We start from the raw sequence: 57,671 nt of genomic DNA, 5'->3' as shown, positions 1-57,671 counted from the left end.
AATTCGCTGCCCTTGGCAACAATTTTATCATATACTTTTTCATAAAGTCGTGGCACTGCCGTCATGACGTTTGGTTTGACTTCCAGCAGATTTGCGCTCATCTTTTCAATGGATTCTGCAAAATAAATTTCCACGCCACAATATTGATACAGATATAAGATCATGCGTTCAAAAACATGGCAAACTGGAAGGAAGCTTAAAGCTTTGGACTTTCCGTTTTCAAAAGGTACACGCTTTTGACTATCGAGCACGTTGGAGACTAGGTTTTTGTGCGACAGCATCACGCCTTTAGGTTGCCCTGTAGTACCGGAAGTATAAATTAAAGTTGCTAAGTCATCTGGTTTTACAGCCGCCATTCGCGCTTCTACCTCATGTTGATTGCTCTCATCTTTTCCTAATTCGAGAACTTCTTTCCAGCTTTTGGCACCTGCAATAGCGTCAAAAGTGTACACTTCTTTAAGTTTGGTGTTGGCTTTTATAGCGTTTACTTTAGCTAAAACTTCTTCGTCCGAAACAAAACATAATATAGATTCTGAGTGGTTAAGGATATATTCATAATCGTCCTCAGAAATGGTTGGATAGATGGGTGTGTTTTGAGCACCAATTTGTAAAATGCCGATATCCATAACGTTCCATTCGGTTCTGTTATTGGTGGAAATTACCGCTATTTTGTCGTTTGGTTGGATGCCTAAACGCAACAAACCACGGCTAATAGTATTGGCTTGATTGATATATTCTTGAGTTGAAATAGGTTGCCACTTACCTTCATATTTTGTAACGAACGCTTTATCAAGATTATAATGTTTCAATTGATATCTTGGGATATCAAAAAGTTTGGTGATTTCTGTCATCGGATATATGAAGTTTAGTCTGTGCAAAGTATGAAATTAAATAGGATTTTCAAATACGGACCAAAAAAAAGGGGTTTTTAGTAATAAAAACCCCTTTTCGATATTAATTTCAATAATTGTTTTATTGTTTTTCAATCCATTTTCGAGCATTAACAAAAGCTTCCAACCACGGCGAAACTTCGTCTTTTCTGCCTTCTGGATAGTGTGCCCAGTTCCATTGGAACGTAGAACGCTCAATATGTGGCATGGTCACTAAATGTCTTCCGGTTTTATCAGACATCATCGCGGTGTTGAAATCGGAGCCATTTGGATTTGCTGGATACGCATCATAGGCATATTTGGCAACAATGTTATACTGGTCTTCTGAAAGCGGTAAATTGAATTTCCCTTCACCATGTGAAATCCAAACCCCTAAAGTGCTTCCTGCTAAGCTGGATAACATGACGGAGTTATTTTCTTGAATCGTTACCGTAGTAAAGCCACTTTCGTGTTTTTTAGAATTGTTATGGAGCAACTTTCCATGGCTTTCATGATCTGGATTAACCAACTCCAATTCCATCCAGAGTTGTGCGCCATTACATATTCCTACGGACAGGGTATCTTCTCTTTTAAAGAAATTCTTTAATGCCGTATTAGCTTTTTCATTATACAAAAATGCACCCGCCCATCCTTTTGCAGAGCCTAAAACATCAGAGTTAGAGAAACCGCCGACGGCTCCGATAAACTGAATATCCTCTAAAGTTTCACGTCCAGAAATCAAGTCGGTCATATGAACGTCTTTGACCTCAAATCCTGCGAGATGCATGGCATTTGCCATTTCGCGTTCAGAGTTGGAGCCTTTTTCTCTTAAAATGGCTGCCTTTGGTCGCGTAGGGTCAAGTCGTGTAGGGTCAAGTTGCGACTTGACCGTACCTAGTAAATCATCTAGTTTTCCTGTGAAATGTTCTGGGAATTTAAAATGTAACGGTTGGATTTTATAATTGTCAAAACGATGTTTCGCCAGGCCGTTTGCTGTTTGTTTTTGATCAAGTAGATATGAGGTTTTATACCACATATCTCTCAATTTTGAAACCGTCATCGTAAACACGTCGCTTCCATTAATGATACTTAGGAAATCGCCTTCAACAACATGTCCGATCTTGAAAAACTCTACATTGGCCTCAGTAAGAACTTTTTCTGCGGAAGCGTCAGTCGTTTGAAAAACAATCCCTGCGTTTTCGGCAAATAGAATTTTAAACGAATCTTTTTCACCTAAATCACTAAGATCCAATTCAGCGCCCAGATTGTTATCGGCAAAACACATTTCTAATAAGGTCGTGATCAATCCGCCAGAAGCCACATCATGTCCTGCAACAATTTTGCTGTCCTTGATGAGTTTTTGAATGGTATTGAAAACGGTTTTAACGTAAGCAGCTTCTTTTACATTCGGTGCTTCATTTCCGATTTTATTAACAATTTGCGCGAACGAGCTGCCTCCTAATTTAAAATCGTCTTGCGAAATATTAATATAGTAGATATTTCCTGAATTTCTTTTCAAAACAGGCTCAACCACCTTGGTAATGTCGCTACAGTTTGCTGCTGCAGAAATGATCACCGTTCCTGGAGAAATAACGTCTCCGTTTGGATATTTTTGCTTCATTGAAAGCGAATCTTTTCCTGTTGGAACGTTGATTCCTAAATCAATTGTAAAATCAGAAACTGCTTTAACAGCGGCATAAAGTCGGGCATCTTCTCCCTCGTTTTTACAAGGCCACATCCAGTTTGCTGAAAGTGAAACACTTTTAAGATCGTCTTTCAATGGTGCCCACATAATGTTGGTCAAGGCTTCGGTAATGCCGTTTCTACTGCCTGCAACAGGATCGATTAAGCCAGCAATAGGCGAGTGGCCAATGGAGGTGGCGACGCCTTCTTTTCCTCTATAATCCAAGGCCATTACAGCTACGTTATTGAGCGGTAATTGTAAGGGGCCGGCACATTGTTGTTTGGCTACTTTACCTCCCACACAACGGTCTACTTTATTGGTTAACCAATCTTTAGAAGCCACCGCTTCCAATTGTAATAATTGGTCTAAATAATCGTAGAAGGCTTCTTTTTTATAAGTAACAGGATCATAGTTTCTGATGACGGTGTTATCCGTCATGATTGTTTTTGGAGAGCTTCCAAACATGTCATCCATTCCCAAGTCCATTGGTTTATGTCCTGTGGTTTGAGATTCAAAAGTAAACCGATTGTTTCCGGTAACATCACCCACAGTGTACATTGGCGCACGCTCGCGGTCGGCTATTTTTTGAAGTATTTCCAAATGTTTTTCAGCAATGACCAAGCCCATACGTTCTTGAGATTCATTGCCAATAATTTCTTTTGCCGATAATGTAGGGTCGCCAACCGGTAATTTATCTAAATCGATTAGTCCGCCAGTGTCTTCCACCAATTCACTTAAACAATTTAAATGACCTCCAGCACCATGATCATGAATGGAAACGATAAAATTCTCTTCGCTTTCGACCATTCCACGAACTGCGTTGGCGGCACGTTTTTGCATTTCTGGATTGGAACGTTGTACGGCATTTAATTCGATACCTGTAGAAAATTCGCCGGTATCTGCCGATGAAACTGCAGCACCACCCATTCCAATACGGTAGTTCTCGCCACCAAGGATGACGACTTTATCGCCAATTTTAGGAATGTCTTTTAGCGCTTGATCTGCTTTCGCATAACCAATACCACCAGCTTGCATGATCACTTTATCATAGCCTAGCTTCCGAGCGTGTGCTGAGCTTGCTTGCCCTGAGTCTTGTCGAAGGGTCGAAGCATCTTGATGTTCGTCATGTTCAAAAGTCAATACAGACCCGCAAATTAGAGGTTGGCCAAATTTGTTACCAAAGTCTGAGGCGCCATTCGATGCTTTTATAAGAATGTCCATTGGGGTTTGGTATAACCAAGGGCGTGCTTCCATTTTTTGTTCCCAAGGACGGTCTTTTTCCAATCGGGAATACGACGTCATATAAACTGCGGTTCCTGCTAATGGCAAAGATCCTTTTCCACCAGCAAGTCGGTCTCTGATTTCTCCACCAGCACCTGTAGCAGCACCGTTAAAAGGCTCAACCGTGGTTGGGAAATTATGAGTTTCTGCTTTTAACGAAATGACCGATTCATAATCCGTAGTTTGATAAAAATCAGGCTTATCGGCGGTTTTTGGGGCAAATTGTTCAACGATTGGACCTTTTATAAAGGCAACGTTGTCCTTGTATGCAGAAACAATAGTGTTAGGGTTTTCACTGGAAGTGTCACGAATCATCTTGAAAAGTGACTTTTCCTTTTCTTCGCCATCAATAACAAAAGTGCCATTAAAAATTTTATGACGACAGTGTTCACTATTGACCTGTGAAAATCCGAAAACTTCAGAATCGGTTAGTTTTCTGCCTATATTTTTTGAGATACCTTCTAAATATTCGATTTCTTCGTCATTTAAGGACAATCCTTCTTGTTGATTATAGGCAGAAATATCCTCGATATGTTGAATCGCTTCCGGTTGAATATGAATCGTAAACGCCTCTTGATCGATACCATGATACTTTTCAGAAATCATCGGGTCAAAGTCCTTAAAGTCTTCAGAAACGGCTTGAAATTCTTCAATACGGATTATCCCCGTAATTCCCATATTCTGCGTAATTTCAACAGCATTCGTACTCCAAGGCGTAATCATGGCGGCCCGCGGACCTACAAAAAAAGCATCGAGAGATGCTTGTTCTATTTTAGGTTGATTGCCAAATAACCACACCAATTTATCGATGGTTTCTGTGGATAATTCTTTTGTTGCTTGAACAGCAAATACTTCACTGTTTTGGTTTCCGAAGAAATGAATCATTATGTCTTAGTTTATGCCCGAACCTTCGCTCAGACAGTTTGTGTTTTGAAAATGCAAAATTAGTCTTTTTAAAGGATAATTTTTCATAATAAATCATAAAAAAAAGCGACTTGTATAAGCCGCTTTCTTGTGAAATTATGAGTGTTTTGTTTGATCAATCTTTTTGTGAGCAAACTATTTATTGATTTTAAGCTTACCAAAATACCTTAGAATTAACTTGGAAATTTTAGTTTGTTATAGCTTTATTTTTTCTGTAAACGGGCCATATAAAAACCATCAAAACCAGATTTAGAAGACAACACCTTTTCGTCTTTTACCAACGTAAAATCTTTGCCGTTTTCTGAAGCTAAAAACGTTTTCACTTGATCTTGGTTTTCAGAAGGTAAAATAGAACAGGTGGCATAGACCAATTGTCCGCCAGATTTGACCATTCTTGAATATTGTTGCAAGATTTCCTGTTGGGTTATCTTGATTTTATCAATAAATTCGGGTTGTAGTTTCCATTTCGCATCCGGATTTCTGCGAAGAACGCCTAATCCAGAACAAGGCGCATCAATCAAAACGCGATCGGCTTTGTCATACAGTTTTTTGATGACTTTAGTCGAATCGATTGTTCTTGTTTCTACATTAAAAACACCGTTACGTTTCGCTCTTCGTTTAAGTTCGTTGAGCTTGTTTTCATAAATATCCATGGCAATCACTTGCCCTTTATTTTCCATTAAAGTAGCAATATGTAATGCTTTTCCGCCAGCACCAGCACAGGCATCTACCACGCGCATTCCTGGTTCAACATTTAAAAACCTTGCGACCAATTGTGAAGACGCATCCTGAACTTCAAAATGGCCATCTTTAAAAGCGTCGGTTTGAAATACGTTGGCGCGCTCTTTTAATTTTAAGGCGTCGGGATAGTTGGCTATAAATTCAGTTTCAATGTCCAAGTCAAACAACACCGCCTGTAAAGCTTCTTTGGTTGTTTTTAAGGTGTTGACTCTTAAGATGACATCGGCTTGTTCATTGAGAGCCGTTATTTCTTTGCTCCAAACGTCTTTGCCTAATTCTTTCTCGCCCAACTCATCCATCCAATCTGGAATAGATTCCTTAAACTTCCTGATTTTGGAAAGTTCATCAAATCTTCCTTTGATTTTTCGGGTCGGCGTGCTTTCAAAATAGGACCAATCTGGGAGTTTGATGCCTTTTAAGGTGGCCCAAACCGCAAACATTCTCCAAATATTATCTCTATCAAAAGGTTCTTTCACTTCAGCGATTTCAGCATAAAGGCGCTTCCATCTTACAATATCGTATGTGGTTTCTGCAACAAAGGCACGATCTCGCGCGCCCCAACGTTTGTCGCGTTTTAATAATTGTTGAATGACTTTGTCAGCATATTGATCTTCATTAAAAATGAGCATTAATCCATCAATAACTGCAAAACATAGATTTCTGTGTAATCTCATTTTTTAAGTTTTTTTGTTGTTTGTCGTTAAGTTGTGCGACTGCAAGTTTTATTATAAAAATTGCGACTGCAAAGCTACGTTAAAATGCCACGAATGCGAGACAATTTTGTTTTTTTTAAAGGTAAATCAAGTATCTTTCCCCAAAAAATATATGAAGATGAGAATTTTGATCCCTCTATTTTTGTTTGCAGCGATTGTGTCCTGTAAACATAAAGAAGAAAATGCTAAAAATAAAATCGCCTCCGTTGCGATTGAAGAGATTTACACCGATAGCGTGTTAAGCATCAGGGCGATTGATGTGGCCTCCGATAAAAGTATTGCATTTGCAGCCAATGACGGCGTCTTCGGATTATACAATCCACAAACGGAGCAGTGGATCACAGCGCAGCAAGATTACGACACTTTGAATTTGCAGTTTAGAGCAGTAGCACGAACTATCAATGACTTTTTTATGATAAGTGTTGAGAACCCTGCCTTATTATTTAAGACAGGAGAAAACGGCGCCATGGAAGTGGTTTATAAAGAAGAAAGCGATAAAGTGTTTTATGATGCCATGCGTTTTTGGAATTCCCAAGAAGGTATTGCTATTGGCGATCCAACAGAAGATTGTTTGAGTATCATTATTACACGGGATGGTGGGCACACATGGCATAAGTTGCCTTGCAGTCTCCTACCAAAAATTAAGGAAGGTGAAGCTGCTTTTGCCGCGAGTAATTCCAATATTGCCATTGTTGGAAATAAGGCTTGGGTAGCGACTGGAGGTATGACAAGTCGGATTTTATTTTCTGATGATAAAGGCAAAACATGGCAAATTTTTGACACGCCAATGATTCATGGTAAAGCCACTACAGGCATTTATTCCATTGATTTTTATGATGAAAACAACGGATTTGCAATCGGTGGCGATTACACGAAACCTGACGAAACGAAGGCAAATAAGATGAGAACTTCAGATGGCGGAAAGACTTGGCAATTGGTAGCAGATGGCGTAGAGCCAGGATATAGAAGTTGTGTGCAGTATGTTCCAAATAGCAACGGAAAGGAATTGGTGGCTGTTGGGGAAAAAGGAATTGACTATTCTTCTGATTCGGGCAACACCTGGAAGCATTTAAGCGATGAGGGTTTTCATACCATTCGGTTTTTGAATGATAGTGTGGCTTATGCAGCAGGGCAGGGCAGGATAGCGAAATTGGAATTCCAATAATTCATCAAAAATCCAATAAAAAAAATCCCAAATTCCAATGTCGTATTGGAATTTGGGATTTTTTAATTTAAGGAATTGTCCTTAAGGTTTCTTCTTAACGTCGTTATGACGTTTTTTGTATTCTTCAAGCATTTTTACATTAAACTCATCTTCAGCGATTCTCAACTTAATGATTTTCTGTGCAGGCATCACTTTTAATAGACTTTCTATATATTCGATTCGCGTGTTTTGGCGCTCTTTTTCTAAAGTGATCAGGTCATTTAATATGGCCTTAGCACTGGCTTCGCTCATATCTTCTGAAATTTGTTGCTGCTTTGTATAGCCCGTTCTTCGTTGCGCATCTTTTTTGCTTTCATAAGCATTATAGATCGGCCAGAATTTTTGAGCTTCCGCTTCAGTCAAGGCCAAACGTTCTGAGATAAAGGCTACTTTGAGTGCTTTAATTTTTTCTCGTTTATCAGAGTTTTGTGAAAATGACGACCAAGACATTAAGCTCACAAATAAAATAAGTGCTATTTTTTTCATTTTCTAATTATTAAATCTTCAATAGAAGCATTATCAAGCAGATAATTTTCCAAGGATTCATCTGTAAACGTGTTCGTAACGAAATTATCCAGTACTAAATCCTCGTCATTTAAAAAAGAGGCGATATCATAAATGTTCAAGTTTTGGCCATTCAGATACTCTTCAATGGAAGCTGTCTCAATTTTGTTTATTGAGACATCATTCTGAGATTTTGTAAAAACCGTCAATAACAATATTAATGAGGCGGCAATGCCTGAAATATAAGCAGCATTTCGCCAAGATCCCATTTTTATGACTTTTGGAGAGGCATCATCTTTAAGACGCTTTTGTAGTTTGTCATCAAAGTTCTCAAAATAGTTGTCAGGAACTTTGTAGCCGGAATTTGAAATGGGCGCCAACTCCTTTTGAACTTCTATTTTCTTAAACAAGCGTTGGTCAAAGGCAGCAAAATATTCATCAGGAGTTTTGAACCCTGATTCCTTAATATTATGTAAGTGACTTTTTTTCATGTGCTTATTTCTAGTGTTTTTTAACGGACACATGCCGTTCGCCTTTAATCTTTTCCTAAGGTTTCAAAATCTTTAACATGCTCGTTTCATGCTATTACTAGGACTTAATATTTCTCAAAAGGTTTAATGAGAGGTCAGAAACTCCTCAATTTTTTTTACTGCAATATGATAGGAAGCTTTTAATGCTCCTTCACTAGTTTCCAAAATCTCCGACATTTCTGAATATTTGATGTCGTCAAAATACCGCATATTGAAAACCAACTTCTGTTTTTCGGGTAAAGTGGCTATGGCCTTTTGTAATTTTAACTGAATCTCGTCGCCTTCAAAATAAACATCGGCTTGAAGATTGTCTATGGTTTGTTGCTGTAATTCTTCGCTCGTGATACTTTGTAGTTGGGCATTTCTTTTAAGGTGCGTGAGGGCTTCATTGGTTGCAATACGATACATCCATGAATACAGTTTGCTTTCACCTTTAAACTTATGAATATTATTATAGATTTTGATGAAGGTGTTTTGCAATACATCATCAGTGTCGTCATGCGAGGTCACAATTTTTCGAATATGCCAATACAGCCGTTCTTTGTAGAGCTTAAGCAATTCCTTAAAAGCGGATTCTTTTGTTTTCTCGGAGGTTAATCTTAAAATGAGTTCGTCGTCGTGATGCACAAAAGTTTTTTTTAATAAGACTGCTGAAGATATAAAAAGTTTAATGCAATAATTATGAAAATCAAGTTTTAATTAATAGACTGGTAATTAATAACTTGCGCAACAAATAATCGTTTAAGCGCATTTATTATCGATGAATAACATTTTTTTCTTGTTTGGTATTATAAAATGTAATATGTTTGCATCAACCTAACCTACTATGATAGTCAATGTGCCCTAAGCATTGGCGGTAAAAAGAAAAGGATGCGCATTGGTAGTGGCATCCTTTTTTTTATTAGTGAAACTCTGGTTTTAAAATGAGCGAAGCAACATTTAAAAACAGATAGTTGAACTAATCCCGCTTTTTAGCGGAATCGCAATTCCAGTATTTCCTAAGCCTACTCGAAACTCTGCATATCCACCAGCATTTTATATACTCCATTTTTTTCGATGAGTTCATTGTGTTTGCCTTGTTCAACAATTTCTCCTTTTTGCATGACCACAATTTCATCCGCATTTTGAATGGTTGATAATCGATGCGCAATGACAATAGAGGTTCTGTTGCGCATCATATTTTCGAGAGCAGATTGTACCAAACGCTCACTTTCTGTATCTAAAGCCGAAGTGGCTTCATCCAGAATCATGATCGGAGGGTTTTTTAGAACGGCTCTGGCAATGCTCAAACGTTGCTTTTGACCACCGGACAATTTATTTCCAGAGTCGCCAATGTTTGAGTTTATCCCATTTGGAAGGTCTTTCACAAATTCCCAAGCGTTGGCAATTTTTAAGGCTTCAATCACTTCTTCATCGGTGGCATTTTGCTTCCCAATTTTAAGATTATTGCTAATCGTGTCGTTAAACAGAATGGAATCTTGGGATACGACACCCAGCATCCCTCTTAAGGATGATTTTGATAAATTTTTGATATCTACCCCATCAATTGTAATGATACCTTCGTTAACATCATAAAATCGGGTAATGAGATTGGCGATGGTACTTTTTCCACTTCCTGATTGTCCAACCAATGCAACCGTTTTGCCTTTAGGAACATTCAGATTGAAATTTTTGAGCACCAAGTCATTCTCATATTTAAAGGAGATGTTGTTTACGGAAATATTCGATTCAAAAGTGTCTTTTAGTACTGGGTTTTCGATTTCTTTAATTGTGTTTTCAGAGTCCAAGAACTCCAAAATACGTTCGGCAGCACCATTTCCTTTTTTAACACCATAACTTGCTTTGGCGATAGCCTTGGCAGGTGTGAGAATATTATAGGCCAATGAAATATAGCCTATAAAGAAACTCGGATCCATGGAATTATCGATAAATACCAAATAACCACCATAAACCAACAGAATTCCAATCACGACAATTCCTAAAACTTCGCTCATAGGAGACGCCAGATTCTGACGATTCAAGAGGGTATTGGAATATTTGTAATAGCGCTCGTTGGAATCTTCAAATTTCTTGGCAAATACTTTCTCAACATCAAAAGCTTTGATGATTCGCAGGCCTGACATCGTTTCTTCAAGGATGGATAAAAAGACACCTTGTTCCTGTTGGACTTTTAAAGATCCTTTTTTGAGTGATTTTCCAATTTTTGAAATGATAAAGCCTGAAATCGGAATGAAAATAAAAACAAACAAGGTCAATTTGACACTTAGGATGAGCATCGCAATCAATGAAAACAAAATCGTCAAAGGTTCTCTGACAATCATTTCCAAGACGGCCAAGAACGAGTTTTTTACTTCATCCACGTCACTGCTCACACGAGAGATGGTGTCGCCCTTTGTTTTTTCAGAATAAAAGGCGAGTGGTAAAGTAACTATTTTATCGAACATAACATTTCTGATGTCTTTTAGAACACCGTTTCTTAAAAATGTGATGTAATACATTCCCAGATAATTAAAGAGATTTTTAAGTAAAAAGATACTAATGATCACTGAAACCATTAGCATGAGGACTTTAAAATCGCCATAAATCTCAATCCTATCGACTACAAAAAAGTTAAGGGAATCTTCCACAAAACTTTTAATACTTCCTAGGCCTTCAAATTTAGGTTTAGCAACAACTACGCGTTGATCACTGAAAATAACCTTGAAAATGGGAATTAGAGCAAGAAAAGAAAGCGTGCTAAAAAGCGCGTAAAGGATGTTGAAAAAAATGTTGAGATAAGCATATTTTTTATACGGAATAATAAACCGATAGAACTTTTTTAAATACTCCATTTAACTCAATTTCATGTCTTTTAAGATGGCGGCAATTTTTTGCTGCAGTTGGGCATCCACTGTTGGATAGTCTTTTGTTGATGACAAAGGCGCATTAACGCTCATGTAAAATTTTATTTTAGGTTCGGTTCCGCTTGGTCTCAACGCTATTTTACTGCCATCTGCAGTATAATAAATAAGCACATTCGATTTTGGAATATTAATGGCTTCATCTTTATTAGTGATAAAGTTTCTTGCTATTGAAAGTTCGTAATCCTCAATTCGTGTTACTTTAGAACCGTTAATTTCTTTAAGCGGATTTTCTCTGGCGTCGATCATCATTTGATTGATTTCTTGAGCTCCTTCCATGCCTTTTTTGGTTATGGCGACTAAGTGTTCTTTGTAAAGACCGTGGGATACGTATAATTCCAAAAGTGTTTCATAAAACGAACTGCCATCGGCTTTAGCCTGTGCTGCAATTTCGCAAGCTAGAAGGGTAGAGGTAACCGCATCTTTATCACGAACAAAATCACCGACCATAAAACCAAAGCTTTCTTCGCCACCACCAATAAAGTCGAGTTCAGGAAAATCCTTGATCATTTTGGCAATCCATTTAAATCCGGTCAAGCCTTCTTTATATTCTACATCATATGATTTTACCAATACTTCCACCATAGGTGTTGAAACGATAGTAGAACCCACAAATTCGTTACCATCAAGTTTGCCTTGCTTTTTCCATTGCTTTAAGAGGAAATCGGTCATGACTAGCATGGTTTGGTTACCATTGAGCAGAATTAATTTACCGTCTAAATCTCTAACGGCAACACCTAAACGGTCGCAGTCAGGATCTGTTCCAATCACAATATCGGCATTCACTTTATCGGCTAATTCCAAAGCCATTTTTAAAGCTTCTGGCTCTTCTGGATTAGGCGACTTTACGGTTGGGAAATCGCCATCTGGTGCTTCTTGTTCTTTTACAAGATGGACATTGTTATAACCTGCACGTTTCAGCGTTTCAGGAACAGTTGTAATCGACGTACCATGAAGTGAGGTAAACACCACATTTAAACCGTCTTTTGCTTGCTGACTTGTGAAATTTCCATTTTTTACTGAAGCGTTAATAAACGCATCATCCACTTCTTTGCCTATAATCTTGATAAATTTGTCTTTAGCTTCAAATTTAATTTCAGAATAATCCAGACTGTTAATTTCGTCAACAATAGCGGCATCTTGAGGTGGTACCAATTGTCCGCCGTCTTGCCAATACACTTTATAGCCATTGTATTCTGGAGGATTATGTGATGCAGTCAAAACAATTCCGCAGTGGCAATTTAAATGTCTGACGGAAAAGGAAAGTTCAGGAGTGGTGCGTAAATCTTCAAATAAATAAACTTGAATGTCATTTGCTGAAAACACATCGGCCACAACCTTTGCCAAAGTTTTGCTGTTATGACGACAATCATAAGCAATTACTACTTTAGGGGTTTCATTTGGGAATTGCTCGTGCAAATAATTGCTCAGGCCTTGCGTGTTTCTTCCGAGCGTATATTTGTTGATACGGTTGGTGCCAACGCCCATAACACCGCGCATGCCACCAGTTCCAAACTCTAAATCCTTATAAAATCCTTCTTGGATTTCTTTAGGATGAAAGGCGATACCATCCTTAATTTCATCTTGTGTTTCTTTATCAAAAGTTGGCGTTAACCAAGTGTTTATACGTTCTAAAATTTTTGGATCAATGTAGATCATAGCGATGCGATTATGATTAATATTACAAAAATAGGCAATTAAGCAAATGTTAATTGATTAACGGCTATTAATTTGATGGATTAGAAGTTCAATTCCTCATTAATGAGATATCGTTTTTTGTCATCTTTGGTGCGTAAAATAATTTCGCCCAAAAAGCCAGCAATAAAGAACTGGGTCCCAATAATCATTGTGGATAAAGCCATATAAAATTGCGGACGTTCTGTGATGAGTCGTCCACTGGTATTAAAAAAGAGTTTGTCGAGGCCCAAATAGAGTGTGAAACCAAAGCCAATCATGAACATGATCACACCTAAGGCGCCAAAAAGATGCATTGGTCGTCGGCCAAAACGCGAAATAAACCAAATGGTCAATAAATCGAGAAATCCATGGACAAAGCGGTCCATACCGAATTTGGTGCTGCCATATTTTCGAGCTTGATGAAGTACTATTTTTTCGCCAATATTAGAAAAACCTGCATTTTTGGCCAACACCGGAATATAGCGGTGCATTTCGCCATGGACATCAATGTTTTTGACCACATTGCGGTTGTAGGCTTTAAGGCCGCAGTTAAAATCATTCAAGGTTACGCCCGAGGTTTTTCGAGCAGCCCAATTGAATAGTTTGGAAGGCAAGTTTTTGGAAATCACGGAGTCATAGCGTTTTTTCTTCCAACCTGAAACCAAATCATAGTGATCTTTGACAATCATATTATAAAGCTCAGGGATTTCTTCAGGATTGTCTTGCAAATCGGCGTCCATAGTAATGACCACATCGCCTTGTGATTTTTCAAATCCGGCGTGAAGTGCTTGTGATTTGCCGAAATTCCTGAAAAAACGGATGCCTTTTACGTTACTGTCCTTTTGAGACAATTGCTCTATCACGTTCCAGGAATCATCGGTACTGCCATCATCAATAAAAATGATTTCATATGAAAAATGATTGGATCGCATAACTTTTGCAATCCAATCATATAGTTCAGGTAACGATTCTTTTTCGTTGAGTAGCGGTATGACTACTGATATGTTCATTGATTTGTTTTCAAAATGTAATGTTTCAAAAGTAATACAATTACTTCAAAGCAGTTTTATTCTTTTTTCATGATCAATCCACCGATAAGTGAATAAATAAGACCAAAAAGAGAACTCATAGCAATCCAGAAAGCACTTGCAATGGCAGGATTCATAAACATTTCTACAAATTTCATACCAGATGCTACCATTTCTTCGGTCATATCAGGGTTTTGTTCAAGCATGTTATCTCTGGCAACGTCCATCATTTGATTCATAAAGTCAGGATCAATGATATAATTAAATAGTAAAGAATAAATTACATAAACAATGGCACTAATGACGCCAATCAAAACGCCAACTTTTAGAGCCTCACTTAAACTTAGGAGATTGGCATTTCTTTTCTTATATTGCGAAATAGCATAAAAGATGACAATTGCGAAAATGAGGTAAAAAATTGCCATTGGCCACTGGGCGCCCTCTAAGGCTAAACCCGTAACATAAGTGATTACGTTAATAATTACTACAACGAGACCTAAGATCACGCCGTAATTGATTGCAAATTTACCTGGAGTAAGTTTTTCTGTTTCCATTTTATTTGGTTTAATTTAGTTGATATATGAGGTTAGTAAGCAAATATAGAAAAACGTTACAAATAATTTCTGCGAAGCCAGGAATCTTGTCTTTATATCCTGTGATTTATACCTTCTCAACTGACGTATGAAATCATTCTGTTGAAGAAATCAAAAAATTAAACCAAATGTATTGCACAATAGGAAAAATTACTTAAATTTGCACTTCCAAAAATTGAACGATATTAAAGTATTTAGAGATGAAAAAAGGTATACATCCAGAGAATTATAGACTAGTAGCATTTAAAGACATGTCAAACGAAGACGTGTTTTTAACTAAATCTACAGCTAATACAAACGAAACAATCGACGTTGATGGTGTTGAGTATCCACTTATTAAGATGGAGATTTCAAGATCGTCACACCCGTTTTACACTGGTAAATCTAAATTGATAGATACTGCTGGTCGTATTGATAAATTCAAGAGCAAATACGCTAAATTCCAAAAGTAATTTAGTAATCATTATAACAAAAGCCTGTAGAAATTTTCTGCAGGCTTTTTTGTTTTGTATAAATAACTTATTTTTGAGCCTTGAGATTTTATGCAATCGAAATAGTTGTTATTAAAGCGCTAATTTTTATAGGTTTATATGTTGAAGTTTATTCTCTTAAATCTGAAATTTAGCGGTTGTAATATTTATTCCTGAGCACTCATCCAACTTATAATATATGAACTACATTCTTTTTGATGGTCCTTTTAGGGATAATCTATTGCCATTTACCTACACGCGACCAGTTGCTGATATTAGAATAGGCATATTGACCATTCGCGAAAAATGGGAAATGCATTTGGGTTCAACTACTACAACAGTTACTGAAGACTATTTGTCAGATAAGTATCCTATGGTGGAAATGGACGAAAATGTAATGATCAATGCTTCTTATCTCCCGAATGATGAGTTGGTGGCGTTGGTTAGTGATTTAAAGGAAAATCAAGCTATTTTCAAAGATGAAGATGTTATTGCATTTTTTACCAAAGACGCTCAGGAAGATATCGATTTTAATGCTTTTGATGCTATTGAATATGATGGTCAAGTCATCAAAGTCGAACATACTTGGGATATATTTTCTAAAAACGGAGAAGCCATACAAGAGGATTTTGATTTGGTTACAAGAGGAAGGATTTCACAACCTATTTCGTCAACCAACAATGTATTGGGCGCGCATAACGTGTTTTTGGAGGAAGGTGCTTCAATGGAATTTGCAACCCTTAATGCCGATTTAGGTCCGATTTATATTGGTAAGGATTCTGTAATCATGGAAGGCGCCTTGATAAGAGGACCGTTTGCCATTTGTGAGCATTCGGCGGTTAAAATGGGTGCTAAAGTTTATGGTCCTACAACGGTTGGGCCTTATTGTACGATTGGAGGCGAAGTTAAAAACGCCGTGCTTTTTGCCCATAGTAATAAAGGTCATGAAGGTTACTTGGGGAATGCCGTGATAGGCGAATGGTGTAATATGGGCGCAGATACCAATTGCTCAAATTTAAAGAACAATTATGCTGAAGTACGCATTTGGGATTATACTACCGAAAGTTTTGCAAGAACTGGCTTGCAATTTTGCGGCATCATGATGGGCGATCATAGCAAATGCGGAATCAATACGATGTTTAATACCGCAACTGTGGTTGGTGTAAGTGCCAATATTTTTGGAAGTGGTTTTCCGCGGACTTTTATACCAAGTTTTAGTTGGGGAGGCGCAGCGGGTTTGACGACTTACTTAACTAAAAAAGCATTTGAAGTTGCTGAAGTGGTTATGGCCAGACGTCAATTGGAGTTAACCGATGTAGACAAAGCGATATTGGAGCACGTGTTTGAACTTTCTAAAAAATTCAGAAGGGATTAAATCGATCCCTTTTGAGGTGAGGTATTATGAGAGGTCATCCAAGAGATCGGGAAGTCTTTTTATTGCGTTTGATAAAAATGCTATACAGGTTGACTGAAGTTGATTATGTTTTCAATATTTCTCTTAAACCACATTCATCCGCCCGTAGCTTTAGAGAATACGGAAACCACGTCGTAAGATTTGTATTATTTTCAAACTAATTCGTAACTTTGCGCTTCCAAATTCAATAATAAAGTAAATTAAAATTTTACTTATAAAGATAGACGCTGATTCTTCAATAACGAGCTTCTGTTTTTAGGAAATGAAGACTGTATTATGAAAAAGAAAGTGGCGTTTTATACTTTAGGGTGCAAACTGAATTTTTCGGAAACCTCTACCATTGCCAGATCCTTTGAAAATGAAGGATTTGATCGTGTAGGGTTTGAGGAAAACGCAGATATTTATGTGATCAATACATGTTCTGTTACTGAAAATGCCGATAAGCGTTTTAAATCCATCGTCAAGCAAGCACAAAAAATCAATCCTAATGCCTTTGTAGCGGCTGTTGGGTGTTATGCTCAATTGAAACCTCAGGAGTTGGCAGATGTCAATGGAGTGGATTTGGTACTTGGAGCGACTGAAAAATTCAAGATTACCGATTATCTCAATGATCTTTCTAAAAACGATATGGGAGAAGTCCATTCCTGTGAGATTGAAGAAGCCGATTTTTATGTAGGAAGTTATTCTATCGGAGACAGGACGCGTGCTTTTTTGAAAGTTCAGGACGGTTGTGACTACAAATGTACGTATTGCACCATTCCGCTGGCTCGTGGTATTTCAAGAAGTGATACTATGGAAAGTGTCGTTAAAAACGCCAAAGAAATTGCCGCTCAAAATATCAAAGAAATCGTGTTAACTGGGGTAAATATTGGCGATTATGGCAAAGGTGAATTCGGCAATAAAAAACACGAGCACACCTTTTTAGATTTGGTTAAAGAATTGGATCAGGTAGAAGGTATTGAGCGTTTGCGAATTTCATCCATCGAGCCCAATTTGTTGAAAAATGAAACGATTGATTTGGTTTCAAAATCAAGAGCTTTTGTTCCGCATTTTCATATTCCATTACAAAGTGGAAGTAATGACATTCTTAAAAAAATGAAACGTCGTTACATGAGGGAACTTTATGTGGATCGCGTTTCAAAAATAAAAGAAGTCATGCCACAGGCTTGTATTGGTGTGGATGTCATTGTGGGTTTTCCCGGAGAAACTGACGCACATTTCTTAGAGACCTATAACTTTTTGAATGCACTTGATATATCCTATTTACATGTGTTTACCTATTCTGAACGTGATAATACCGAAGCTGTAGAGATGGACGGCGTGGTTTCAAAAAACGTAAGAGCTAAACGCAGTAAAATGCTACGAGGCTTATCCGTTAAAAAACGTCGTGCGTTTTACGAAAGCCAATTAGGAAGCACACACACCGTTTTGTTTGAAAACGAAAATAAAGAAGGTTATATACATGGTTTTACAGAAAACTATGTTAAAGTAAAAACGCCATGGAATCCTGCACTTGTAAATACTTTGCATGAAATAGAGCTGACTAAAATTGATGACGATGGCATTGTAAGGTTTGAATTTGTTGCCGTTTTGTCTGAATAAACCTGTTTTTTTAAATCTGCTGAGTGTTTTTTAACCGTCTTTTCAGCTATTGGCCGTGTTTTTTTTAGAAGACCATCCCTAATTTATAATTTTGATGTTGGCTCCTTATCTAACAACAATTATAAATGAATATTACCTTTCGTCTGCTTTTTCTCTCTGTTTGTTTTTTTATATGCGCAAGCTGTTCTAAAGAGGATGATAAGTACCCTGTCGTTGGTGATTGGGAATTGATTATGTGGACGGTAGGCATTCCATTTGATTTAGGCAATAACCAAGTCCATAGCTTAAATTTTTTAGATAAGACAGCGTGTAACGTCAACGAAACTTTGAATTTTAATCATAAAGGTATTGTTACTTCTAGTAACACATTCAATCCCGAAATAACGATTCGTTTAAAAGAGGATACTTCTGATGTTTACTTTGTTGAAGAAATTTGCGATGAGGGAACCATTGGTTTTTCTACATCGTATCTTCAAGTTGATAAGCTAAATATAGAATTAAACAATGCAGTTGGTATGGTGGAAAGAAACAAGTTGACGCTTGTTTATGCCAATGCCATTAAAATATACAACGAAGTCTTTACAGAAGTGATTGAAAGCAAGGATCTCACATTGGTTTATAGGAAGAAATAATAAAAAAATCCGAAACTAAGTTTCGGATTTTTATTTTAAATTATATTCTAATACCTACTGGAAGCATTTTCTGATACTTCCTGTTTTTCCTTATAAACTTAGCTATTTCCGGACTTGTAGGAACAACACTAATATTGCGTTCGGAGATATTCTCAAAAACCAAGGTTAAAAAATTGGCTTCAAATTCTTCAGAGGTAATGCTCTCAGGAATACATAATTTGGTTAGAAAAATTTTACGGTCTTGAAGAGAGTACTCAATTTTTGCTAAATCGTCTTCAACTTTAAGTTCAAATTGACGTAAGAAATCATTGTCAACTAAATCTGCTGCATCATTCATAATAATATCTTTAATTTTATTTAATGGTTGGAAGGAGGTAATCGCTAATTTTATATAGCTTTGCTTGACAAATTTACGAAAAATTACGTTAGTATCGGCCGCCTAAGATGTTAAATCCTTATAAAGTAAACGTTTACGGGGCTTTAAAGAATTTAATGTCTTATCTTACTTTGATCACTAAGTTTGGGTTACGCTTAAAATCAGCACATGGAGAAAGAAATTATTCCTGTTTATCTTATGCCAGGAATGGCTGCAAAACCAACCATCTTTGAGCGCATTAAATTACCTGAAGATCAATTTAAAATTTATTGGTTGGAATGGATGATTCCAGAAGTGAATGAAAGTTTGGAACACTATGCCAAACGCATGATTGAAAAAATAGAGCATAAAAACCCGGTGCTTTTGGGCGTATCTTTTGGAGGTGTTTTGGTTCAGGAAATGAGTAAGTTTATGGAGGTGAGTAAATTGATTGTGGTAAGCAGTGTAAAGTCACGTCATGAACTTCCGAAGCGTATGAAAATCGCTAAATTTATAAGAGCATATAAGTTCGCGCCCACACAATTGCTTTCCAATTTGGACGTTCTTAAAAAGTATGCCTTTAATGACACCATTTCCAAACGAATTGATTTGTACAAAACCTATCTCGCCGTAAATGACAAGCGTTATTTGGATTGGGCTATAAAGGAAATGTTGCTTTGGGATCAGGAAGAGCCTATTAAAGATGCCGTTTATATACACGGCGATAAGGATGCCGTTTTTACACATTCTTGCGAAGGAAACTGTATTGTGGTAAAAGGAGGGACCCATATTATGGTCGTTACAAAATATAGATGGTTCAATAAAAATCTTCCAAAACTAATAACAGGATCAAATTGATTACTGTTGAATTATTTTTTTACATTTATAAAAAAAAATCAGAAAATGAAAATGATTAAGAATTTACTAGCAGTCATAGGCCTTGTATGCATTTCAGGGCTGTTTATATTTGCTGTACAAAAGCCTGCTGACAGTGATTTACTGCCCGAGCAAAAGATGGTCAATGGTTATAATATATACGCTGTAAAAATACCGGATGATCTGAACTTTGCCGATGAGCCAATGCCGTTATCAGATCCTGATGTTTATGAGCGGATGGATAGAGAGCTTTTGGTCAACACCTATTGGCAATCCAACGGACTTTTGATGTTTAAACGTGCTCAAAAGTATTTTCCTGTGATAGAGCCGATCTTAAAAAAGCACGGTATTCCAGATGATTTTAAGTATTTAGCAGTCATAGAAAGTGGTTTAACCAATGCCGTTTCTCCAGCAGGAGCAAGAGGTGTTTGGCAGATTATGCCCGCCACAGCAAAAGAAAATGGACTAGAAGTGAATGAAAACGTCGATGAACGTTACAATTTGGAAAAATCTACCGAAGTGGCCTGTAAGTATTTGTTGCAATCAAAAAGAAGTTTAGGTTCATGGACGTTGGCTGCTGCGGCTTATAACGCAGGAAATGCGGGGATATCACGCCGATTAAAAGAACAGAATGTCAATGGTTATTATGATTTGTTATTAGGAGAAGAAACAGGTCGTTATATGTTCAGGATTGTGGCTTTGAAAGAAATAATGAACAATCCAAAAACCTATGGATTCAATTTTGAGGAACCAGATCTCTATTCCAATATCCCCACATTTAATGTTGTCGTAGATAAGGAAATCCCTAATTTTACTGCATTTGCAGAAGAGTACGGTATTAATTATAAAATCCTTAAAATCCATAATCCATGGTTAAGGGAAACTCGTTTGACCAATAAAACAGGTAAAAAATACGTCATTGAAATTCCTAAGGCAGGACATTATCCTAAATCCTAATGCTCAGCTTTCTCTCAAATAATATTTGGGGTATACTTATAGTCATCAATTATCTTTTGGTGATTTTAACCGCATTTACGGTATTAACTAAAAATATTAATCCAACCAAAACGATATCTTATATTATCGTTTTGGTTTTTTTTCCTTTTTTCGGACTTGTCGTCTATTATCTTTTCGGACAGGAATACCGGAAAAATAAAATCTTCAACAGAAAACACCTTCTCAATCAAAAAATGATTGCAGAGGTTAGCACACGTCTTACGCCAGACAAGAGGGAGATTAAAGAATTAAAAGATGATCTTTTAGATGAAAAAATAAAACTTGTCAAGTTGCTGCACAGTAGCGCCAATTCACCTCTAACGATTAATAATGATGTTCAGATTATTAAGAATGGCGAAAATAAGTTTAAGGTGCTTTTGGTCGATTTGAAAAAGGCGAAAACACACATTCATATGGAGTATTATATCTTGCGTGATGACAAGATAGGAACACAGGTTATCGATATTCTTTGTGATAAGGCTAAAGAAGGAGTCCAAGTACGTCTGAGTATCGATGACGTTGGAAGCAGCATTTCTAGAAAGAATAAAAATAGAATGACCGAAAGTGGGGTGGAATGGTATTCATTTATGCCCGTCCTTTTCCCCGGATTTACGGGCAAGATGAATTACAGGAACCATCGTAAAATAGTAATCATTGACGGTAAAATTGGTTACATCGGCGGCATCAATGTTTCCGATACTTATATCAATTATGAAGGGTCTGATTCGTATTGGAGAGATACGCATCTGAGGATTACCGGAGATGCTGTAAAATCCCTGCAAATACATTTTTTGATGACTTGGGAGTTTGTTTCTGGCAAGAAGGTTGAATTGGAAGAAAGTTTCTTTCCAAAGGATGCATGCGAGGAGAGTGTTGCGCTACAAATTGCTGCCAGTGGACCAGATTCAGACTGGGCAAATATTATGGAGGTCATTTTTACAGCTATTGTTACAGCAGAAAAATATGTGTATTTGACAACACCTTACTTCATTCCAAACGAACAGATTATTACGGCGCTACAAGTGGCTTCCAAAAGTGGTGTGGATGTGAGATTGCTTATTCCAAAGGAATCTGATTCTTGGACCACAAAACACGCTACCAATTCCTATATTGAATGTTTATTAGATGCCAACATAAAAATTTATAGGTATTACAAAGGTTTTATCCATGCTAAAACGATTGTGGTTGATGATGTATTCTGTACAGTTGGGACGACAAATATGGATTATAGAAGTTTCAATATCAATTTTGAAATCAATGCGATTATCTATAATAAAGAGAAAAGTTTGGAGTTGAAATCCCACTTCTTTGAGGATTTAAACGATAGTGAAGCCATCGATAAAGAAAGATGGTTGAACAGATCGAAGATAGAAAAGTTTAAGGAGTCCTACTGCCGACTTTGGGCACCATTGCTTTAGTGTAAAAATAGGTTTTAACGATCCTCTTTTGGGATGGGATGCTCAGCGATATCGGTGTGACTGGCCAGCAACTCGGAAATTCCTTTAGTAGTCTTTTCGGCAAACTGTTCTTTCGTTTCAGGCTTTAAGTTTCTCAGAAAGAATTTTCGATCGATATCAAAAATCTGTTTGTCTTTATTGATATAAAAACAAGTGGGGACGCCAAAAGAATGTTTATAAACCGAAAGCGCTCTGTTGGAGTTATTATAGCGTTCATCCGCATAGACCACGGTCACATTTTTGTTGTAATCCTTGGTATTCTTTTTGGCAATATTTAGCTTATCCCAATAAATCACAATGATTTCCACCACACCCTGGTAATTGTTGGCTATGGTGTTGATGGTTTGGATTTCCTCTTTTGTTTGAATGATAGCTGAGTTTTTGGTAATCAACAAAAAAGGTTTGTCAATTTTATCTGTTTGGAGATAGCCTCCTGATACTTTCTTAAGTTTCAGGTCAGAAACATAAGTGTTTTTTAAATGATTATTTACAAGTGAATTAAAAATCGTATCCACTTCATTGGGCATGCTATTTCTGATGGCCAAATCAGATTTGTTATTGAATTTTCTTAAATGTAAAGCTAGTGCATCATCAAAATACACTTTTTCTTCTTGAGCATAGAGCAATGGGAGGTAAGCAAAAAGTAAAATTACAAGTAATTTTTTCATGACCATAGGCAGGTTTTTTTATTAAGGATGAGCAAGTTATGTTTTATTGGGGATAAAATCAAAACTTCTCGATGAGGGCTTGAAAATACTGTTAATCTCCAAAAGAAAAACTGTTTTGTATAAAATTTCTGTTTAATCGATTTTTTTGAAGTTTTTATACGTCTTATGTGTTTCATGTTTAATCCATAAAATACACAGGCACTTAACCACATCAGGGTTTTTATCCATCATCCATCAAAACTAAAGTGATCAGTAATTACTTCTAGAACCCTGCCAATTATAAGCGCGATATTTCAGAATAAGAGTCCTCGAATTATCCAATTGATCTTTTGGATCATGAATAATTACTTTTCATGTGCAACAATAAATGTAACTTCATAAAAGAAGTAGTTGGAATTTAATGCTGAAAAAGTTGAAATCGAAATTGAAGTCGAAATTGAAGTTGAAAAATGAAGTCATAAATAAAGAGTAGACTTCTTTTTAAACAACAAACAACAAACAAAAGAGCCGTTACTTTTTAGCGACGTCTTCCTTGCCTGTTCCCACCATAATGCTGATTCGGCATTTGTGCTTTTTTCATGCTATCCTTCATCATCTTAATTTGGTCGGCCAACATGTTACGCTTATCTAATTTCTGCGCTTCATTCAATAATATTTTAGCCTCTTGTGGGCGTCTCTTGCTAAATGCTATTCCAGAAAGATTAAGTTTTGCCATGGCCATATCATGATCCATCGATAAGCCTAAGGTTAAGGCTTTTTTGAAGTATTTTTCAGCTTCATTCATATTGGTTTGAGACACCATAATACCGTGAAGATAGTTGTAATAGCCTTCTTGCTTTTTAACCAAAGCACTCGATGGATTTTTAATTTTATCCAGCCAACGTTTAGCGCCGACAAAATCTTGTTTACGTAATCTTAAGAACGCCAATAGGATAAATTCGTTCTTAAAATATAGAAATACAAAAATTGTAGATAGCAAAATAATCATAATACCATTGCCGATGTAGCCTTCAGTAAATAGATAAATAGCATAAGCTATCATTAAAGCTGTTATAACGAGTTTTATGTTTTTATTGTACATGGTTAATTTAAAATTTTATAAGTAATTGTAGATGTTATTTTTGTCGGTATGGTCAGGTCGCCAGCAGTAACTTGTGTGTCTCCCATATAAACCCCTTCAACAGTGATGTCCTTGAAAAGTCCTGTTTTTGAGTTGGCATTGATGGTCGTTTTTTGGGTTCCGGTAAGCACCATCATGACGTTTTCATCAATATTGGACATGGTGGTATTAGCATTTCCTGAAATGGTATAGGTGTCAAAATTATAGGCTGCTAAAGTCCATTTGTTTTTCGCCTGTAAATCCCCTTGATAAATATTCTCCCAGGAGTCTCCTGCTTTCACGGATTTGGCCGGTAAAAAATAAGTCATTTGCTCAAAACTGTTCGAAAGTGCATCACTTCCAAATTGTTTTTCAAATTGTGCTCTATTTGCTTCAATGGCCGCTTCGTCAGTGATGCCTGCCGCCTTGAACATGGAAGCAATTAGTTTCTCGCCTCCAGAAATAGACTTGATTTTCCCCGTTCTTTCCATAGTCATGGTTACCGGAATGTTTAAAGTGCCTTTGAACATTTTTGAGGTAAGGTCTTCATCATCTTTATTGGAAGTGTCTGCATTGAGCAATTCGCCCAGCGACGGTGAGCTCATGGTCATTTTCATGTGTTTAAAAGTCATTTCCAAAGTGATGAGCCCTTGTTGCACTTTAATCACCTTAAATTGCATGCTGCTCTTTAAATTATTATCAATAACTTGGTCAACCCCATTAATATCTTGTGTAATATGTTGTGATGCTTGCTGCTCAACGTTAAAAATGTCATTTACTTTAAGGTCGTATTGAAGCGTTTTTTGAGCATTTACCCCAAAGGAAGAAAGAAAAACAAGCAAAAAGATAAAGGCCTTCATGAATCGTATTGGTGTGTCTATTTTCAAAGCACAAAGAAACTAATTTTTTTTAAGTTGGCATTGCCATTTTTGTGATATTAGCTATAATAAGATTATATTATTTAGGTCATTTTTCGGCTTAGAATAGTAATAGGTAAAATTAAAAAAATATTTTAAAATTAGATTTGCCAAAGTAAAAACTCTTTGTATATTTGCCCGCAGTTTTGGGGAAAGAATCAAAACACTATTTAGACTATTCAAGATTATTTTAAAGATACAAGACAATGAGCAAAAGAACGTTTCAACCATCGAAAAGAAAGAGAGTAAACAAACACGGTTTTAGAGAAAGAATGGCTTCTGCTAATGGTAGAAAAGTCCTTGCACGTAGAAGAGCTAAAGGAAGAAAAAAACTATCTGTATCTTCAGAAACTAGACATAAAAAATAATGATTAACAATTGTTAATAAATTAGAGGTGTTACTTAGGTGTAACGCCTTTTTTTGTACCTAATTCATATTTATTTTTGCACCACAAAATTCATCAAAATGCCTAAAGACAAAAACATTAAATCTGTACTTATTATCGGATCAGGTCCAATCGTTATCGGACAAGCTTGTGAGTTCGATTATGCTGGTACCCAAGCCTTACGCTCACTTCGTGAAGATGGTATAGAAACTGTACTCATCAATTCAAATCCGGCAACTATCATGACTGATCCTACCATGGCTGATCATGTTTATTTATTGCCACTCACTACAAAATCAATCATCCAAATCTTAAAGGAACATCCTCAAATTGATGCTGTCTTACCAACTATGGGTGGACAAACAGCACTGAATTTATGTATTGAGGCAGATGAAAAAGGCATCTGGGATGATTTTGGCGTAAAACTTATTGGTGTTGACATTAATGCTATCAATATTACTGAGGATAGGGAAAAATTTAAGGAGTTAATGTTCAAAATAGGTATTCCTATGGCACCTCAAGCTACCGCAACTTCTTATTTAGAAGGTAAGGAGATTGCTCAGAAGTTTGGTTTTCCATTGGTAATTAGAGCTTCTTTCACACTTGGTGGTGAAGGTGCGTCATTTGTGCATACAGAAGATCAGTTTGATGAATTACTGATACGTGGTTTGGAGGTTTCTCCTATCCACGAAGTGATGATTGACAAAGCTTTGATTGGATGGAAGGAATATGAATTGGAGTTGCTGCGTGATAAAAATGATAACGTCGTTATTATTTGTACCATCGAGAATATGGACCCTATGGGGATCCACACAGGCGATTCCATTACTGTTGCGCCAGCGATGACCTTGTCGGACACCACATTTCAGCGTATGCGTGATATGGCCATCCATATGATGCGCAGCATTGGAGATTTTGCAGGTGGGTGTAACGTCCAATTTGCAGTAAGTGCCGATGAAAAGGAAGAAATTATTGCGATTGAAATCAATCCACGTGTTTCGCGTTCTTCAGCCTTGGCAAGTAAAGCAACCGGATATCCAATTGCTAAAATTGCTACAAAACTGGCTATCGGTTATCATTTAGATGAATTAACTAACCAAATCACAAAATCGACTTCTGCCTTATTTGAGCCAACTTTAGATTATGTTGTGGTAAAGATTCCACGTTGGAACTTTGATAAATTTGAGGGTGCGGATCGTACTTTAGGACTTCAAATGAAATCTGTTGGAGAAGTTATGGCTATTGGGCGTTCATTTCAGGAAGCGCTCCATAAAGCTACTCAATCTTTAGAAATCAAACGTAACGGACTTGGGGCTGATGGAAAAGGATATAAGGATTATGATCAAATCATTGACAAATTAACACATGCCAGTTGGGATCGTGTATTTGTGATTTACGATGCCATCCAAATGGGTATTCCGTTGAGCCGCATCCATGAAATCACTAAGATTGACATGTGGTTCTTGAAACAATATGAAGAATTGCATTATCTTGAAAAGGAAATTTCAACCTTCACTATTGATACCATTGAGCATGATTTATTGTTAGAAGCTAAGCAAAAAGGCTATGGTGACAGACAAATAGCTCACATGTTGAATTGTTTGGAAAGTCAAGTCTATAATAAACGTGATGAGCTTAATATTCATCGTATTTTTAAATTGGTAGATACATGCGCTGCCGAGTTTAAAGCACAAACCCCTTATTATTACTCTACTTTTGAAAATGATGTAGAATTAGCGGACGGTACCAGAATGTCAGCGAACGAGAGTATCGTATCGGACAAGAAAAAGATCATCGTTTTAGGCTCTGGACCAAACAGAATTGGACAAGGTATTGAGTTCGATTATTGTTGTGTGCATGGTGTTATGGCCGCTTCAGAATGTGGTTATGAAACCATCATGATCAACTGTAATCCTGAAACCGTTTCCACAGATTTTGATATTTCTGATAAACTTTATTTTGAACCGGTCTATTGGGAGCATATTTATGACATTATTCGTCATGAAAAACCAGAAGGCGTGATTGTGCAATTGGGTGGTCAAACCGCATTGAAACTTGCTGAAAAGCTGGATCGCTATGGCATTAAAATCATCGGAACAACTTTCAAGTCCCTTGACTTAGCAGAAGATAGAGGTAGTTTTTCAAAATTGTTGAAAGAAAATGATATTCCTTATCCAGAATTTGATGTTGCCACCAATGCAGATGAAGCTTTAGCGATTGCTGATGTGCTGGATTTCCCTATTTTGGTGCGTCCTTCCTATGTTCTTGGAGGTCAAGGCATGAAAATTGTCATCAATAAAAACGAATTGGAGGAGCACGTCGTCAATTTATTACGAAGAATGCCAGATAATAAGTTGCTTTTGGATCGCTATTTAGATGGTGCTATTGAAGCAGAAGCCGATGCCATTTGCGATGGAGAAAACGTATATATTATCGGTATTATGGAGCATATTGAACCTTGTGGGGTCCACTCTGGCGATAGTAATGCGACCTTGCCACCATTTAACTTAGGCGAATTTGTATTGCAGCAGATCAAAGATCACACTAAAAAAATTGCATTGGCATTAAATACTGTGGGATTGATCAACATTCAATTCGCCATTAAGGACGATATTGTGTATATCATTGAAGCTAATCCAAGAGCGTCAAGAACGGTTCCGTTTATTGCGAAAGCTTATGGTGAACCTTATGTGAATTACGCGACAAAAGTGATGTTGGGAGAGAATAAGGTCACAGATTTTGATTTCAATCCGAAGTTGGAAGGTTTTGCCATTAAGCAACCTGTGTTTTCTTTCAATAAATTCCCAACCGTAAACAAGCAACTCGGGCCAGAAATGAAAAGTACTGGCGAAAGTATCTTGTTTATTGACAACTTAAAAGATGATCAATTTTATAATCTGTATGCCAGACGTAAGATGTATTTGAGTAAATAAGAATGAAACTGTCGATTCATTCAATTCAATGAATCGACGGTTTAATTTTACAAAAAAAAACTTTTGAAAACCATCAACATCACTGTTGGTGGTTTTTTTTATGTTATCATTGGAATTCCATATAGAAATAGCAGCCCAATTAAAATAGCAATCCCAAAGCTGATCAGGGTTCCAATCAAAATGTATTCGGTAAGTTTGCGTTCTTTGGACTCTCTAAGATCTCCAAATCTGAATACGGACTTCGCGGTTATCAAAAACCCAACAGCTTCCCAGTGGTCTAAAATCACAAAAATAAATACGAGGACACGTTCTAAAATTCCAATATACTTTCCTGCATCCTTTAATGATTCATTTCCTTCGGTAAACTTTGAAATTTCCCATTTTAAAAAGATGGTCTTCATGATGATCGATACCGGAACGGTCAAGAATAAAATACAAGTAAATAGTAGGAGGTTGCGCTCATTAAGTACATTGTCTAAAACAACAATCTGTCCTATAAATATCCAATAGACGGCTAGGATGACCAGAATGTGTAATAACTGATCTAAAAAGAAGAATAACCGTTTTGTTTTTTTCTTTTGAACGATCAGTTTTAAGGCATCAATAATGAAGTGTGAAAGACCAACGATTAGGATTATTGGCCATTTTGAGACATCCCAGAGAATTAGAAATAATAAGCCGATATGGATCAGTACATGCAGATATAATTTTGGCGACTTCAATTTATTTTTTTCCTTTTCCTTAATCCAAGACAGCGGTTGAAGGAAAAAATCCCCAAGGAGGTGTGCGAGTATGAGCTTTATGATTAGCATGCCAGTAACTGTATTGTTTTTTGACGGTAAAGTTGTTCCAACTGCATAATCAGGTCTAAATGGGCGCGTTTTTGTCTGCTGCTTACCGCATTTTGATTGATGCCTATATGTTTGCCAAGTTCCTCTTGAAGCGCGTTTGGTTGCTCCATGTATAATTTCACAATTTCAGCTGAATTTGTGGTCCAATTATCCATTATGGCTAAAGCTAATTTAAAATAAAGGTTGAGTTCTTGATTGAGCTGTTCGTTGGTGGTTTTGATTTTGAGATTGACTTTTTCCTTTTTCAAATACTCTAAGGTCTCACCAGAAAACTGAAAGGCTTCACCATTGGATTCTACAATGCTTTTGCCGCTAAAGGTTTTTTCGCCGATTCCGATGGCAATGCGGACATCTAATCCTTTGATGGTTTTTATACACGCCTTGATATATAGGGCTGCTTTAAGGCTTTCGGAAATGTTTTTCATCTCTAATTGAAAGCTGTCACCTCTATATATTTCCCATAGTGAAGTATCTTGGGAACACATGGTTAAGGCTGCTTTTAAAGTCGATAGCCATATCTCGGAATTTTTGATAGACCGCGATTTGATGATGTCTCCTGTCAATATACTTGTCATAATAACCATTTTAATGATACTTGCGATTATCGTCTCATTACATAATAATTAAAATTATCACATTATAAAGTGATAAAATGGATTATCACGATATTAAGTGATAATCAAATATATTGCGGAATTATGAGATAACCAAATTATGGAAGACTAACCTTAACTTTATAAGCTTCTAAAGTATGTAAATAATCATTTGGGGAAAAATCCTTTTTCTCAAACTCCTTACGTCTCAATTCCTTTTCTTCAGAACGACTTAAGCACTTCAAAAAACGTCTGATTTCATTTTTGGTACACAAGATCAAGCCTGGTACTTCAACCGATTTCCCATCGTTGTCTTTGGCTACCATCGTGAAATAGGAGGAATTACAATGTTTTATATTCCCAGTTCTAATGTTTTCAGCTTCAACTCTAATACCCACTACCATGGACGTGTTGCCGACATAATTGATGGATGCCTTCATAGTTACCAATTCACCAATTTCGATTGTATTTAAAAAATCGACCGTATCTACAGATGCCGTAACACAATAGGTTTTGGAATGTTTTGAAGCGCAGGCAAAGGCTATTTGATCCATTAAATTAAGAATATAGCCGCCATGAATCTTTCCATTAAAGTTAGAGTTTGATGGCAGCATCAATTCTGAAATTAAGATTTTTGAGGCTTCTACTTTTTTATATTTTGTTTCGTCTTGTATATTATTCGTCATCAATAGCACGTTTTAAAAGTTTTTCGTTTTGTTGTTTGCTTGCTTTGGCACCAAGTGCTTTCAGGTTTTCTACGCGAGTAATTAGATTTCCTCGTCCTGTCAATTTAACCATGGCACCTTCATAGGATTTTTGAACGGTTCCTATTTGATTGCCCAGTTTTATGAGTTCTTCAGTTAAATTCACAAAAGAATCATACAAACGTCCAGCGTGGGTTGCAATTTCTATAGCATTTGCTTTTTGATTTTCATTTTGCCACATACTATCAATGGTTTTTAAAACAGCGAGGAGAGTCGTAGGTGTGACGATGATAATGTTTTTCTCAAAGGCATCGCCATAAAGCGCAGGATACTCCATAGATGCAATGGCAAAAGCCGATTCAATGGGGATAAACAACAATACAAAATCGGGACTTTCCAAGTCATAAAGCTGGTGGTAGTTTTTTTCGCCCAACTCATTGACTCGTCGTTTAACCGATACTAAATGATTTTTTAAATGTATAGCGCGTTCTATTTCATCAGTTTCATTGATATAACGCTCATAAGCCACTAAGGACACTTTTGAATCTACAATCATTTTTTTGTCGCCAGGCAAAGAAATGACCACATCGGGCATAACGCGTCGGCCTTCTTCCGTGGTAAAACTTTGCTGTACAAAATATTCGCTGTCTTTTTGAAGTCCACTGCGTTCCAAAACACGCTCCAAAACCAATTCTCCCCAATTTCCCTGCATTTTCGTATCGCCTTTTAAAGCTTTGGTTAAGTTGGTGGTTTCCTTGCTCATTTGCTCATTGAGCTCTTTTAGGCCTATAATCTGACGACGTAAATCGGCACTTCTGGTGATATCTTCTTTATTGGTTTCTTCAACTCGCTTTTCAAAATGTTGAATTTTTTCCTGTAAAGGCTTTAAGATGGCATCAATGTTCTCTTTATTTTGAACGGTAAATTTGCTCGATTTTTCATCGAGGATTTTATTGGCCAAATTTTCAAATTCTACGGTGAATTTTTCCTGCAGTTTTTCAACTTCAGCTTTTTGTTCTTTGTTTTTAATGGCGAGATTGTCGAAGTCCGCGTTTTTACGGGTCAATTCGGTATTTAAAAATTCTTTTTCCCTGCGGATATTTTCGCGATCGATCTCAATTTTTTTGACCTCCGATTCATACTGAATTTTTGAATCCTGAAGCAATTGCTGAAGATTAGCACTGCGTTCCTCCAATCTGTTTTGTTCACCTTTACTTTTCAGATGAGCGATGGTAATGCCAATGTAGACGCCAATTCCGCCAGAAATAAGGATGGAGATAATAAGAATAATGTTGTCGTTCATTTAAATGTCAATTTTATCAAAGATAGATTTTTTTCTGACCGATGACTGATGACCGATGATGGAAAATTCTAGCTTGAAGAATGAAGCATGAAGTTGGAAGCACGGAGCACGGAGCATGAAGCTGGAAGTGTGAAGTATGAAGATTTCATATTGAAATTCGTTTTATATTTATTTCTACCGATTCCGACTGCCGACTGCCAACTGCCGACTGCCAACTGAATACTGAATACTGAATACTGCCCACTGAACCCTATTTCCTCACTCTAAACGATCCAGATGTCTCATCAAACACTATTAAATCTTCTGGAAACAAGGTGTTAAAGGTTCCATTTTCGATAAGATGGCAAGGTTGGCCTGAAACGACTTTATCTTTGGTCATTACAATCATGTTGTCACATAATTGAATGGCCAAGTCGATTTCATGCGAAGAAAATAAAATAGTTTTACCTGTTTCCTTAGCCAATTTTTGTAATAATTTTAAAATATAAGCTTTATGGTACATATCCAAATGTGTCGTTGGTTCATCTAAAATAATCAGATCCGTATCTTGAGCTAAAGCGCGTGCAATCATTACTTTTTGAAGTTGGCCGTCACTTAATTCATAACATTTTATGGATTTTAATGCTTCAATATTGGTTTGTTGCAAGGCTCTATGTGTGATGTCCATATCATCTTGAGATAAATTCCCAACCCAATTGGTGTAAGGTTGTCGTCCTAAAGCCACCAGTTCAAAAACTGATAGATTTTTGGAGGCAATGGGTTCTGTAAGTACAAGACTTAATTGTTTTGCCAATTCTACGGGTTCATATTCCAGTAACGATTTCGAGTTGATGTAAATATCTCCTTCCAATGGTTTTTGAACATTGGTCAAGGTTCGTAAAAGTGTCGATTTACCAATACCGTTGGCACCCACTAAACTCACAAGTTGTCCTTTTTGTAAAACAATGTTGATAGCACTCGCCACCTTATTTATTTTCTTTTTGGAAGTGTATCCAATGGAAAGGTTTTTGGTTTCAAGGACGATATGTTGCTGTTCTGTAGCCACTAATTCACGAATTTTTTTGTCTATTATTTATATTCTTTTCCTAAAAAACATCTTCCGCTTCCTTACCAATAACCAAATGACCACTGGCGCCCCAACTAATGATGTTATAGCGTTAATAGGAAGCGTATAATCACTACCAGGCAATTGCGCAATACTATCACAAATAAGCATCACAATCGCGCCCAATAAAAATACAGCTGGCAATAGGGTTTTATGGTTTGAAGTATAAAAAATTTGACGTGTCATATGTGGAATGGCGAGACCAATAAACGCAATTGGTCCTGCGAAAGCAGTGATTGTCCCTGCCAATAAACTGGTGGCAATAATGATGACAAGCCGTATTTGTTTCAAGTTGAGCCCTAAGCTTTTTGCATAATTTTCACCCAATAACAAGGTGTTTAAACCCTTTATGGAAACCGTAGCCATTAAAATTCCAATGAGATAGATTAAAAAGAAAATAAAAAGTTCATACCATGATAAATTACCTAAACTTCCAAAGCCCCAAAAAACATACTGTTGCAATTGTTCCGCAGAGCTGAAGTAGGAGAGTACGCTGACCACAGCGGAGGTTATGCTTCCAAACATCAACCCAATAACCAAGATCGCCATTGTGTCACGCACTCTTGAGGACACAATCATGACGGCCAAGAGCACTAAAAAACTTCCCAAACTTGCGGCTATCACAATGCTCCATTTTGACATTAGTAATGAAGTCAGTACACCCCCAAAAAAGCCAGAACCTAAAATAACCAAGGCAACACCCAAACTAGCGCCTGAACTGATACCGAGAACAAATGGCCCTGCTAATGGATTCCGAAATAAGGTTTGCATTAACAACCCCGAAATACCTAATCCTGAACCAACTAAAATAGCGGTAAAAGCTTTTGGTAAACGGTAATTTTGAATGATGTATTGCCAGGATTCGTTATCAATTTTGCCAAATAAACCCTTGAAAATTTCCACTGTTGGAATTGAAACAGACCCCAAACTTATGTTCACGAAAAAAAATATGATGAGCAGCGCTATCAATATTAGAAAGGGATATGTGTATTTTTTTTCCATAATTTCAAGACCTGACAGGTTTTAAAAACCTGTCAGGTCTGATCCAAATGAGTTTATTCTAAACGTTTAAAAAAAGTAGGTGTATAATCTTCCAACAATTTTGGATGACATATTTTAATTAAATCTTTTAAAACCAAATCGGGTCGGGCCATTCCTGTTTCAAAATATAAAACGCCACCTGTTTCTCCTGTGGTATTGACAAAAGAATACACCTCTTTAGCTTGGAACGCTTTAAACTTGGTATAATGCGCGTTTGCTTTTTCAATGGCTTCCAAACTTGAATAATACGAGGGGCTGATCCAAATATCTGCATCTTTGGCCTTGTCAAAAACAACTTCAAAGTTGAGTGACAGACTGCCTTGATCTGTGGTTTCACTCCAGAGATAATTGGCATTTGCATCTTTTAAAAGTTGGGCTTCAGGACTCGTGCCGCTTGGTAAATACCAAATATCCTTATACATGGCACCACTTAAAACAGTTGGTTTTTGGGTGGCATTTTGAGCTATCTTTTTGGCTTCTAAATAATCGGTTTCGATAGTTTTAAAAACAGCATCGGCTTCTTTCTCTTTGTTGTAAAGCACACCAAAAAACTTGATCCATTCTGCTTTTGCCAAAGGTGATTTTTCGACCCAGTCGCCATTATAAATCACTGGAATTCCTGCTTTCTGTATGTTGTCAAAGGTTTTGTTGTTGCCATCAATTCCAAAGCCGATAACTAATTCTGGTCTCAGTTCCAATAATACTTCGGTGTTGATGCTTTCGTTTTTGCCTAATTCCCTTACCGATCCTTTATCTATTAATGCTCTTGTTTTTTCAGAGGACACATATTTCAAATCAGGAAAACCCATCAAGGTATTTTCTTCATTCAACAATTCCAATGCAGGAATGTGAGTTGTGGACGTCACTACTATTTTTTGTATTGGCGTGATAATGACACCATCATAATCCCTTGTGTCTAATTTGATTTTGGATGCCATCTCGTTGCTTAGCAATAGATAACGATAGGATTTGTCTGATTTCGGCCAAGGGTTTTTGACTTCTAAAACCTTAAAACCGTCATGATTTTCAATGGTAAAGCCTTCTGCATACGAAATTGAGGACTTTTCATTAGTGGTCGATTGTAAGTTTTGTTCTAAACCCTTGTTTTCTTTACAATTGATGAAAATTAAAAACAGGAGCAAAATTGATAATTGTTTCAAAATCTTATTTTTTTAATGTCAAAAGTAAGATTATTTAATGGAATCAAGACCCGAACTTCTCGAAGATTAGGGTTAGAAACAACCAGATTTAAAGGTCTTAATTCATTTAATAAATAAAAAAAGACGCAATCAGTATTTTGATTACGTCCTTTTCTTAGACAAATAATATTCATTTCTGTTTCTTATTCAACGATCATCATCCCATCATAAATTTTACTATCCACAGTACTCTCAAGAGGTTTTAAAATTTCTGTCGGCTGCGGCAACTGACGGGCAAAACTAGTAATATTATTGAGGGCCGCTGCCAAAAGCGGTTCGTTGACATCTCCCAACGTTCCTAGGGTTGAAGGAAATTCACTAATTTCAATATTAGGAGTTAATCCTGTTGGTGGAACAAGCCCTCCGTTTTTATCCACTGAGTTGGCAATTAATGGCAAGAGTATATAACTGTGGGCAGGATTAACATTGTTCGGTCCAAAGTCAGGGGAATCGTAAATAGGCATTGAAGCTTGGGTTTTCCCCCTAGTATTGAGACCTATTTGAACGACCTCTATATATGGTTTTAAACTGTTGATGATTAACTCACTTGCTGATGCCGATCCATTGGTAGTCAATACATATACCTTTTGTAAATTTAAACTGTTTAGTGCTGAACCGCCGTTTAGAGTATTTGTGAATTTGTAATCACTATTGAGTTCTTGGAGTTCTTCGTTATAAATCAATTTTGAAAACACCTGTCCATTAAATTGACCAGTAATCATACTTCCCAATAAAACGGCACTATTTACAGATCCACCTCCATTATATCTCAAGTCTAATACCAAATGTTGTGCGCCACCAGCTTTTAATTCTGCAAAAGCATTATTAAGTTGGGTATTATAATCTGCCGTAAATGAATTGTAAACCAAATAGCCGATTTTGACACCATTTATTTCAATCACTTTAGTAAGGTATACAGGATTCTCGTTGTAAACTTCTTTGGTTAGCTTGGCGCTTTCTGAAGTTGGTACGATAGTGTCATCTGAAGTTATAGGTGTGTTATTGGTATTATAGGTTGCAAAATTTAAGGTATAGCTATCGCTGTTTAAAAGTTGACTATGATTATCAACGGTCATTTGTGTACCATTTACGGCGTTGAATATTTGACCACGTTTCAAGCCCAAATTACTGGCTACACTATTATTAAGGACGATTTTGATGACGCCAAAAACCTTCGTGTTGCTACCAGGCTCTCTATATAATAGATACTCAAGACCATTACTTTTAAACACGCCACTTAACTGTTGCAAGAGCGCAATACCATCGGCTGCAATTATGCTAAAACGATCGACCACTTCTCTTTGATAGATCAAACTTTCAAATAGCTCTTCGGGAGTAGCATAGCTGTTTAAATAATTTGCATAGGCTTCATTTGATGTAAAACGATCATTGGCTAAATTTGGAATTTTGGATTTGTATAAATACACGGCGTTCATGGCTTTATATACAAAATCGTTGATTTCATTGACATTATTGTTGATAATAATGTCATCGTCCTTATCCTTAAAACAACTCGTGTTTAAACTAAATATAATACACGATAACAGGGCAATTTTTAAAATTCTCATAGGTTTTATTTCTTTTGATTAATAACTTGGTCGGTTATTAAGTTATAAATGTAATTACATTATTGTAAAATAAAAATTTATTGTAACAAAACCGAAACTGTTTCGTCGTAAGGATAGAAGCAGGTTTAACTCATCTGTTATAAACTAACCATAATGACACAAACTGATTTTATAAAACTGGTAATGCCTTTTAAAGATAAGGTCTTCCGGCTCGCAAAGCGGCTTTTGGTATCCAAGGAGGAAGCTGAAGACGCTACTCAGGAAATCTTAATGAAATTATGGAGCAACCAGAATAAAATTGGAGATTATAAAAATGTGGAAGCGTTTTCAATGACCATGACCAAGAATTTATGTTTGGACAGATTAAAATCCAAACAGGCACAAAATTTGAAGATTGTACACAGTAATTATCAAGACAATAATGTGTCCTTGCAGAAACAGGTTGAGCTCAATGACAGTGTCAACTGGGTTTCTAAAATCATGGAGCAGTTGCCAGAACAGCAAAAAATAATCGTCCAACTTCGGGATATTGAAGAATATGAATTTGAGGAAATTGCAAAGGTTTTGGAAATGAATGAGACCGCTGTGAGGGTTGCCTTATCAAGGGCAAGAAAAACGATAAGAGAACAATTAACTAATAAACATAGTTATGGCATTAAATAATATAGAACAGCTTTTAGAAAAGTACGATAACGCTGAAACAACTTTGGCGGAAGAAGCACAAATTCGCGCTTATTTTGAGCAAGAAGATGTGCCTGCACATTTGGAATCTTACAAAAAGTTATTCCAATATGTGTCGCATACCAAACAAGAACAGTTTACCAAAGACGTTCCATTACAACCTAAACGTACAATAGTGTACCGATGGATTTCTGTCGCAGCCGTAGCGGTTCTTATGTTGGGAGCCTATTTTCAAGTGAATCAAATGAATCAGAAAATTACTTTGGACGATTTGAGTCACGAACAATTGATGGCCTACAACCAAACGATGGAGGTGTTTAATCTAGTGTCTTCAAAGTTGAACCAAGGCACTGAAAATTTGGAGGCTTTAAATTTAGTGTCTTCTAAATTAAATGAAGGTGCTGAAAACTTGAACCATCTCAATGAATTTAACAAGGCAACAAACAAAATTATTAAAAACAAGTAACCTGATTAAATAAAGAAATTATGAAAAATGTAAATAATTTTAGCGCATATATCTGCAATAGAAGTAGCGCGAGTAAAAAGGTAATCATTTTATTGGCCATTATGATTGCGCCCATAGTGTCCTTTGGGCAGAGCTTTTTTGATAAATATGAATCCATGAAGGGTGTTACTTCAGGAGTTATAGGTCAAAAAATGTTTAAAATGATTGCGACGATAGATGTGGATCTCGATGATCCGGAAGCGCAAGGCTTTTTGAATATGGTCAAAAAAATTGAAAGTGTCAAAGTGTTGAGCACTGGAGATAAAAGTATTTCTGCAAGTTTGGCATCTGATACTGAAAAATATATCAGCACTTCAAAATTGGATGAGTTAATGCGATTTAAAGATGGTAACCAAACGGTAAAATTTTATGTCAAGGAAGGGCGTGATGAAAATCATGTTAAGGAATTGTTGATGTACATCAATGGTTTGAAGGAACTGACTAAAGATTCCAAAATTGAAATCAATGGTGAAAAGAGAGATGTTGAAACCATTATCGTATCCATCATTGGAGATGTCGATTTGAGGGAGATTTCAAAAATCACCAGTAAAATGAATGTTCCTGGTGGTCAACATCTTGAAAAAGCAGGAAAAGCTAAAAAACAATAATTATGGTCTCATTAATCAAAAATCTGGCAGGAATGATTCTTTTGGTTGCAACACTTCACAGTTGCAACCAAGGAGTATCCTTACAACGTTATTATGTTGACAACCAAGAGCAGCCTAATTTTCTTTCGATAGATGTTCCCGTAAGTATGTTGAATCTTGACATCGCACAATTAAGTCAAGAGCAAAAGGATGCTTATAAATCCATTCAAAAGCTAAATATGTTGGCCTATAAAGTGAAAGCTGGTCAGGAAATGGACTATGAAACAGAATTGGCTAAAGTGAAAACTATTTTAAACGATCCAAAGTATGAGGAATTGATGCGTGGTGGTGATTCGGAAGTTGGACAGTTCAGTATCCGAATTTTGGGAGATGAAGATGATGTTGAGGAATTCATTCTGTTTGGCAACTCGGATGATAAAGGTTTTGCCGTGGTAAGAGTTTTAGGAAAAGATATGAATCCAAATCAAATTATGACCTTGTTTTCAGCACTGGATAAAGCAAATATTGACGATTCACAACTCAGTCAATTTACCGAGTTTTTCAAATAGAAATCTTGATATTAATTGTTTATGCAGAGGAAGTTATTGCCTTTTGTAGAATTTTAGATGTGATGGAGAAATTATTGCCGTGAACTTGTAATCTAAGTCGTTCAATCGAATTTATTAAATAATTAAAAATCGAATAACCTTGTATTTAAGATCATTGTTGTCCGATTGAAGTCGATTTCATTTTCCAAATTTTAGAGCCCATATTTTCAATGTTTTACGATTTGCGTCTTTGTTCTTGATTCTAAAAGCGAAGCGACGCCCACTGAGCTTGTCGAAGTGTCTTGATTCTTTTCTCAGACATTATTGATTTAAAATAATGAAACTCACCAAATAAGCGTTACGCTTTGTGGTGAGTTTCGTTTTTATATAAGATGATACCTATATAAATTACAATAGCAATAAAAATTCCAAAGAGCAAAAACTTCACTATAAAATAATCGAGCACATCAAAAATACCGGCAATTAAAAAACCGAAGGCAATGATTCCTGTAAGTGCACGTGCAATGAAGTTAATTGAGGGCATCTTTTAAATCCCGGTATAATTACTAGGTGTAATTTGTTTAAGTTCTTCTTTAATTTCGTTTGAAACTTCTAAGGTATTAATGAAATCTGAAATCGATTTTTGATCAATTTTGGTATTTGTACGGGTTAAGCCTTTTAAGGCTTCATACGCATTTGGATAGGCTTCTCTACGCAAGATGGTTTGAATAGCTTCCGCAACAACGGCCCAGTTATTTTCAAGATCTTCTTGAAATTTAGGTTCATTCAATACCAATTTATCTAAACCTTGCAAGGTGCTTTTAAAGCCAATAAGTGTATGTCCAAAAGGCACACCTACATTTCTTAATACCGTGCTGTCCGTTAAATCACGCTGCAAACGGGAGATAGGCAATTTCGCAGATAAATGTTCGAAAATCGCATTGGCGATTCCTAAATTACCTTCACTGTTTTCAAAATCGATCGGGTTGACTTTATGTGGCATTGCGCTACTGCCAACTTCTCCTTCTTTAATTTTTTGTTTGAAATAATCCATGGACACATACGTCCAAATATCTCTGTTTAAATCTATCAGGATGGTGTTGATGCGTTTGAGGTTGTCAAATAACGCCGCCATGTGGTCATAATGCTCAATTTGCGTTGTAGGAAATGAATGCTGCAAGCCTAATGTTCCTTGGACGAACTTCGTTCCGAAAGCTTTCCAATCAATAGACGGATATGCGACTTTATGAGCGTTGAAATTTCCAGTAGCACCGCCAAATTTTGCCGCGCTCGGGATAGCATTCAGCAAATTAAACTGCTCTTCCAAACGCACTGCAAAAACCTCAATTTCTTTTCCTAAGCGTGTTGGAGATGCTGGTTGTCCATGTGTACGTGCTAACATTGGTATGTTTGCCCAGGCTTTAGACAGCTCTTTTAGTTTGTTGACTACATTTATATATTCAGGAACATAAACATCGTTCATGGCTTCCTTAATGCTTAAGGGGATGGCCGTGTTATTAATGTCTTGTGAAGTCAATCCAAAATGGATAAACTCTTTATATGGCTGAAGATTGAGCTTGTCAAATTTAGCTTTAATAAAATATTCAACAGCTTTGACGTCGTGGTTGGTTACTTTTTCAATGTCTTTTATGGCAAGCGCATCATCGGTTGAAAACTTTGTGTAAATGGCTCTTAAATCATCAAATTTAGAAGTGTCAAAATCTTTGAGTTGCGGCAATGGAATTTCGCATAGAGCAATGAAATAATCGATTTCTACCTGAACTCGGTATTTGATCAGTGCTTCTTCTGAAAAATAATCTGCTAAAGCGCTGACCTTACTTCTATATCTCCCATCAATTGGGGATATGGCATTTAATGATGTTAATGACATTTATTGCGTTGTTTTGTTGTGTTAAAAGAAGTTGCAAAGATAAGAAAGAAAGTTAGAAGTTAGGAACTTGAAATTCAAATTGAAATTTAAATCAAAGTTGAACTTGCCTGACCGTCCGCCTGCTCGTCCGTAGCTTTAGCGGAGGTGGGTAGCTTTTGCGAAGACGGGAAATTGAAAATGAAGTTGAATCATCTGCAATCGGCTAAAGGCCAAATTCCATTTTTTTGTTTCACCCTTGTGTTGCTTCGATAGAAATAATATGCAAAAATCATAGCGTCGATTTAAACTGAGTTAGGATGACTTATTTGTTGTAAAAGCGAAATGCTCGCACCATTTAATTCAGAACTAAAGGGTCAAATATTCTCCCGTTTTTTCATACTTTTAGGTATGAATCTAGCTAAAATGAAAATTTTAAAAAAGTTACTTGTGGTATTTGCCATTATTATAGTTGTGGCCCAATTTTTTGGCCCTCAAAGAAATGAAGCTGATATGCTATCCTTTGAACCTTTTTTCAAGGATACTAATCCACCGGAAGATGTGGTTTATTTACTTAAAGAAACCTGTTTTGATTGCCACAGTAATGTGACGCGTTATCCATGGTATGCCAAAATTACCCCAGTCAATTATTGGATGGCATCTCATGTGGCCGATGGAAAAAAAGAGTTTAACATTTCCGCATGGAATGGTTACTCAATAAAGAAGAAAGATAAAAAATTCAAAGAACTTATCGAAATGGTTGAAAAGAAGGAAATGCCTTTAAAATCTTATACCTTTGCGCATTCAGAAGCAAAATTAAGCGATGCCCAGATTGCGGCTGTTGTGGATTGGGGTAAGAAAGTAAGATTGAAATATAGTTTGGCGCCAAAACCGGAGTAGGTTTCAGTCTTCAGTCTTCAGTCTTCAGTCCTCGGTCATCCGTCAAAAAATACCATTCGTGTCAAATAACAAACTATTAATCATCGGTCATGTATGGCCAGAACCTAGAAGTTCCGCAGCAGGCGCTCGAATGATGCAGCTTATTGCAGCCTTTCAAAAGGAAGATTACGAAATCATTTTTGCAAGTGCTTGTGCCAAAAGTGATAATGCTTTCGACTTATCTGAAATTGACATCGTTCAGGCAAATATTGAGATGAACCATTCTAGTTTTGATCATTTTGTCAAGAGTTTTGGTCCAAATGTGGTGCTTTTTGATCGGTTTATGACGGAAGAGCAATTTGGATGGCGTGTTGCTGAACATTGCCCGAAGGCTTTAAGGCTCTTAGATACAGAAGATTTGCATAGCTTAAGAAAGGGAAGACATCAAGCTTTTAAAGATGGAAATGATTTTAGCGATGCTTATCTATTCAATGACGTCGCAAAACGCGAAGTGGCAAGCATATATCGGTGTGATGTGAGTTTGATCATTTCTGAAGTGGAAATGGATTTATTGAAGAAGGACTTTAAGGTGCCTGAGGATTTATTGTTCTATTTGCCATTTCAATGTGATCCAATTTCTGAAAGGACGATTCAAAACTTACCATCGTTTGACCAGCGCGACCATTTTATTACAATTGGCAATTTTCTGCATGAACCTAATTATGATGCTGCTTTATATTTAAAGGAAAGCATTTGGCCCTTGATAAGACAACAACTTCCAAAAGCTCAATTGTATATTTATGGGGCTTACGCTTCTCAGAAAGTGAATCAGTTGCATCATGAAGGCAGCGGATTTTTGATTAAAGGTTTTGCAGAAGATGTGCAGGCTGTGATGGCGACCGCAAAAGTATGTTTAGCGCCTTTGCGTTTTGGCGCTGGATTAAAGGGCAAGCTCGTTGATGCCATGCAAAACGGAACGCCTTGTGTAATGACTGCTATCGCTGCTGAAGGAATGTTTGGCAGTTTAGAGCCTAACGGTTTTATTGAAGATACTTCAGAAGAATTTGCTGAAAAAGCGATTTTACTTTATCAAAACGAATCGCTTTGGAAAGAAAAACAAAACAATGGTTTTAAAGTTCTAAATGAACGTTTTGATAAGACTTTTTTTCACGACCGATTATTTTCTAAAATAAATGAAATTATAGAACATCTGCAAAAACACCGACACCAGAACTTTACGGGGCAAATGTTACAACATCATCATTTTCAGTCTACTAAATATATGGGCAAATGGATAGAAGAGAAGAATAAATAAGGTTGATGCTATTCAAAAGTTTTATTCATCAGCATTTCTCCAAAATATAATCGGCAAAAAGATTTTGAGAATCGGTTAATCGGTCCATGATTTTTAGAGAAGAATGTGCTAAAATCCCATTCAAAATCTGGTCATTATATTTTCTGCTGGTTTCCATGTGTATTTTTTCGCCTTTTTTGAATCTAAAGGTTTTATCTAAACTTTTGATGGTAATAATTTGGTCTTTTTTGCTTACCAAAAAACTTCTGGCTATACCTTCTTCTTCGTCGTATTCTGGTTTGTGTTCAAAAGTGTCGGTCTCAAAATCAGCCTCCAACTCGTTGTTGATACGTGTTAATAAGTTTAGATTGAAGCGTTTCGTAATTCCTTGTGCGTCATTGTATGCAGGAAGCACAATGGATTTTGGTTTTATCAAGTCCACGCCAAGCACTATTTTATCGCCTGTTTTAAGATTATCATTTAATTTACTAATCAACTCCTTCGCCTTTTCATCGGAAAGATTGCCGATGTTTGAACCTAAAAACAATACAATAATCGAATATTCGGAGGCTTTTAAATCGGCTAAAACATTAAAGTAATCGCCTTGTTTGGGATTGATTTTTACCGTTGGTAATTCTTGGTTAATCGAAACTTTTAAATGTTTCAGGGCGTTTTCTGAAATATCAATCGGTACATATCTAAAATTATAATCCTGATGATCCAGTGCTTTTAAAAGTTGTTTCGTTTTTGTGCCATCGCCAGCGCCCAATTCCACCAGTTTAAAAAATGGTGTTTTATGCAGTTGTAAAGCATTGATAAGTTCCTGCGTTTGATTTTTAAATATCTCAAGTTCTGCATTCGTAAGATAGTACTCTGGCATGTTCATAATTTCTACAAACAGCGCATCGCCGATTTCATCATAAAAATACTTGGAGGGTAAAGTTTTGTTGGTGGCACTTAAACCAAGATCGATGTCTTTTTGAAAATTCCTGTTCATTGTTTAGCTGTTTTTTTGGAATTTTGAATTTCTATTTTTTTTAAATTTATTACATCAAGTGCTCTGCACCGAGGTAGTTTATTTAGCAAGTCTGATTCCTGAAAACTGCCATTGCATTTGCGGATGGTAAAAATTCCGATACGTATTTCGGCTGTGATTTGGCGCCGTAATACTGGAGGCTCCTCGCAAAACCATCTGATTGATCATAAATTTACCATTGTATTCGCCAACGGCACCTTTGGCGGTTTTAAATTTGGGATAGGGAAGGTAAGCACTATTCGTTAATTCCCAATGTGTGCCCCAGTTGAGTTGATTTGAAGCCACTTCCCATTCAAATTCCGTAGGCAAACGATAACCTTTCCACTGCGCAAATGCCGAGGCCTCATAAAATGAAATATGGGTTAAAATAGCATTTTTGTCAATTGGTTCCAGGCCAGATAAGGTGTATTGCTGCCATTGATTATCGACATGCGTCCAATATAATGGATGTTCTAGGCGATTGGTATTGACCCAAAACCACCCTTCATCTAACCAGAACTCAGGTTTTTTATAACCATCATCAATTATAAATGCCATAAAATCCCCGTAAGTCACAAGTCCACTGCAAATTTCAAAAGATTCCACAAACACACGATGTGCGCCCAATTCATTATCAAAACAAAAATCGTCTGTAGTATGACCAATGCTATAAATACCTTCAGGAATTTTTAACCAATCGGTAGATTTATTAAAATGATGGACATGATTGTTTTCAAATAGTTTTGGACATAGCGGATTTAAAGATAGGGTGTACTTAATATCTGTAATTAACAACTCCTGATGCTGTTGTTCGTGGTTGATTCCCAAAACACCCAAAGTTATGATGTTTTCATCAGTGGTTGACTCCAGTAGATTTATCATCGCTTGATCCACGTAAGCTCTAAACTCGTAAATTTTTTCAACTTTAGGCCGTGTCAATAGACCTCTATTTTGCCGTTCAATACGTTCGCCAATACTGTTGTAATAACTGTTGAAAAGGAATCCGAAATCGTCATCAAAAACCTTATAACCGAGAACATTATTTTTGAGAATCATCTCTTCAAAAAACCAGGTTACATGGGCGATATGCCATTTTGGAGGACTTGAGAATATGGCAGATTGCGGTGTGTAATCCTCAATTTGTAAAGGTTTGCACAGGGTTTCTGTGCGTTGGCGTGTTTCAATATAGCGTTGGGTAAGTGCTTTCATGGTTACTATAAAGATACTAAGGATTTTACGGAATTAAACTGAAGATATTGATAGGAGTATCTTTTCTATCGAATGGGATATAATAAAATAGGAGGTTGCAATTTGGGAGGGTTTGGCATAAGTATGTGGTTGGTGGGGATGAGGCATTAGGCATGAGGTATTAGTGAGTTGTTTAAATAATTGGGATTAAATGTATTTTTTATTGTAGCTGACTACCAACTACTAACTACCAACTGAAGACTGCTGACTGCCAACTGAAGACTGTCGACTGATTTTTTATTTGAAATTTTAAATTGATCGCATATCAAAATATATTATAGTTTTGCAACTCTAAAATAAAACTATGATTTCAGTCGATAATTTAGCTGTAGAGTTTGGTGGAACGGCCTTGTTTAGTGAGGTATCGTTTACCATAAATGAAAATGATAAAATAGCCCTAATGGGTAAAAATGGTGCGGGAAAATCGACAATGATGAAAATTATTGCGGGCGAACAAAAGCCAACTAAAGGCCATGTGCGTTTTCCAAAGGATGCTGTCATTGCCTATTTGCCACAACATTTATTGACTGAAGATAACTGTACCGTTTTTGAGGAAGCCTCTAAAGCTTTTGCTCATGTGTATGCCATGCGCAATGAAATGGATGCGTTGAATAAAGCTCTGGAAACCAGAACGGATTACGATTCTGATGAATACATGCAAATCATTCAGAAAGTATCTGATTTGGGCGAAAAGTATTATGCTTTAGAGGATGTCAATTATGATGCTGAGGTTGAAAAAGCATTAGGTGGATTGGGCTTTAAACGTGAGGATTTTACAAGATTGACCAGCGAGTTCAGTGGTGGATTTCGTATGCGGATCGAATTGGCGAAAATCTTATTGCAAAAACCAGATTTGATTCTTCTGGATGAGCCCACGAACCATATTGATATTGAATCGGTCATTTGGCTGGAAGATTTCTTGCTCAACAAAGCGAACGCCGTGATGGTTATTTCCCACGATAAGGCATTTATCGACAATATTACCAATAGAACGATTGAAGTGACAATGGGGCGGATTTACGACTATAAAGCCAATTATTCTCATTATTTGCAATTGCGAGAAGATCGACGTTCACACCAAATCAAGGCTTACCAAGAGCAACAACGCTTTATTGCTGATAATATGGCTTTTATTGAGCGTTTTAAAGGCACCTATTCCAAGACCAATCAAGTCAATTCACGAGAGAAGATGCTTGAAAAACTCGAAATTATCGAGGTGGATGATATCGATACTTCGGCTTTGAAATTACGTTTTCCACCTTCGCAACGTTCAGGAGATTATCCTGTAACCGTAAAGGATTTATCAAAATCTTACGACGATCATGTGGTGTTCAAAAATGCGAATATGTCTATTTCAAGAGGGGAGAAGGTTTCTTTTGTAGGACGAAATGGCGAAGGGAAATCGACGATGATCAAAGCCATTATGGGGGAAATTGAGGTAGAAGGCAGTTGCCATTTGGGACATAATGTGAAGGTTGGCTATTTTGCTCAAAACCAAGCCTCGCTGCTCGATGAAAGTCTGACCATTTTTCAAACCGTTGATGAGGTTGCCGAAGGCGATGTAAGGACTCAAGTCAAGAATATCCTTGGACGTTTTATGTTTAAGGGCGATGATATTGATAAAAAAGTCAGTGTGCTTTCGGGTGGAGAAAAAACACGATTGGCCATGGTAAAATTACTATTGGAACCTGTTAATTTATTAATTTTGGATGAGCCAACGAATCACTTGGATCTAAAATCAAAAGACGTTTTAAAAGAAGCACTTTTGGATTTTGACGGTACTTTGATCTTGGTTTCGCACGATCGTGACTTTCTACAAGGCCTATCCGAAAAAGTATTCGAATTTAAAGACCAACGGGTCATTGAGCATTTTGAAACTATTGACGATTTCTTAGTTAGAAATAGGATAGAAAATTTAAAGGAGATTGATTTAAGGAAATAGGGTTATTGTTGATTGGTTTCTTTTATCTTCGATTTGTGACTTAGTTTTATGATTTTTTACTAAATTCTGGAAGATAATTTTGAGTAACAATACCTTATGAGAAAAACCATCAAACTCTTAATCGATAAGTTAAGAGCTTTTTTAAGAGAAAAACTGCATCAATATGATGTGACACTTCCGTATGTCATTACCCTTATTATTGCGCTTATTTTCGTTGTTGGCGGCATCAATTTATTTGTAGAGCTTACAGAAAGTTTAAAAACAGATTTGCTGGCCGATTATGACCAACAAATCGCAGCCTATGTCATTTCACATCGCAACCCAGCACTTACCAAATATTTTATTTTTGTCACTCATGTCGGCGACATTTATGGTTATGCCGCCGTTTTAATCGCTTTTACTTTAATGTCCATCTTCGTGTTTAAGAATTGGAAATATATCATTCAAATTGTTCTTGTTTTGATTCTTTCGGCGGTGTCAAATTTGATGCTTAAGCGTTTTATAGATCGGGCAAGACCTGGGATTGAGCATATGGTATCGGTAGAAACATTAAGTTATCCTAGCGGACATGCAATGAGTGCCATGGCGTTTTATGGGTTTTTGATATATCTGTTTTATAGATTTAAGATCAACATATTTTTGAAGATTGGCGTCATTCTACTTTTGGGACTTCTTATTTTGAGCATCGGTCTAAGTCGAATTTATCTGGGCGTTCACTTTCCTTCGGATATTGCTGGTGGTTATATTGCCGGTTTTATTTGGGTCGTATTTTGTGTGCTTCTATTTAATTTGATTGATGTTTTTAGACGTGATCCGAGAACGCCTATAGTTTAGGATATTGATGTTCAAAGCCGTTTAATTCTTTTATAACCAACTATTATTTAGATTGCTTTTTTTTAAAATACCTGAGAATCTATAAGTTAACTTTCTGTTTGAGAGTTTCCTAATTTTAAGGTAAATCCCGAAGGAAGTACCGAGATAATCAGTGTAAATCCATAAAATCAGCCTCATCAGCGTTCTATTAATTATTCATAATTTTGTTCTAATTCCAAACTTATGATTTATAACGGCGTATTGTTTTTTTTACTGTATAGTAATGAAGATCTAGTATTGAAGGTCATGATTTTGTGAAAATATTTTAACTTGGTTATTGCAAAATGTTACATCTCCAAAAGATACAATTATGACAATTCAACATCTCTTAACCCAAGAACAATCCGAAACCCTTATCCGAATTATAAAGACGCGTTTTGAGACCAATCAAAATCGACATCAGGATTTGAAATGGTCTGATGTGGAAGCACGTCTTAAAGAATTCCCTGCAAAATTATGGTCGCTCAATGAAATGGAACGCACTGGTGGCGAACCTGATGTTGTAGATCATGATAGTAAAACGGGAGAAATTATTTTTTATGATTGCTCAGAAGAGAGCCCGAAAGGTCGGAGAAGTATCTGTTATGACCGTGAAGGCCTGGAATCCAGAAAAGAACATCCACCAAAACATACCGCTATTGATATGGCGAATGAAATGGGAGTCGAACTTTTAACCGAAGATGATTATCGCGCTTTACATAAACTGGGCACATTTGATTCAAAAACATCGAGTTGGTTAAAAACACCTTCGGAGATTAGAAAACTAGGAGGTGCTATTTTTGGAGATTTTAGATATGACCACGTGTTTGTATATCATAATGGGGCGCAATCGTATTATGCGGTTAGAGGGTTTCGGGCGTCTCTTATTGTTTAAACATTTTATCATACACAGAATTTCATGGAGCCTTATTGCCTATAAACCTCTTTTATTTTTTATGACAAAAAACAATTTATTAACTTAAATTTGATAAAAAAGAGCATTTATTTTGCGTCCCTTGCGCAGTACTTTGCGTCCCTTGCGGTTAATAGTTGTTTTTTAAACGCAAGGAGCGCTAGGTTTTTTCGCTAAGGTCGCAAAGTGATATTAGTGAATAAGAAGATAGGCTGACGGGCAGGTATTTTCATTTTCAATTTCAACTTGGTTACTGAGCTTGTCGAAGTATCACCTCCCTTCCAGAATTCCAATAACCTTCTTAACGCCAAGTGTTGCCGTTTCAGCAATGACCGTCAAATTGCCACGACTTTCCATAGCAGGATTAGGATCTATAAAATAAGTAGGCGTGCCTTCAGGTACATAATGCATTAATCCCGCTGCAGGATATACTTGCATCGAGGTGCCAATAATGATCAAAACATCAGCAGTGGCACAAACTTCCATTGCTTTTTCAATCATAGGTACGGCTTCTCCAAACCATACAATATGAGGTCTTAGTTGGTGTCCTTGTGGACAAGTGTCGCCTAATTTGATGTCTTCCTGGTGATCAAAATAACTCAGCTCATCAATAACATTTCTGGCTTTTAGCAATTCGCCATGCAAATGGATAACGTTGGAGCTTCCTGCACGTTCATGCAAGTCGTCAACATTTTGCGTGATGATAGAAACCTTATAATCTTTTTCAAATGAAGCCAAGTCAAAATGTGCGGCATTAGGTTTGACAGTCAGCAATTGTCGTCTACGCTGATTATAAAAGTCTAAAACAAGTTCAGGATTGTCTTTAAAGCCTTCTGGTGTTGCGACTTTCATCACATCATGGCCTTCCCATAATCCGTCCGAATCTCTAAACGTTTTTAATCCACTTTCAGCACTCATTCCAGCGCCAGTAAGGATAACAATATGTTTCATCTCTTTTTTAATTTGTTTCATTGTTGTCCGTTAAAAATGGAGCCATTATAAATGGCTCCTTGAATAATATCGTGAATTAGCATTGCAAAATTCATAATACGATGGGTAAAAGTAATTATTTTTCTAGTAAGTCTGTTTTCGGACAGCTCATTTCTTTAATAGACGATTCTTTGGTAAGAAAAGAGGTCGAAAAATGTGATTCAGCCCGTTACACCAAACGGTTTACCACAAAAGACCATTCGATAAGTATGCTTTTTTGTTCATTTTAAAAGTGTACATCACTTCGAGATATATCTGGTTCAATTCTGGGTCTATCGGTAAAAATGAATGGTTTTCAGTTAAACCATATCCCTAAAAGAAGTACCTTATCTGATGCCAACAAGAAAAAGGATGTTTTGGTTTTTGAAAATATTTTATCATCAATTATTAAAACAATAAAGCGATTTTTTATCGGACAGCCAAATCAAAGATGTCATGAAAAAGCAGGTGAAGATTTTTAAAACAGAACTTTCCATTGAAATATTTCTAGGTGGACAATAAAAATGCAATCAAGATACAGATTTATTGTGTTTTGATGGTCAATCTTTGGCTTGCTGTGATAGAGAAGAAACTGAAGCGCAATTGGGCATTTTCAAATTTGGTCAGCTTCTGTAAAATCCATCTTTTCAATTACATCAATTTGATGAAATTTCTAGAAAACCCAGAAAAAGACTGGATTATTGATAAAGCAGAGCAAGAACAATAATCCTTTAATTGGTGGCCTGTTTTTGATAAAACATAAAAATCATAGCGTAAAAGATTGATAATCAAATAAATGAAAATTAAAGCCAAGTGGATTAATCATTTATCGGGCATTAATGTTTCACAATATATGATTTGCTAATCTTAAATTCAGCGAACACAAAGATTCCTCCTTACTAATTGGAAGTCATTTTCAATTTCGTTTTCAAATTCCCGACTCCGCTGAAGCTACAAACGCTCTGGCAATTTCATCGCGCTCCTTGCGCGGAACTTTGCGTCCTTTGCGTTTAAGGTATTTATGACCATTTTAAGTTTAAAGTATTTATGACCATTTTAAGTAGTCTGCTTATTCAATACGTCTGTAGTTTTCTGAATAAAGACGATTGCCTTTATTATCAACTTCAATTTGACTAAACTTGTTTCTTCCCAATGAGATCTCATATTTGAATTCTTTTTTCTCTTGGATAATGCGACGCATCATTTCTGAACCATATTCTAAAGTTTCGGTAAGTTCAACGTTTCCGTCATCTAGGCTGTAGTTTCCATAGCCGAACCATTCGATAGAATCGGAGGGAACACTTTTGTTCCACATAACTTTAGTGTCCGTATACATTTTGACTTGTCTAAAACCATGGTAGGTTTTAAATGAGTCAGCAATCTTGTTATTTACATAGTGGTAATAGCTCACCAGTTCCCAAACGCCATTAAGTTTTAATGACTTGTCTTTCTTGTCAGCACTTGAATTGTGAATTGAATTTTTGTGCTCATTACAAGCAATAAATACGATAGTAATTACAATAAGGACTAAAAGTTTCATGAGCTTAAGTTTTGATTATTAAGGCCAATGGATTTCTAATTTACAAAAGTCAGACGATTTTTCTTAATCAAAGATGTGTTTGACACTTTTATGACATTTCTAAACACATCTTTTATTGTTGCTTTGTATCGCTTTAGACGACTAGTTGTCTCTTGTCGAAGATCAGCTACTAGACAATTTCAGAGGTAATTGAATCGTCGCTTAAAACCATTCAAAATAATCAGTACTATAGCAATCAACAAAACCAGGGATTTTATAACGGTGTCTTTTTAGTGGTTGATAAAAACCGTTTTTTTATTTACAAATTCATGGATGCCTTCTTTTGAAAGTTCCCGACCATAGCCAGAAGCCTTTGTGCCACCGAACGGCAATCGTGCGTCCGATTTGACCATTTCGTTTATAAAATAAGCGCCGTCCTCAATAGTGTCAATAAAATTTTCTGCCGTTTCAATAGATTGCGTGAATACCATGGTGCCTAAGCCATATTTTGTGTCAGTTGCCATTTTAAAAGCTTCTTCCGTATTTTTAACCTTGATTATAGCGGCAACAGGACCAAAGGTTTCTTCTTTAAATACGGGCATTTCGGGAGTGATATCCGTTAAAATGGTCGGTTCAAAGTAGGCGTCTTTTTGATTGTTTCCTATGTCCACGGTGGCTCCTAATTTGACGGAATCGTCGATTTGCTTTTTTAAAGTCTTTGCTAAGTCGGCTCTCGCCAAAGTACCAATGGTCGTTTGCTTGTCCATGGGGTCGCCAAATTTTAGTGCAGCGACTTTCTCTTTAAATAGCTTTAAGAAAGTATCATAGATATTCTCAGTGACAATAAAACGCTTAGCCGCAATACAACTTTGTCCCGTATTTTGCATTCTAGCGTTGACCATGGTGTCCATGTACTTGTCCAAGTTAGCGTCATCAAGAACAATGCAAGCGTTGCTGCCGCCCAGTTCAAGAACGGTTTTCTTTAAATTTTTACCAGCGGTTGCGGCAATATTCCGACCAGCTTCTTCACTTCCCGTTAAGGTCACTGCTTTTATGATGTCATTTGCGATAATTTTTTCAACGGCCTCATGATTGGCAAGTATGGTCGTGAAGCAACCCTTTGGATAGCCTGCCTTTTCGAAAAGTTTCTCAATGGCCAAGGCGCAACCAGTAACATTGGCGGCGTGTTTTAAGATTGTTGTGTTTCCTGCCGTTACTGTTGGGATGGCAAATCGAAGTACTTGCCAGAAAGGAAAGTTCCAAGGCATAATCGCTAAAATAGTGCCTAACGGATCATAGCTTATAAAACTTTCTGAAGCATCAGTTTCAATGAGTTCATCTGCTAAAAAATCATCAGCATTTGTCGCATAAAAATCACATAAGGTCAGGCATTTTTCAATCTCAGAAATACTTTGGTTAATGGGTTTTCCCATTTCTAAAGTCATCAGTATTGCCAGATCGTCCTTGTCATCTTCTATAATTTGCGCAAGGTTCATTAAGAGACTACAGCGCTCCTTAATGGGCGTAATCTTCCATTGGTGAAATGTCTTGTCGGATGTTTCTAAAATATGATGTAAATCTTCAGAGCTGTGAAGTTGGTATTCTTTTAAGGATTGATTGTTAAAAGGATTAACAGTTTTAATTGAATTGCTCATGGTAGTATCATTTTATGTTAAATTAGTTGTAAAATAACTTTAACATTTTGGTTATCATGCTGTAAGTTGGTAGCTTGTAACAAAGTGATTTTCGAAATTATACTAAATAAATAGAGACTGCAAGTACAATCGTGTAATAGTCAAAATTTTTTCTTTTTGAGCTAATGCCAACAGCGATTCTGTTATAATTTTGAAATTAATTAAGAAATCAAATCAATATTAATAATTTAAAAATAAATAATATTATGGGAAATAATAGTAGTACTAACACACTGATCGGAATTTTAGCTGGTACAGCAATTGGCGCAACATTAGGAATTTTATTTGCGCCTGATAAAGGTGTTAACACGAGACAAAGAATTTCAGACGAGGCATTGGCAGCAAGAGATAGAATTGCAGAAGGCGCTATGTCAGCAAGAGATACTATTGCTAGTAAAGCATCACATTTAAGAGATAATATTGTAGATTCGGTAACTCATAAAGCACAAACGCTTGATGAAAAAGTAGAATCCATTGTGTCTGATGCGAGCCATAAAACAGAAGATGTCATTAAAACATTAGAAGCCAAATTGGAGGCTTTGAGAGAAAAAAATAAAAAATTCCAAAAATCATAAATTTAAGATATGAGCATTTTTGAATCTATAAATAATACGTCCAATAAAGCAACGGATATTGGTGAAAGATACATAGATAAATCTTTCGAATATTTTAAACTAAAAATATTTCAACAATTGACCTATACCATCAGTATGATTGGTAAAGCGCTAATTATTGGAGCCGTATTATTTATAGGTTTAATTTTATTGTCCGTTTCTGCAGCTATAGCAATAGGTGATGCCTTGCAGAATGTGGCTTTAGGCTATCTCATTATGGGAGGCGTATTCATGATAATAGGTCTTATTATTTATAAAGTGAGATATGTTGTGGATGCTAAAATAATTGAAAAAATCCAAATTAAATTCTTTAAATCTTAGTCCATGAAAATCTACAAATCTTTTGACGAAATCGACTATGAGTTGAGCCGATTGAAACTTGAACAGCAGATTGCCTGGGAAGAAATTAAAGGAATCAAGCATGATTTTAAGGAAGATATGAAACCTCTTAATTGGGTCAATACGGCTGTAAAATTAGCTGGAAAATATGGCGTTATTCTCCTAATGAAAAAGTTTTTTAGGCGATAGCATCATATTCGTCAGAGCCATTGATGTAAACCACCTTCTTTTTAAATTCATGTGGAGTCATCTCGTATTTTTCCTTGAATATTTTAGAGAAATAACTTCGGCTTGTAAAACCAATGGTATATACAATTTGTGAAATGTTCAAATCTGTTGTGTTCATCAGGTCCCGTGCAGCTTCCAAACGTATATGTCTTATATATTCAGTAACCGTCCGAGCGTACAAGAATTTAAATCCTTCCTGCAATTTAGCTTGAGAAAGCGCAGCCTCTTTCGAAATTTGATCCAGATTATAATTTAATGACGGATCTTCTAATATTTTATTGGCTTGATTTCTAATGATTTTCAACTCCTCTTTTAAAAGTGAACTCGGCACGGTATCATTGTTTTGATATCTATCATGTCGCGCTATATGCATGGCCAGCAAATGGTAAACTTCGCCTTCGATTTGTAGCACACGAGTCATCCCTTCAGTTTTAAGATCACGAAGTGTTTTAACATAATCTTCCATCCTTAAATGGATTGGACTGTAATAGGCAAATTCTGAATGGTCTTTATCGTCCATAAAAACCCTATAAAGGTTTTCGTTGAGTTCAGATAATTGGTTGTTTCGTCTTTTTATAAACTCCGTTCTTATAATCCGTATATCATTAATAATGACATGAATACCTTTTGTGAAAAGCGCATGCAACTCCAAGTTTTTTTTAGAAACGATGATTGAAGAATGGTATTGTTCGGTAGTATGAAAAGCGCTTTCATTACCAAAACGATGCTGATAACTGCCTTGAGAGCAATATGAAAAGTGTAAAGGATTTGTGTTTTCATTGCCATATACAAACAAAATATCCTCAAAAAAAATAGCGTCAAATTCCATGAGACTAACGCCCCAATCGAATGAGATGCATTTTATGGAACCTTTTACGAGATCATTATCGAATGTCAAGGTGAATTCTCCCCACCGCTCAGTGATATTTCCTCCAAAATAATTTTGCATTTGCGCTAACCCACCTTCAGTAGTCGTCGCATTAACAATAACTTCTATCATAGCATATTCATATTCAAAATAAATACATGCGTAGGTTCTTAAATATAAAATAATTTAAAGAAGTAAACAAAAAATAACGATATAAATGTGTTTAATTACAAATTGGTCATTAGCATCTACATATCCGCAGCCTACATTATCCATATTTGACCATTCTCTCATTCTTGTATTTTCCATAAATGATATCTCAGCCATTGTTTTTTACCAACAATTCAATCTATAGAACAGATATAAAGGAATACATTTGCGATAGTGCATCTACACATACCCAGATAAAAATAATAAACTTATTTCTTAACATTGCGAGTGAGACTGTGACTGAGACTGCCGTCCGTAGCTTTAGCGAAGGCGGGAAGACTGCCAACTGCCGACTGAAGACTGCCAACTAGCCCCTAATTCCGCTCATCACTCTCAATCATGCCGTCTCGTAAGCGGATGACACGCGCAGCTCTTTTTGCAACATCTTCTTCGTGGGTAACCACAATAACAGTGTTTCCTGCATTATGGATGTCGTCAAATAATTGGAGGATTTCCAATGAGGTTTTAGAATCTAAATTCCCTGTAGGCTCATCGGCTAAAATAATGGAAGGTTTATTGACCAAAGCGCGACCTACTGCTACACGTTGACGTTGACCGCCCGAAAGTTCATTCGGTTTGTGGTGAATACGATCCGCTAGGCCGACATCAGTCAATACTTGTGTGGCGCGAGCGTTTCGATCAGCTTTTGATGCGCCTGCATAAATCATGGGTAAGGCCACATTGTCTAATGCTGTGGTTCTTGGCAATAAGTTAAACGTCTGAAATACGAAACCGATTTCCTTATTTCTGATTTCGGCCAACTCGTCATCGCTCAATTTGCTGACATCTTTATTGTTCAGAATATATTGACCTGAGGTAGGCGTGTCCAAACAGCCCAAAAGATTCATCAGCGTTGATTTTCCAGAACCCGAAGGTCCCATAATAGCCACATAATCGCCACGTTCAATATCCAGATCAATGCCTTTTAAAACATAAACGGTTTCTGAGCCTAACTGAAAGTTTCTGACGATATTTCTAATGTGAATGACGTTGTCCATGTGGTGGTTTTAGGTTTAAGGTTCCCGCCTTCGCAAAAGCTACGGACGGGTAAGCGAAGTTACAAATTCCAAATTTCAAACTTGGAACTTTAATCTCGGAACTTTCTGAGTTAATAGATTTACGAGGTATAGGACGTTCAAAGTCTAAAGATGTTACACTCTAATTTTAAAATGTTCTTTCGCCTGTTCTTTTCTAAAGAAAACAATGCCCCAATTAAAAATGTCCACTGTAACGGTTACTTGCGGATGTGCTTTAATGATTTCCCATGCTTCCGTCATGCTTTTAGACCAATAAATATCATCAAAAATAAAGACAGAATCATTATGTGCGGTCGGAAATAACATTTTAAAATAGGTTAATGTCGCTTCTTTGGAATGGTGTCCATCAAAAAAAATAAGATCCCATTTGTGTAGTGTTAATCCTAGAAGTTCTTCTTTAAAATCGCCTTGAATGGCTTTAATGTTCGAAACTCTTTTATTCGAGAATTGTTGTTGGGCAACTTTTAATATTTGTGAACATCCTTCAATAGTTGAGATGCTTGCTTTAGGGTTTCCCAAAGCCAACGCATAGGTGCCAATACCAAGATTGGTTCCCAATTCTAAAATGGACGCCGGTTGAAAATACCGAATTATTCTAAATAGCAGTTTGGTGTTTTTTAAGGAAGTTCCCGATGTTTTTGCAATGGCGTTGATGGCGCGCTTATCGGAGTTGAAAACTTTTGACCCAGAGCCAAAATCGGTAATCGTGATCATTTCTGAATTTTGAAGTAACTCTGAACGATAAGTTTTCAGCGCTTCATATTCAGAGTAATTTGTTTTGTCATAAAAACACTTCGTTACCAAATCATAAACAAACGGGGAGTGGACACCGTGTTGGTTGCTTGATTTTAAAAGGAATTTTATATAGGAGAGAATTTGATGCAAAATTTACTGTTTCTTGTTTCTGTTGTTTCTGTTGTTTCTTGTTTCAAGCTGGCAGAATTAAGATTGTTTAATCAATTTCAACCAATCTATCATCATATAGAACGCTGATGACGCTGATTTTTGTTGATGATCACTGATTTTTTGGATAATAATTCACGTT

At 36.6% G+C, this 57,671-nt stretch carries 57 protein-coding genes (1 of these 57 running past the window's edge); 25 read left to right on the top strand and 32 right to left on the bottom strand.

The features are described from left to right. The 3 genes from ACOH2D_RS09455 to ACOH2D_RS09445 all read right to left on the bottom strand — a co-directional run. Positions 1-851: the 5' end (the start) of an AMP-dependent synthetase/ligase gene (locus tag ACOH2D_RS09455; RefSeq protein ID WP_449535063.1), read on the bottom strand. It extends 922 nt beyond the left edge of the window; only the first 851 of its 1,773 coding nucleotides appear in the window; the start codon lies at positions 849-851; its stop codon lies off the left edge, out of view. Between the two features lie 121 nt (positions 852-972). Continuing rightward, positions 973-4,719, bottom strand: coding sequence for a phosphoribosylformylglycinamidine synthase (purL, locus tag ACOH2D_RS09450; RefSeq protein WP_449535062.1), 3,747 nt, complete (start codon positions 4,717-4,719; stop codon positions 973-975). A gap of 242 nt (positions 4,720-4,961) precedes the next feature. Next, on the bottom strand, positions 4,962-6,173 hold the full coding sequence (locus tag ACOH2D_RS09445; RefSeq protein WP_348036255.1) for an RsmB/NOP family class I SAM-dependent RNA methyltransferase: 1,212 nt from the start codon (positions 6,171-6,173) through the stop codon (positions 4,962-4,964). Between the two features lie 157 nt (positions 6,174-6,330). Here ACOH2D_RS09445 and ACOH2D_RS09440 point away from each other — a divergent pair, with 157 nt between their 5' ends. Beyond that, complete coding sequence (locus tag ACOH2D_RS09440; RefSeq protein WP_348036257.1) at positions 6,331-7,377, top strand: WD40/YVTN/BNR-like repeat-containing protein; 1,047 nt, start codon at positions 6,331-6,333, stop codon at positions 7,375-7,377. An 81-nt stretch (positions 7,378-7,458) separates the two neighbouring features. Here the strand turns inward: ACOH2D_RS09440 and ACOH2D_RS09435 are convergent, their stop codons facing one another. The 7 genes from ACOH2D_RS09435 to ACOH2D_RS09405 form a co-directional block, all read right to left on the bottom strand. After that, a complete protein-coding gene (locus ACOH2D_RS09435; RefSeq protein WP_348036258.1) occupies positions 7,459-7,902 on the bottom strand; it encodes a sensor of ECF-type sigma factor in 444 nt (147 codons plus the stop codon). Beyond that, entirely contained in the window at positions 7,899-8,411 is a 513-nt protein-coding gene (locus ACOH2D_RS09430; RefSeq protein ID WP_348036259.1) for a hypothetical protein, read from the bottom strand. The genes ACOH2D_RS09435 and ACOH2D_RS09430 overlap by 4 nt, the downstream gene beginning before the upstream one ends. Before the next feature lie 123 nt (positions 8,412-8,534). Next, positions 8,535-9,077: an RNA polymerase sigma factor gene (locus ACOH2D_RS09425; protein WP_348036260.1), complete on the bottom strand. Its 543-nt coding sequence runs from the start codon at positions 9,075-9,077 to the stop codon at positions 8,535-8,537. Positions 9,078-9,454: 377 nt separating this feature from the next. Next, a complete protein-coding gene (locus ACOH2D_RS09420; RefSeq protein ID WP_348036261.1) occupies positions 9,455-11,281 on the bottom strand; it encodes an ABC transporter ATP-binding protein in 1,827 nt (608 codons plus the stop codon). Next, positions 11,282-13,009 carry a phospho-sugar mutase gene (locus ACOH2D_RS09415; protein WP_449535061.1) on the bottom strand — a complete coding sequence of 576 codons (1,728 nt, stop codon included), beginning with the start codon at positions 13,007-13,009 and terminating at the stop codon, positions 11,282-11,284. A gap of 80 nt (positions 13,010-13,089) precedes the next feature. Continuing rightward, the gene (locus ACOH2D_RS09410) at positions 13,090-14,037 is read right to left on the bottom strand and encodes a glycosyltransferase family 2 protein (RefSeq protein WP_449535060.1); all 948 of its coding nucleotides are present in this window, start codon (positions 14,035-14,037) and stop codon (positions 13,090-13,092) included. 56 nt (positions 14,038-14,093) lie between these two features. Beyond that, the gene (locus ACOH2D_RS09405; RefSeq protein WP_449535059.1) at positions 14,094-14,609 is read right to left on the bottom strand and encodes a DUF4199 domain-containing protein; all 516 of its coding nucleotides are present in this window, start codon (positions 14,607-14,609) and stop codon (positions 14,094-14,096) included. Between the two features lie 239 nt (positions 14,610-14,848). Here ACOH2D_RS09405 and ACOH2D_RS09400 point away from each other — a divergent pair, with 239 nt between their 5' ends. The 4 genes from ACOH2D_RS09400 (at position 14,849) to ACOH2D_RS09385 (ending at position 18,766) form a co-directional block, all read left to right on the top strand. After that, positions 14,849-15,100 (top strand): type B 50S ribosomal protein L31, encoded by a 252-nt coding sequence (locus ACOH2D_RS09400; RefSeq protein WP_449535058.1) that lies wholly within the window; start codon positions 14,849-14,851, stop codon positions 15,098-15,100. A 217-nt stretch (positions 15,101-15,317) separates the two neighbouring features. Beyond that, positions 15,318-16,493: a GlmU family protein gene (locus tag ACOH2D_RS09395; RefSeq protein WP_449535057.1), complete on the top strand. Its 1,176-nt coding sequence runs from the start codon at positions 15,318-15,320 to the stop codon at positions 16,491-16,493. 315 nt (positions 16,494-16,808) lie between these two features. Next, positions 16,809-18,134 (top strand): tRNA (N(6)-L-threonylcarbamoyladenosine(37)-C(2))-methylthiotransferase MtaB, encoded by a 1,326-nt coding sequence (mtaB, locus tag ACOH2D_RS09390; RefSeq protein WP_449535056.1) that lies wholly within the window; start codon positions 16,809-16,811, stop codon positions 18,132-18,134. Between the two features lie 125 nt (positions 18,135-18,259). Then, positions 18,260-18,766, top strand: a complete 507-nt coding sequence (locus tag ACOH2D_RS09385; protein WP_348037164.1) for a hypothetical protein — start codon at positions 18,260-18,262, stop codon at positions 18,764-18,766. 40 nt (positions 18,767-18,806) lie between these two features. On the opposite strand, the gene ACOH2D_RS09380 is transcribed toward ACOH2D_RS09385, so the two are convergent. Continuing rightward, positions 18,807-19,103 carry an N-acetyltransferase gene (locus ACOH2D_RS09380; RefSeq protein WP_348037162.1) on the bottom strand — a complete coding sequence of 99 codons (297 nt, stop codon included), beginning with the start codon at positions 19,101-19,103 and terminating at the stop codon, positions 18,807-18,809. A 207-nt stretch (positions 19,104-19,310) separates the two neighbouring features. On the opposite strand from ACOH2D_RS09380, the gene ACOH2D_RS09375 reads away from it, so the two are divergent. Genes ACOH2D_RS09375 through cls form a run of 3 tightly spaced genes read left to right on the top strand, consistent with a single transcriptional unit; the run spans position 19,311 to position 22,411 of the window. Continuing rightward, positions 19,311-19,979 (top strand): alpha/beta hydrolase, encoded by a 669-nt coding sequence (locus ACOH2D_RS09375; protein ID WP_348037160.1) that lies wholly within the window; start codon positions 19,311-19,313, stop codon positions 19,977-19,979. Between the two features lie 45 nt (positions 19,980-20,024). After that, complete coding sequence (locus ACOH2D_RS09370) at positions 20,025-20,954, top strand: lytic transglycosylase domain-containing protein (RefSeq protein ID WP_449535055.1); 930 nt, start codon at positions 20,025-20,027, stop codon at positions 20,952-20,954. Beyond that, a complete protein-coding gene (gene cls / locus ACOH2D_RS09365) occupies positions 20,954-22,411 on the top strand; it encodes a cardiolipin synthase (protein ID WP_449535054.1) in 1,458 nt (485 codons plus the stop codon). The genes ACOH2D_RS09370 and cls overlap by 1 nt, the downstream gene beginning before the upstream one ends. 14 nt (positions 22,412-22,425) lie before the next feature. Here the strand turns inward: cls and ACOH2D_RS09360 are convergent, their stop codons facing one another. From ACOH2D_RS09360 to ACOH2D_RS09350, 3 genes are all read right to left on the bottom strand, one after another. After that, a complete protein-coding gene (locus ACOH2D_RS09360; protein WP_348036537.1) occupies positions 22,426-23,118 on the bottom strand; it encodes a hypothetical protein in 693 nt (230 codons plus the stop codon). 517 nt (positions 23,119-23,635) lie between these two features. Then, the gene (locus ACOH2D_RS09355) at positions 23,636-24,199 is read right to left on the bottom strand and encodes a DUF2892 domain-containing protein (protein WP_348036536.1); all 564 of its coding nucleotides are present in this window, start codon (positions 24,197-24,199) and stop codon (positions 23,636-23,638) included. 2 nt (positions 24,200-24,201) lie between these two features. Further along, positions 24,202-25,077, bottom strand: a complete 876-nt coding sequence (locus tag ACOH2D_RS09350; protein ID WP_449535053.1) for a DUF6263 family protein — start codon at positions 25,075-25,077, stop codon at positions 24,202-24,204. Between the two features lie 263 nt (positions 25,078-25,340). On the opposite strand from ACOH2D_RS09350, the gene rpmH reads away from it, so the two are divergent. Further along, positions 25,341-25,502: a 50S ribosomal protein L34 gene (gene rpmH, locus ACOH2D_RS09345; protein WP_163515395.1), complete on the top strand. Its 162-nt coding sequence runs from the start codon at positions 25,341-25,343 to the stop codon at positions 25,500-25,502. A 98-nt stretch (positions 25,503-25,600) separates the two neighbouring features. Further along, positions 25,601-28,453 carry a carbamoyl-phosphate synthase large subunit gene (carB, locus tag ACOH2D_RS09340; RefSeq protein ID WP_449535052.1) on the top strand — a complete coding sequence of 951 codons (2,853 nt, stop codon included), beginning with the start codon at positions 25,601-25,603 and terminating at the stop codon, positions 28,451-28,453. A 98-nt stretch (positions 28,454-28,551) separates the two neighbouring features. Here the strand turns inward: carB and ACOH2D_RS09335 are convergent, their stop codons facing one another. From ACOH2D_RS09335 to ACOH2D_RS09300, 8 genes are all read right to left on the bottom strand, one after another. After that, positions 28,552-29,265 carry a DUF3307 domain-containing protein gene (locus ACOH2D_RS09335; RefSeq protein WP_449535051.1) on the bottom strand — a complete coding sequence of 238 codons (714 nt, stop codon included), beginning with the start codon at positions 29,263-29,265 and terminating at the stop codon, positions 28,552-28,554. Next, entirely contained in the window at positions 29,259-29,879 is a 621-nt protein-coding gene (locus ACOH2D_RS09330) for a SatD family protein (protein WP_348036532.1), read from the bottom strand. The genes ACOH2D_RS09335 and ACOH2D_RS09330 overlap by 7 nt, the downstream gene beginning before the upstream one ends. Positions 29,880-30,016: 137 nt before the next feature. Next, the gene (locus ACOH2D_RS09325) at positions 30,017-30,583 is read right to left on the bottom strand and encodes an acyl-CoA thioesterase (protein WP_449535050.1); all 567 of its coding nucleotides are present in this window, start codon (positions 30,581-30,583) and stop codon (positions 30,017-30,019) included. Next, positions 30,573-31,904, bottom strand: a complete 1,332-nt coding sequence (locus tag ACOH2D_RS09320; protein WP_348036530.1) for a DNA recombination protein RmuC — start codon at positions 31,902-31,904, stop codon at positions 30,573-30,575. The genes ACOH2D_RS09325 and ACOH2D_RS09320 overlap by 11 nt, the downstream gene beginning before the upstream one ends. Positions 31,905-32,154: 250 nt before the next feature. Next, entirely contained in the window at positions 32,155-32,949 is a 795-nt protein-coding gene (locus tag ACOH2D_RS09315; protein ID WP_449535049.1) for an ABC transporter ATP-binding protein, read from the bottom strand. A gap of 27 nt (positions 32,950-32,976) precedes the next feature. Beyond that, positions 32,977-34,011, bottom strand: coding sequence for a FecCD family ABC transporter permease (locus ACOH2D_RS09310; RefSeq protein WP_449535048.1), 1,035 nt, complete (start codon positions 34,009-34,011; stop codon positions 32,977-32,979). 53 nt (positions 34,012-34,064) lie between these two features. Continuing rightward, positions 34,065-35,210, bottom strand: a complete 1,146-nt coding sequence (locus ACOH2D_RS09305) for an ABC transporter substrate-binding protein (RefSeq protein ID WP_449535047.1) — start codon at positions 35,208-35,210, stop codon at positions 34,065-34,067. A gap of 182 nt (positions 35,211-35,392) precedes the next feature. Then, positions 35,393-36,817: a GFO_1087 family putative carboxy terminal peptidase gene (locus ACOH2D_RS09300; RefSeq protein WP_449535046.1), complete on the bottom strand. Its 1,425-nt coding sequence runs from the start codon at positions 36,815-36,817 to the stop codon at positions 35,393-35,395. Positions 36,818-36,970: 153 nt separating this feature from the next. Here ACOH2D_RS09300 and ACOH2D_RS09295 point away from each other — a divergent pair, with 153 nt between their 5' ends. Genes ACOH2D_RS09295 through ACOH2D_RS09280 form a run of 4 tightly spaced genes read left to right on the top strand, consistent with a single transcriptional unit; the run spans position 36,971 to position 39,159 of the window. Beyond that, positions 36,971-37,480, top strand: a complete 510-nt coding sequence (locus ACOH2D_RS09295; RefSeq protein WP_348036850.1) for a GFO_1088 family ECF-type sigma factor — start codon at positions 36,971-36,973, stop codon at positions 37,478-37,480. Continuing rightward, positions 37,467-37,964 (top strand): PG0215 family putative anti-sigma factor, encoded by a 498-nt coding sequence (locus ACOH2D_RS09290; RefSeq protein WP_348036852.1) that lies wholly within the window; start codon positions 37,467-37,469, stop codon positions 37,962-37,964. Before ACOH2D_RS09295 ends, ACOH2D_RS09290 begins: the two co-directional genes overlap by 14 nt. A 20-nt stretch (positions 37,965-37,984) precedes the next feature. Continuing rightward, positions 37,985-38,611 carry a GFO_1090 family protein gene (locus ACOH2D_RS09285; RefSeq protein WP_449535045.1) on the top strand — a complete coding sequence of 209 codons (627 nt, stop codon included), beginning with the start codon at positions 37,985-37,987 and terminating at the stop codon, positions 38,609-38,611. Positions 38,612-38,613: 2 nt separating this feature from the next. Beyond that, the gene (locus tag ACOH2D_RS09280; protein WP_348036856.1) at positions 38,614-39,159 is read left to right on the top strand and encodes a GFO_1091 family lipoprotein; all 546 of its coding nucleotides are present in this window, start codon (positions 38,614-38,616) and stop codon (positions 39,157-39,159) included. Between the two features lie 337 nt (positions 39,160-39,496). Here ACOH2D_RS09280 and ACOH2D_RS09275 read toward each other — a convergent pair whose 3' ends face one another. Together ACOH2D_RS09275 and purB are read right to left on the bottom strand one after the other, a co-directional pair. Then, positions 39,497-39,682 carry a hypothetical protein gene (locus ACOH2D_RS09275; RefSeq protein ID WP_348036858.1) on the bottom strand — a complete coding sequence of 62 codons (186 nt, stop codon included), beginning with the start codon at positions 39,680-39,682 and terminating at the stop codon, positions 39,497-39,499. Positions 39,683-39,685: 3 nt separating this feature from the next. Continuing rightward, positions 39,686-41,029 (bottom strand): adenylosuccinate lyase, encoded by a 1,344-nt coding sequence (purB, locus tag ACOH2D_RS09270; protein WP_348036860.1) that lies wholly within the window; start codon positions 41,027-41,029, stop codon positions 39,686-39,688. A 402-nt stretch (positions 41,030-41,431) separates the two neighbouring features. On the opposite strand from purB, the gene ACOH2D_RS09265 reads away from it, so the two are divergent. Together ACOH2D_RS09265 and ACOH2D_RS09260 are read left to right on the top strand one after the other, a co-directional pair. Continuing rightward, positions 41,432-41,905, top strand: a complete 474-nt coding sequence (locus ACOH2D_RS09265; RefSeq protein ID WP_348036862.1) for a heme-binding domain-containing protein — start codon at positions 41,432-41,434, stop codon at positions 41,903-41,905. 58 nt (positions 41,906-41,963) lie between these two features. Then, positions 41,964-43,199, top strand: a complete 1,236-nt coding sequence (locus ACOH2D_RS09260) for a glycosyltransferase family 4 protein (protein WP_348036864.1) — start codon at positions 41,964-41,966, stop codon at positions 43,197-43,199. A gap of 28 nt (positions 43,200-43,227) precedes the next feature. Here ACOH2D_RS09260 and ACOH2D_RS09255 read toward each other — a convergent pair whose 3' ends face one another. Together ACOH2D_RS09255 and egtB are read right to left on the bottom strand one after the other, a co-directional pair. After that, positions 43,228-44,175, bottom strand: coding sequence for an L-histidine N(alpha)-methyltransferase (locus tag ACOH2D_RS09255; protein ID WP_449535044.1), 948 nt, complete (start codon positions 44,173-44,175; stop codon positions 43,228-43,230). 78 nt (positions 44,176-44,253) lie between these two features. After that, positions 44,254-45,402: an ergothioneine biosynthesis protein EgtB gene (gene egtB / locus ACOH2D_RS09250; RefSeq protein ID WP_449535043.1), complete on the bottom strand. Its 1,149-nt coding sequence runs from the start codon at positions 45,400-45,402 to the stop codon at positions 44,254-44,256. 343 nt (positions 45,403-45,745) lie between these two features. Here egtB and ACOH2D_RS09245 point away from each other — a divergent pair, with 343 nt between their 5' ends. From ACOH2D_RS09245 to ACOH2D_RS09235, 3 genes are all read left to right on the top strand, one after another. Continuing rightward, positions 45,746-47,383 carry an ABC-F family ATP-binding cassette domain-containing protein gene (locus tag ACOH2D_RS09245; protein WP_449535042.1) on the top strand — a complete coding sequence of 546 codons (1,638 nt, stop codon included), beginning with the start codon at positions 45,746-45,748 and terminating at the stop codon, positions 47,381-47,383. Positions 47,384-47,479: 96 nt separating this feature from the next. Beyond that, the gene (locus ACOH2D_RS09240; protein WP_348035666.1) at positions 47,480-48,217 is read left to right on the top strand and encodes a phosphatase PAP2 family protein; all 738 of its coding nucleotides are present in this window, start codon (positions 47,480-47,482) and stop codon (positions 48,215-48,217) included. Positions 48,218-48,566: 349 nt separating this feature from the next. Continuing rightward, positions 48,567-49,130: a DUF4256 domain-containing protein gene (locus tag ACOH2D_RS09235; RefSeq protein ID WP_449535041.1), complete on the top strand. Its 564-nt coding sequence runs from the start codon at positions 48,567-48,569 to the stop codon at positions 49,128-49,130. Between the two features lie 288 nt (positions 49,131-49,418). On the opposite strand, the gene ACOH2D_RS09230 is transcribed toward ACOH2D_RS09235, so the two are convergent. Then, positions 49,419-50,099 (bottom strand): SIR2 family NAD-dependent protein deacylase, encoded by a 681-nt coding sequence (locus tag ACOH2D_RS09230; protein ID WP_449535081.1) that lies wholly within the window; start codon positions 50,097-50,099, stop codon positions 49,419-49,421. 101 nt (positions 50,100-50,200) lie between these two features. On the opposite strand from ACOH2D_RS09230, the gene ACOH2D_RS09225 reads away from it, so the two are divergent. From ACOH2D_RS09225 to ACOH2D_RS09215, 3 genes are read left to right on the top strand one after another with little or no spacing between them, the layout of a single operon-like run. Next, on the top strand, positions 50,201-50,368 hold the full coding sequence (locus ACOH2D_RS09225) for a DUF4372 domain-containing protein (protein WP_449535040.1): 168 nt from the start codon (positions 50,201-50,203) through the stop codon (positions 50,366-50,368). Positions 50,369-50,422: 54 nt separating this feature from the next. Then, positions 50,423-50,599: a hypothetical protein gene (locus ACOH2D_RS09220; RefSeq protein WP_449535039.1), complete on the top strand. Its 177-nt coding sequence runs from the start codon at positions 50,423-50,425 to the stop codon at positions 50,597-50,599. 29 nt (positions 50,600-50,628) lie between these two features. Next, positions 50,629-50,844, top strand: coding sequence for a hypothetical protein (locus ACOH2D_RS09215; RefSeq protein WP_449535038.1), 216 nt, complete (start codon positions 50,629-50,631; stop codon positions 50,842-50,844). A gap of 342 nt (positions 50,845-51,186) precedes the next feature. Here the strand turns inward: ACOH2D_RS09215 and ACOH2D_RS09210 are convergent, their stop codons facing one another. Together ACOH2D_RS09210 and ACOH2D_RS09205 are read right to left on the bottom strand one after the other, a co-directional pair. Continuing rightward, on the bottom strand, positions 51,187-51,657 hold the full coding sequence (locus ACOH2D_RS09210; RefSeq protein ID WP_348035356.1) for a hypothetical protein: 471 nt from the start codon (positions 51,655-51,657) through the stop codon (positions 51,187-51,189). 269 nt (positions 51,658-51,926) lie between these two features. Then, positions 51,927-53,291, bottom strand: coding sequence for an NAD-dependent succinate-semialdehyde dehydrogenase (locus ACOH2D_RS09205; protein WP_449535037.1), 1,365 nt, complete (start codon positions 53,289-53,291; stop codon positions 51,927-51,929). Positions 53,292-53,536: 245 nt separating this feature from the next. On the opposite strand from ACOH2D_RS09205, the gene ACOH2D_RS09200 reads away from it, so the two are divergent. Genes ACOH2D_RS09200 through ACOH2D_RS09190 form a run of 3 tightly spaced genes read left to right on the top strand, consistent with a single transcriptional unit; the run spans position 53,537 to position 54,472 of the window. Continuing rightward, on the top strand, positions 53,537-53,905 hold the full coding sequence (locus ACOH2D_RS09200) for a YtxH domain-containing protein (protein WP_348035358.1): 369 nt from the start codon (positions 53,537-53,539) through the stop codon (positions 53,903-53,905). A 9-nt stretch (positions 53,906-53,914) separates the two neighbouring features. Then, a complete protein-coding gene (locus ACOH2D_RS09195) occupies positions 53,915-54,265 on the top strand; it encodes a phage holin family protein (protein WP_348035359.1) in 351 nt (116 codons plus the stop codon). Positions 54,266-54,268: 3 nt separating this feature from the next. Then, on the top strand, positions 54,269-54,472 hold the full coding sequence (locus ACOH2D_RS09190; RefSeq protein ID WP_348035360.1) for a hypothetical protein: 204 nt from the start codon (positions 54,269-54,271) through the stop codon (positions 54,470-54,472). On the opposite strand, the gene ACOH2D_RS09185 is transcribed toward ACOH2D_RS09190, so the two are convergent. The 3 genes from ACOH2D_RS09185 to ACOH2D_RS09175 all read right to left on the bottom strand — a co-directional run bounded on the left by ACOH2D_RS09185 (position 54,462) and on the right by ACOH2D_RS09175 (position 57,340). After that, on the bottom strand, positions 54,462-55,511 hold the full coding sequence (locus tag ACOH2D_RS09185) for a helix-turn-helix transcriptional regulator (RefSeq protein WP_449535036.1): 1,050 nt from the start codon (positions 55,509-55,511) through the stop codon (positions 54,462-54,464). The genes ACOH2D_RS09190 and ACOH2D_RS09185 overlap by 11 nt on opposite strands. 392 nt (positions 55,512-55,903) lie before the next feature. Further along, positions 55,904-56,587 carry an ABC transporter ATP-binding protein gene (locus ACOH2D_RS09180; protein WP_348035362.1) on the bottom strand — a complete coding sequence of 228 codons (684 nt, stop codon included), beginning with the start codon at positions 56,585-56,587 and terminating at the stop codon, positions 55,904-55,906. A gap of 153 nt (positions 56,588-56,740) precedes the next feature. Beyond that, the gene (locus tag ACOH2D_RS09175; protein WP_449535035.1) at positions 56,741-57,340 is read right to left on the bottom strand and encodes an O-methyltransferase; all 600 of its coding nucleotides are present in this window, start codon (positions 57,338-57,340) and stop codon (positions 56,741-56,743) included. Positions 57,341-57,671: the final 331 nt, after the last annotated feature.

Source organism: Gelidibacter sp. (assembly GCF_053579655.1).
This window is presented reverse-complemented; position numbering and strand designations above follow the sequence as displayed.

Bases quoted from the DNA above. Each gene is read 5' to 3' on its own strand.
- purL (WP_449535062.1), bottom strand. From the start codon at position 4,719: ATGATTCATTTCTTCGGAAACCAAAACAGTGAAGTATTTGCTGTTCAA.
- ACOH2D_RS09445 (WP_348036255.1), bottom strand. From the start codon at position 6,173: ATGAGATTACACAGAAATCTATGTTTTGCAGTTATTGATGGATTAATG.
- ACOH2D_RS09440 (WP_348036257.1), top strand. From the start codon at position 6,331: ATGAGAATTTTGATCCCTCTATTTTTGTTTGCAGCGATTGTGTCCTGT.
- ACOH2D_RS09435 (WP_348036258.1), bottom strand. From the start codon at position 7,902: ATGAAAAAAATAGCACTTATTTTATTTGTGAGCTTAATGTCTTGGTCG.
- ACOH2D_RS09430 (WP_348036259.1), bottom strand. From the start codon at position 8,411: ATGAAAAAAAGTCACTTACATAATATTAAGGAATCAGGGTTCAAAACT.
- ACOH2D_RS09420 (WP_348036261.1), bottom strand. From the start codon at position 11,281: ATGGAGTATTTAAAAAAGTTCTATCGGTTTATTATTCCGTATAAAAAA.
- ACOH2D_RS09415 (WP_449535061.1), bottom strand. From the start codon at position 13,009: ATGATCTACATTGATCCAAAAATTTTAGAACGTATAAACACTTGGTTA.
- ACOH2D_RS09410 (WP_449535060.1), bottom strand. From the start codon at position 14,037: ATGAACATATCAGTAGTCATACCGCTACTCAACGAAAAAGAATCGTTA.
- ACOH2D_RS09405 (WP_449535059.1), bottom strand. From the start codon at position 14,609: ATGGAAACAGAAAAACTTACTCCAGGTAAATTTGCAATCAATTACGGC.
- ACOH2D_RS09400 (WP_449535058.1), top strand. From the start codon at position 14,849: ATGAAAAAAGGTATACATCCAGAGAATTATAGACTAGTAGCATTTAAA.
- ACOH2D_RS09395 (WP_449535057.1), top strand. From the start codon at position 15,318: ATGAACTACATTCTTTTTGATGGTCCTTTTAGGGATAATCTATTGCCA.
- mtaB (WP_449535056.1), top strand. From the start codon at position 16,809: ATGAAAAAGAAAGTGGCGTTTTATACTTTAGGGTGCAAACTGAATTTT.
- ACOH2D_RS09385 (WP_348037164.1), top strand. From the start codon at position 18,260: ATGAATATTACCTTTCGTCTGCTTTTTCTCTCTGTTTGTTTTTTTATA.
- ACOH2D_RS09380 (WP_348037162.1), bottom strand. From the start codon at position 19,103: ATGAATGATGCAGCAGATTTAGTTGACAATGATTTCTTACGTCAATTT.
- ACOH2D_RS09375 (WP_348037160.1), top strand. From the start codon at position 19,311: ATGGAGAAAGAAATTATTCCTGTTTATCTTATGCCAGGAATGGCTGCA.
- ACOH2D_RS09370 (WP_449535055.1), top strand. From the start codon at position 20,025: ATGAAAATGATTAAGAATTTACTAGCAGTCATAGGCCTTGTATGCATT.
- cls (WP_449535054.1), top strand. From the start codon at position 20,954: ATGCTCAGCTTTCTCTCAAATAATATTTGGGGTATACTTATAGTCATC.
- ACOH2D_RS09360 (WP_348036537.1), bottom strand. From the start codon at position 23,118: ATGAAAAAATTACTTGTAATTTTACTTTTTGCTTACCTCCCATTGCTC.
- ACOH2D_RS09355 (WP_348036536.1), bottom strand. From the start codon at position 24,199: ATGTACAATAAAAACATAAAACTCGTTATAACAGCTTTAATGATAGCT.
- ACOH2D_RS09350 (WP_449535053.1), bottom strand. From the start codon at position 25,077: ATGAAGGCCTTTATCTTTTTGCTTGTTTTTCTTTCTTCCTTTGGGGTA.
- rpmH (WP_163515395.1), top strand. From the start codon at position 25,341: ATGAGCAAAAGAACGTTTCAACCATCGAAAAGAAAGAGAGTAAACAAA.
- carB (WP_449535052.1), top strand. From the start codon at position 25,601: ATGCCTAAAGACAAAAACATTAAATCTGTACTTATTATCGGATCAGGT.
- ACOH2D_RS09335 (WP_449535051.1), bottom strand. From the start codon at position 29,265: ATGCTAATCATAAAGCTCATACTCGCACACCTCCTTGGGGATTTTTTC.
- ACOH2D_RS09330 (WP_348036532.1), bottom strand. From the start codon at position 29,879: ATGACAAGTATATTGACAGGAGACATCATCAAATCGCGGTCTATCAAA.
- ACOH2D_RS09325 (WP_449535050.1), bottom strand. From the start codon at position 30,583: ATGACGAATAATATACAAGACGAAACAAAATATAAAAAAGTAGAAGCC.
- ACOH2D_RS09320 (WP_348036530.1), bottom strand. From the start codon at position 31,904: ATGAACGACAACATTATTCTTATTATCTCCATCCTTATTTCTGGCGGA.
- ACOH2D_RS09310 (WP_449535048.1), bottom strand. From the start codon at position 34,011: ATGGAAAAAAAATACACATATCCCTTTCTAATATTGATAGCGCTGCTC.
- ACOH2D_RS09300 (WP_449535046.1), bottom strand. From the start codon at position 36,817: ATGAGAATTTTAAAAATTGCCCTGTTATCGTGTATTATATTTAGTTTA.
- ACOH2D_RS09295 (WP_348036850.1), top strand. From the start codon at position 36,971: ATGACACAAACTGATTTTATAAAACTGGTAATGCCTTTTAAAGATAAG.
- ACOH2D_RS09290 (WP_348036852.1), top strand. From the start codon at position 37,467: ATGGCATTAAATAATATAGAACAGCTTTTAGAAAAGTACGATAACGCT.
- ACOH2D_RS09285 (WP_449535045.1), top strand. From the start codon at position 37,985: ATGAAAAATGTAAATAATTTTAGCGCATATATCTGCAATAGAAGTAGC.
- ACOH2D_RS09280 (WP_348036856.1), top strand. From the start codon at position 38,614: ATGGTCTCATTAATCAAAAATCTGGCAGGAATGATTCTTTTGGTTGCA.
- ACOH2D_RS09275 (WP_348036858.1), bottom strand. From the start codon at position 39,682: ATGCCCTCAATTAACTTCATTGCACGTGCACTTACAGGAATCATTGCC.
- purB (WP_348036860.1), bottom strand. From the start codon at position 41,029: ATGTCATTAACATCATTAAATGCCATATCCCCAATTGATGGGAGATAT.
- ACOH2D_RS09265 (WP_348036862.1), top strand. From the start codon at position 41,432: ATGAAAATTTTAAAAAAGTTACTTGTGGTATTTGCCATTATTATAGTT.
- ACOH2D_RS09255 (WP_449535044.1), bottom strand. From the start codon at position 44,175: ATGAACAGGAATTTTCAAAAAGACATCGATCTTGGTTTAAGTGCCACC.
- egtB (WP_449535043.1), bottom strand. From the start codon at position 45,402: ATGAAAGCACTTACCCAACGCTATATTGAAACACGCCAACGCACAGAA.
- ACOH2D_RS09245 (WP_449535042.1), top strand. From the start codon at position 45,746: ATGATTTCAGTCGATAATTTAGCTGTAGAGTTTGGTGGAACGGCCTTG.
- ACOH2D_RS09240 (WP_348035666.1), top strand. From the start codon at position 47,480: ATGAGAAAAACCATCAAACTCTTAATCGATAAGTTAAGAGCTTTTTTA.
- ACOH2D_RS09235 (WP_449535041.1), top strand. From the start codon at position 48,567: ATGACAATTCAACATCTCTTAACCCAAGAACAATCCGAAACCCTTATC.
- ACOH2D_RS09230 (WP_449535081.1), bottom strand. From the start codon at position 50,099: ATGAAACATATTGTTATCCTTACTGGCGCTGGAATGAGTGCTGAAAGT.
- ACOH2D_RS09225 (WP_449535040.1), top strand. From the start codon at position 50,201: ATGGGTAAAAGTAATTATTTTTCTAGTAAGTCTGTTTTCGGACAGCTC.
- ACOH2D_RS09220 (WP_449535039.1), top strand. From the start codon at position 50,423: ATGAATGGTTTTCAGTTAAACCATATCCCTAAAAGAAGTACCTTATCT.
- ACOH2D_RS09210 (WP_348035356.1), bottom strand. From the start codon at position 51,657: ATGAAACTTTTAGTCCTTATTGTAATTACTATCGTATTTATTGCTTGT.
- ACOH2D_RS09205 (WP_449535037.1), bottom strand. From the start codon at position 53,291: ATGAGCAATTCAATTAAAACTGTTAATCCTTTTAACAATCAATCCTTA.
- ACOH2D_RS09200 (WP_348035358.1), top strand. From the start codon at position 53,537: ATGGGAAATAATAGTAGTACTAACACACTGATCGGAATTTTAGCTGGT.
- ACOH2D_RS09195 (WP_348035359.1), top strand. From the start codon at position 53,915: ATGAGCATTTTTGAATCTATAAATAATACGTCCAATAAAGCAACGGAT.
- ACOH2D_RS09190 (WP_348035360.1), top strand. From the start codon at position 54,269: ATGAAAATCTACAAATCTTTTGACGAAATCGACTATGAGTTGAGCCGA.
- ACOH2D_RS09185 (WP_449535036.1), bottom strand. From the start codon at position 55,511: ATGATAGAAGTTATTGTTAATGCGACGACTACTGAAGGTGGGTTAGCG.
- ACOH2D_RS09180 (WP_348035362.1), bottom strand. From the start codon at position 56,587: ATGGACAACGTCATTCACATTAGAAATATCGTCAGAAACTTTCAGTTA.
- ACOH2D_RS09175 (WP_449535035.1), bottom strand. From the start codon at position 57,340: ATGATCACGATTACCGATTTTGGCTCTGGGTCAAAAGTTTTCAACTCC.